The organism is Streptococcus ferus DSM 20646, from assembly GCF_000372425.1.
Lineage (GTDB): Bacteria > Bacillota > Bacilli > Lactobacillales > Streptococcaceae > Streptococcus > Streptococcus ferus.
Map to the genome: position 1 here is coordinate 171928 of NZ_AQVD01000002.1, position 57175 is coordinate 229102.

Genomic DNA, 57175 nt, shown 5'->3' on the forward strand with positions numbered 1-57175 from the left:
ATTGTCAAATTTGCCGACAGCAAGCAACTGTCTCAAACAGTTGAAGACGACACCGATATTATACAGGCAGTTAAAAGCTGCCCAACAAAAGCTCTTACTCTGCGGTAAGAGCTTTTTTATCCTGTTTATAGGCCTCAAAATAATCCAAATCAATAAAGTTATCAATCAGCTCAACCTCTCCTCTGAAATCAGGAGCAAGCGCTAAAGCATCTAGGAAATATTTCTTGGGCCATTTACGCATATAGAAAAGACTGTCCTTCTTACCTTTCACGACCAAAGTCAGAGTTGATTTCGTCACAATGACCTTCTCAATGTCAGCAATGACAATCTTTGAAGGTTTGAAAGGACTCAGAGAAACCACCCTCAAAATCCCATTTTCTTCAATGACGAAATAGCGGTGAAAACCCGCCCCAACTAAAACAATAAACAATGTAAAAAGAAAAAAGAAATAGTGAGGAATACTTGCCCGCTCATATAAAAACGAAAGCGCAATAAAAATCGGAGCAATCGCAATTGACCAGTAAATAATGGACCATGACAACTCTGGCTGCCAATGATATCTTATTTTCCCAAAAATTTTAATCATCTTGCTTCCTCCACACGATTATTTTATCACAAATCGGTCGTATTTTCCATGATTTATTGCTTAAACGAAGCAATCCCCAGAATCACATCTACGGCTTTTTCCATGGTCTCTAAGCTGACAAATTCAAAGCGGCCGTGCATATTTTCACCACCGGCAAATAGGTTAGGAGTCGGGATGCCCATAAAAGAAATCTTGGAGCCATCGGTTCCTCCCCTAATTGGCTCAATAATCGGATTGATTTCCAAGTCTTCCATCACTTTTTTGGCTATTTCAACACAAGTCATGTCTTTTTCGATGACTTTTCGCATGTTGTAGTACTGATCCTGCAGTTGAAGCTTGACCCTTTCTTCCCCAAAATGCCGGTTCATCTCATCTGCAATTCTCATCATGAGGTCTTTACGTTTCTGAAAGACGTCATCGTCAAAATCTCGAATGATATACTCAGCCTTGGCTTCTTCTACACTGCCTTCAAGCGTCATCAGATGAAAAAAACCCTGATAGCCTTCTGTTTTTTCTGGCACTTCATCTAGCGGTAGCTGATTATGAAAATCAACAGCTAGCTGAAGGGCATTTATCATCTGATTTTTGGCAGTTCCAGGATGGACATTGCGTCCGATAAAATCAATCTCAGCTCCAGCTGCACTAAAGGTCTCGTACTGCAGCTCTCCCAAAGGACCACCATCCACCGTATAGGCAAAGTCAACAGCAAAATCCTTGATATCAAAGCGGTCGGCACCAACTCCGATTTCCTCATCTGGACCAAAGGCCACCATGATTTCCCCATGCTCCAATTCAGGATGCTCAATCAGATACTCCATCGCTGTCATGATTTCGGCAATCCCTGACTTATCATCACTACCAAGGAGAGTTGTCCCATCCGTTGTAATCAAGGTCTGACCTTTGTAGCAGTTTAAGTTTGGAAAATCTTTAGGATCTAGCTGAAAACCTGACTGTCCTAGAGGAATGGGATGGCCGTCATAGTTAGTAATAATCTGGGGCGCCACACCTTCTGCATTAAAATCAGCCGTGTCCATGTGGGAGATAAATCCAATTTTATAAGGAAACCCTTCAGCATTGGCTGGGAGATGTCCAATCAGAAAACCATTTTTAGGATAGTAGCGAACATTTTTCAAGCCAATTTTTTCCATTTCAGGCTTCAAAATAGTCAAGGCGAAATCAACCTGATTTTGAGTACTTGGGATACTTTGGCTCCGAGCATCACTTCGTGTATTTTCTTTTACATAGGCTAAAAATCGCTGCAATAAATGTTGATAAGTCATTTTTTCCTCACTTTTCTCTTTTATTATAGCAAAAAACCACAGGTAACTGTGATTCTTTTGACGACCAGTCAAGTGCTTACTGAGCAGAACGGCGATAATAGACCTTATCCGTGAGGTGACTGTCATGGATAGTATCCGAAGCTATGATACGGTCTTTTCTGATATCTGAACTGTCACTGGCTCCATTTGTAAAGTAGCTGCTGTCTAATGCCTTATTAGCAGGAATAATATAAAGAGTCATATTCGCCTTCCCCTCTTTGTCCACATTTAGAAGCAAGACACCAGTTTGGTCAATATCTAGAAAAGAGGCGGTCAGCCCAGCTGTGGACAGTCCCTGTGCGTTAAAGGTCAGGCTGTCTCCCTCCGCATTTGTCCATGTTCCTGCCATACTGCTGTAATCGGCTTTCAGGATAGCGCCTGTCTCTATCTGAGGCAGACTTTCCTGCTGTTGAGCAGAGGTGACTTCACTTGCAGAACTAGTTTTTGCAGCCGAACTGCTGCTGGTTTCTGAAGATGTCTGGCTAGTTTGGCTACTTGTCTTGGTTGTAGACGTCTGGCTAGACTGATTCGAACAAGCGGACAGCCCCATAGCTAAGAGAACAATTAGGGCCAGCTTTACGAGTGGTTTCTTTTCTTTCATCACTTACTCCCAATTCTTGTCTATATGGTAAATCTTCCGGTATAATCAATATTCTCATCCAGATTATTGGTTAATTTCTTAGAGACGCTGGTGTACTGCCAAGCAGCTGCATTATTGTAGTAAGCATAGGCCTTAGCACTTGCCTGATCCAAATACGTATAGCCATTGACATAATGAGCAATCCAGAAGTTGCGGATGCCAAATTGAGAGGTACTCACCTGACCGCCGCGGATATCCAGCCAACTAGCCATGGTATAGTGGATGACATTGCCATAGCCAAGCCGTTTCATCTCATCTTGCCAAGCCTGAACATTGCTATTGATATTGGATAGCATTTTGGACTCTTCCATATCGTTGACCATGACAGTTGCTGAGGACAGGCCGTGATTCTTGGCAGCTCTAACAAAATATTGAGCCTCAGCCTGAGCTTCACCGGCCGAAGTATAATGTGAATAGTGATAAGCAGAAACTTTAATGCCTGCTGCCTGAGCATTGGCTATCTGAGCTTTAGCAAAAGGATTGATATAGCTTGTCCCTTCGGTTAACTTAACAACGACACCAACAATGCCCTGCTGTTTTAGACGATTAAATTCCTCAACAGTGATATTACCATTATGACTACTGATGTCAATGAAGTACGCTGGCAGAGTTTGAAGAGTTTTAGACTCTAAGCGGTAAGTTCCAGCATTATAGCCTGACTCTTGGTTATCCTGCGTCGTTGTGTAGACATGGATCGTATAATTACCGACAATCCCTTTATGATTGATTTGGTTGACCGCAATCGTTGCCTTCCCATTGACGACGGTACTTGTTTCATACCAATAAAGATTGGACTGGTTGCTTTCAGACCACACCGCTACTTTAACTGTTTTAATCGCTTTAGTATCTGCACTTTCGCTAACCACAACATCCAGAGTGCCTTGAGAAGGATTATGGTTCGTTACCTGAACACTCGGATTAGCCACTTTAACGCTGGTTACATTAAAACCTGCAGTTGTCGCTAAGCCAATCGTTCTATTGCCTTCTAACTGACTCTTGCCATAAACATGAACACTATAGTGCCCCGTCTCAAACTGGTGATTTTTAGCTTGAATAGTGACCTGATAAGCGGTATCCCCCACTTTGGTCGCACCATACCATCTGATATCATCCTGCCCCTTATTATCTGTCCAGACAGGGACAAGGACTTCTGAAATATAGAGCGGAACATTGGTCATGTTAAGCAGATAGGTATTGTCCCCGGTTTTACTAATGGCTGTTTTCAGTTCTGGCTGCGCAATGGTCAGGGTTTTGCCATTCAGAGGAATCATCTTTCCATCCTTGCTCTGATAGGTATGAATATAGTAGGTACCATAGCCTGAATGGTTGGTGTAAGGAGCGATTGCCTCGCCTTTACTATCAGCGCTATACCATTTCAAATCATCCTGATCCTTATTGGCCGACCAAACCGCAAAGCGAATCTGCGTTTTATCAAAGGATAACACTGAATCAAATTTCAGAGAAATGCCCTGTGCTGTCTGATCTGCACTAACCGAATAGGGGCTAAATTTATAGGTTCCTAAGTTGGTCCCCACCTTTGTCGAATCACTATAATCTGTGTACACATGGATAATATAGTTTCCAAATGTGTTGGAATGGTTGGCAATATCAATTTTGGCACTCGCCTGATTATTACTAATCTGAGGAGCATACCATTTCAAATCATCCTGACCGTTTTCTTCTGACCAAACAGCGATACTAACGCCTGTAATGGTCTTGGTCGCTGAGGAACCTACTACATTGACATCAAAGGTTTTTGAATTTTCTTTGTAATTTCCAATAGAGACAAGAGCATTGGGACGGCTGTCCACTGCATCAAAACCAGAACTTGCCGCCAAACCGATTTGTGATTGTGTGACCTTACTGTAACCGTAGATATGAGCTTCATAATGACCTAAATCACTGCGATGATTCTTGGTATCTACGGAAACCTTATAGCTGCTTGTTCCCGTCTGAACCGCCTTGTACCAGACAATGTCATCTTGATTATTTTTCTGAGACCAAACTGGGACAACCAGATTCGTAACTGTCTCTGGTACATTAGAAATCAGAACATCAAAGCTGGTATCAGAAGTCTTTTGAATAGTCGTCTTGACCTGAGGATTTGCTACAATAATGCTGCTGGCATTTAACCCGACCATTTTACCGTTTCTGTTAGCATAAGTGTGTACAAAATACTTGCCATACGTGCGGTGGTTTTTAAATTCCGCATAGGCTGCCCCCAGATTGTTTGCAGTATACCAACGAAGATCATTTTGATCATCCAGCTCCGACCAAACCGCAAACTGAATTTTCTCATTAGCAGTTAAGTCCCCATTATATTGAATGCGGATGCCTCCGCTATCCAGACTGGTACTGGTGACAGGTTGACTGCTGCTAGTAGTTACTGCAGATCTGAGCGTTCTTGGGGTAAGGGCAGAGTTGCTTGATGTGGACTGGTTTAGCCCTGAACTTGTTGATGCTAATGACTCTGTACTGGTTTGACTAGCGGTGCTGCTGGTGGCACTCTGGCTGCTGGTCTGCGACTGAGTCATTTCTGAAACACCTGTGTCAGCTTCTGTCGTAGCCGAGGTGACCGTTGTCGCCGAGGACTGGCTAGTTTTGATTTCTGTGGCAGCTGAGGTACTGCTTGTCTTTGACTCACTTGTTGATTCCGTCACGCTCTGTGTGGAGGTCACTTCATCAGCTAAGACAGTCGATGAAGCCAAAAAGAGTGTTAAACTCAAGGGAATCATCAGATAGGTTTTGATACTGGATTTTGTCATAACTTTTCCTTCATTAGATTAATCGTCTTAGTATATCATGTTTAAAGGCCGTCTTCAAGAATAACGACAAAAAGACAGCCCGTTAGTAACGGACTGTCTCAGATAAGCCAGAGCTTATTTTTTCAAGTTGTAGAATGATTTAAGACCACGGTATTCAGCAACTTCACCAAGTTGATCTTCGATACGAAGCAATTGGTTATATTTAGCAACACGGTCTGTACGAGACAATGAACCTGTCTTAATTTGACCAGCATTAGTTGCAACTGCGATGTCTGAGATTGTAGAATCTTCAGTTTCACCTGAACGGTGAGAAACAACAGCAGTGTAGCCAGCTTCTTTAGCCATTTCAATAGCATCGAAGGTTTCAGTCAAAGTACCGATTTGGTTTACTTTGATAAGGATTGAGTTAGCAGCACCTTCTTGGATACCGCGTGCAAGGTAGTCAGTGTTTGTTACAAAGAAGTCATCACCAACCAACTGAACACGGTCACCTAAACGTTCAGTAAGAGCTTTCCAACCATCCCAGTCATTCTCATCCATACCATCTTCGATAGTAATGATTGGGTATTTGTTAACCAATTCTTCAAGGTAGTCAATTTGTTCTGCAGCAGAACGTTTCGCACCTTTTTCACCTTCGAATTTAGTGTAGTCATAAACACCATCTTCGTAGAATTCTGATGATGCACAGTCAAATCCGATGAAGACTTCTTCACCTGGTTTGTAGCCAGCAGCTTCAATCGCTTTGAGGATAGTTTCTACAGCATCTTCAGTTCCGTCAAATTTAGGTGCGAATCCACCTTCGTCACCAACAGCTGTTTCAAGACCGCGTTCTTTAAGAATTTTCTTAAGAGCGTGGAAGATTTCAGCACCCCAGCGAAGAGCTTCTTTGAAAGTAGGTGCTCCAGCAGGAAGGATCATGAACTCTTGGAATGCGATTGGTGCATCAGAGTGTGAACCACCGTTGATGATGTTCATCATAGGAGTAGGAAGCACTTTAGTGTTGAATCCGCCAAGGTAGCTGTAAAGCGGAATTTCAAGGTAATCAGCTGCGGCACGGGCTACAGCGATAGAAACACCAAGGATAGCGTTAGCACCAAGTTTACCTTTGTTTGGAGTACCGTCAAGGGCAATCATAGCACGGTCAATAGCTTGTTGGTCGCGAACATCATAGCCGATGATTGCTTCAGCGATAATGTTGTTGACGTTGTCGACAGCTTTTTGAGTTCCAAGACCACCGTAACGAGACTTGTCTCCATCGCGAAGTTCTACGGCTTCATGTTCACCAGTAGAAGCTCCTGAAGGAACCATACCACGACCGAAGGCACCAGATTCAGTGTAAACTTCGACTTCAATTGTTGGGTTACCGCGTGAGTCAAGGACTTCGCGAGCGTAAACATCAGTGATAATTGACATTTTGTTCTCCTTATGAGTTTAATTTTTGTACATGTTAATAATACCACAAAGAGGGCTTCATAGCAAACCCAAAAAGTGATTTTGAAAATGATTTTTATTTTCTGAAACAATCCTTATTGTTTTCAGACGGACTGACCGGACTCAGAACCGTCTGTCAGCCAGTAAGCATCGCCATAACTCAGCATATAGGGTCCCGCTTTAGGGATTGTATAATATATTTTAAAACTGGCTTTTTCACCGGCTTCAATGGTGTCTGGAACACTGCCTTTACTGTCAGTGTAGGTGTTGAGATCACCGTAATTGTCAGCCGAATCATACAGGTAAAAGTCCTCGGTATCAATGGAAACAGATGATGTACTGTTATTAACAAAAGTAATGGAAACAGCTACTTTCTTATACCCCTTGGGAACATCTTCCAGTTCCAATGTTTCATCTTCCTTGATGGCAGTCACCGTTACGGAAGTGCCGTCCTTATAGTCTGCGGTATCTCCAATGCTGTAGGGATCATCTGCAAAACCGGAACTTCCTGAATCATTTGCACCGTTGGCTTCTTCGATCTCTTTTTGATAGTCTTTAATGTCTTCCTTGTATTGTTTAATGGTCTTTTTCTGACTTTCCACCTTTGTGCTCAAGAGGCTGAGACTTTGAGTCGACAGGGAATAGTAGGTGGCGAAAAGAAAGGTGGTTAAAAGCAAGATGCCCGATAAAACCATAAAAATAATGGCCAGCACCTTCCACTTTCTGGGTACTCCGTTCATTAGCGAATCTCCTTTTTTCTTCTTGACTGCTATTATACCACTAGCTTTTCCAAATAGGCAAACGACTGTCTTCAAGAATCATCAAGGATAGCCAAGACAGCTTTTTTATATTATGATAGAGATAAAGATTACGACTAAGGAGCGTGAGATGACTGATTTAGATCAAAAACTCTTTGAGGGAGCCTATGGCGAACACCGCCTAAAACCAGATGAACAACGAGCCTATCTAGGAACTTTCAGGGAGCGTGTTGTGCTGAGCATTCTTGTAGCAGATGCAGAAAAGCAGATTATTCTTACCGAGTTTGATCGCATTTTACAGGATCTTGATGAAAAATATGATTCTCTGACACTGAAAATATCACCCAAACTGTCCCTAGCCAATCAGATGTTCTATATGAAAAAGGCACAGGAAGCCGGTTTAATAGCTACGATTGTTGCGGAAGATAAGAGCGATTCCCCTTTTGGACTCCTAGCCCATACCAATAAAGCTGAAAATATCAATAATCCTGATATTAGAACTTTATACCCACTAATTTCCTTAGCGGAAAAAGAACCAGACCACCACACAAAAGAGAAGAAAAGCTTTTGGGCAAAAGTCTTTGGGGACTGAGCCTTTTAAGCAGATTTTGAAAAGTGGCCAAATCATTTTGTCCCTGACATTCCGTCTGCCCTACTTTCTTGCTTACAAGTAACTCATTGTGAAAAAGCAGGTATTATTACTAAAAAAGCGATTTGTAACATCGCTTTTTAGCTGCCTAAAATAGAGTTGGAAATAGGTCGAAAAAATCAAATTCAGTCCTTTTTACAGCCTTTCAGATTTAAGAGATTGCCGATATTTTGTGCTGTTCGTTCTAAATTGTGGCTTGCCCGCGCCAGCGTCTTTTCCAGAGAATCAACACTAGCAATAATCGGAAAGGCAGCTGTAATCTGTTCGGTAGGAAAGTCAGGTAAATCATCTGACAGACTGCCGCAAATGGCCAAAACTGGAACGCCTTGAGGAACTCGTCTAGCCAGTCCAACAGGTGCTTTCCCCGATAAAGACTGTCTGTCCATCCGCCCTTCTCCAACAATGACGACATCTACGTCTTTAATCCGGCTGTCAAAATCAAGAATATCCAAAACCGCGTCAATCCCTGACACAATCCTTCCAGAAGCAAAAGCAACGAGTCCTGCCGCCATGCCGCCGCCAGCACCAGCCCCTGCAAGCGACAATAGTCGTGGTTCAACCAGCTGGTAGAAAGAGCGTGTCATCTCATCAACGTCTTGAAGCTGATGCTGCATCAGCCCTTTCTGCTTTCCAAAAATATGGGCTGCCCCTTCTTTTCCGCACAAAGGATTGCTAACATCTGTAATGATGGTTATATCAAGCTCTTTCAGGATAGGATCAACTTTTTGATCAGATATGCGGGCAACAGCCCCCAGACTTTGTCCAACAGCAGGCAGAAGCCGTCCTTTCTCATCAAAAAATTCATACCCCAAACCCGCTGCTAGTCCAATACCGCCATCATGACTTGACGTTCCGCCCACACCGATCAGCAACTGTCTAAAGCCTTGATGGGCCAACTGGCAAATCATTTCACCAATACCTTGATTGTCAATTTGCAAGGGATTTCTTTGATCTGGGGGAACTTTTTCCAGTCCCGTAATCGCAGCTGTCTCAAAAACGGCCAAACTTGCCTCATAGGCATAGGTAATATCAGCGGTTTCTCTAAATGGACCGGTAACCTTGAGGTTTGCCCGCTTTAAACCTAGGCTGTCAGCAATAGCTTCAAGTGTGCCTTCACCACCATCACCAATCGGCATTAAATCATAGTCAGCTTCGGGAAAAACCTTAAGCAAGCCCTTTTGAATCGCCTTAGCCACCTGACTTGCTGATAAGGATTCTTTAAAAGAATCTGGAGCAATTAAAATTTTCATCAGGTCTTCTCCTTTTATGCTATACTTTACTTATATTATACTGGATGACAACCATTACTTAAAGCATTTTAGAAGATGAGGAACAAAACATGTATCAGACCATCCTCTTTGACCTTGACGGAACGCTGACTGAACCGAGCCAAGGGATTATAAACGCCATTTGTTACGCCCTTCGGAAAATGTCACGTGATATTCCCACTAGAGAAACATTACTGACTTTTATCGGTCCTCCTCTGAAGGACTCCTTCGAAGAACACTTAGGACTGACATCTTCAGAAGCTGATTTAGCCATTGCTTTCTACCGTGACTACTTTAAAGAAAAAGGGCTGTTTGAGAACAGGCTTTACCCCGGAATCCGGAAGCTTTTAACAGCCCTCCGACAAGACGGCAGGCAGCTGATCCTCGCCACCTCTAAGCCAGAAGTTTTCGCGAGACAGATTTTGGACTATTTTGATGTAGCGCACTATTTTGACTTTATTGGCGGTGCTAGTCTGGATACTTCCCGTACCCAAAAGGGAGCGGTCATTGCTTATGCGCTTCAGGCGAGCGGTGTCAACACTCCCGAGCAAGCCATTATGATTGGAGACCGAAAACATGATGTGATGGGAGCCAGAGAAAACGGCCTCTCCTCAATCGGCGTTCTTTATGGCTATGGCAGCCGAAAAGAACTTGAAAAAGCCGGAGCTGATTTCTTAGTGGATACCGTTGAAGCTCTCCAAATACTGCTACAAAAAGAGGACTGACAAGTCCTCTTTTTAGTAATCGGTCACCTTCGGTCGATCCTGAACCTTGCTCTGCTTGCCTTGACGGGCCTGAAGCACTGCTTCTACCTCATCCAGGCTGACCCCTGTTTCCACCAGCATAACGGCTAAGTGATAGAGGAGGTCTGCTGTTTCATTGGCGATTTCTGCCTGGTCAGCATTCTTGGCTCCGATGACCACTTCTGTGGCCTCTTCGCCAACCTTTTTCAGGATCTTATCCAAGCCCTTGTCAAATAGGTAGTTGGTATAAGAACCCTCCTTGGGATTTTCCTTACGGTTCAAGGCTTCTTTGTATAAGGTTTCTAGCATAGTTTCTCCTTTTGCCTATTCTTCACTGTAAATATCCTCAAAAAAACAAGAGTAGGCCCCTGTATGACAGGCCGCGCCCACTTGCTCAACTGAGATGAGCAGGGTGTCCGCATCACAGTCAGTCTTGATAGACTTGACATGCTGATAGTGGCCACTGGTGGCCCCCTTGTGCCAGAGTTCATTGCGGGACCGGCTCCAGTAATGCATGGTCTTTGTTTCCAAGGTCAGCTGAAAACTTTCCTTGTTCATATAGGCCAGCATGAGGACCTGACCTGTTTCATGGTCGGTTACGATGACGGGAATCAAGCCTCCCTGCTTGTCAAAATCCAGTTTGATAGCTGTCATAGGCGCACCTCGATTCCTGCTTCTTTCATGGCCTGCTTGGTTTCAGCGATGGAAACTTCCCCAAAGTGGAAAATGGAGGCTGCAAGAGCTCCGGTTGCTGGGGTTTCTTGGAAAACCTCTACCATGTGCTCCTTATTGCCAGCACCGCCTGAGGCGATAATGGGTACATCCACCACGCTAGCGACAGCATTGAGCATGTCCAAATCAAAGCCTGACTTGGTTCCGTCCTTATCCATGGAGGTCAGAAGAACTTCCCCGGCCCCCAAATCGACAGCTTCTTTGGCCCATTCGATCAGGTCCTTACCTGTATCTTTTCGACCACCTGCCACATAGACATGCCAACTGCCATCGGCTTCTCTGCGACCATCAATGGCTACAACCACGCACTGGCTGCCAAATTTTTCTGCACAGTCCTTGATGAGTTGGGGATTGGCCACAGCGGATGAGTTGACCGCTACCTTGTCCGCCCCAGCCTTGAGCATCTTGTTCATATCCTCCACCGAGCGAATGCCACCGCCGACTGTAAAGGGAATGAAGACTTGGTCTGCCACATGGCGAACCATCTCCACCGTGGTATCCCGCTCCTCATGGGTTGCGGTAATGTCTAGGAAGACCAACTCATCACATCCCGCTTCGTAGTAGGCCCGAGCGGCATCCACAGGGTCACCAACATCGGTCAGATTGACAAAATTGACCCCCTTGACCACCCGACCGTCCTTGACATCCAGGCAGGGAATAATCCTTTTTTTCAACATGCCTAGCCTCCAAACCTTTTCAGTTCATCCAAGCTGATATTGCCATTGTAGTAGGCCTTGCCGACAATGGTACCAGCCACTCCAATCTCCGCCAACCTGGTCAGGTCAGATAGTTGGGCAATGCCACCAGATGCGATGACCTTGGCCGTGGTCAGCTCAGACACCAGCTGCTCATAATGGTCAAAGTTTGGACCAGTCAGGGTGCCGTCCCGGTCCACATCGGTGTAGACAAAGAGCTGAACCCCCATTTTTTCCATTTCCTTGGCCAGACTGATAAAGTCTACATTGCTGGTTTCCAGCCAGCCCTCTGTCGCCACATAGCCATCCTTGGCATCAATGCCAACCACAATCTTTTCGGCCCCGAAGCGGTCAATGGCTTCTTGGACAAAAGATGGATTTTTCACGGCCATAGATCCGATGATGACCCGGTCAATGCCGACATTGAGGTAGTCTTGAATCTGCTCCAGAGTCCGAATACCGCCGCCCACTTCAACGCCGAGGCCAGTCGCCACCTTGAGGGCCGCAATCAGATCCCGATTGGTCGCCTTACCGTCCAAGGCTCCATCCAAATCGACTACATGAATAAATTCAATCCCAGCATCCGCAAAAATACGGGCCTGTCCTAAAACATCTGGATTGACCACCGTCTGCTGGTTAAAGTCTCCTTTGAAGAGACGGACAGCCTGTCCATCCCGAATGTCAATTGCAGGAAGTATGTTCATTTCCTTACTCCTTTTCAAAAATCTTCTCTACACTCCTCAGTCAGAGCCTGTCACCTACTGACACAGGGCCACAAATTTTTCCAGAATGCCTAGGCCGACATCCCCCGATTTTTCTGGGTGGAACTGGGCACCAAAGACCTTATCCTTATGAATCATAGCTGGGATTTGCAGGCCATAATCAGCTGTTACATCTATGTATTCTTTAGGAACATCCGTAAAATAGGAATGGACAAAATAAACATCCTGCCCCGAGAGACCAGCCGTCAGAGCGGTTTCCTGCTCAAGCTGCAAACTATTCCAGCCCATATGGGGAACTGGCCTGTCCTTGCTGGCAGGAATGGCCCGACAGACACCAGGAATGAAGCCAAGGCCCTGAGTTTCCTCATGCTCCAAGCCCTTTTCAGTCAAAATCTGCATGCCTAGACAAATCCCCAAAAGCGGCGTACCTTTGGCAACAGCCTCCTTGATGACAGAGACCAAGCCTCTTTTTTCCAGCTCGGCCATGGCAGCAGGGTAGGCTCCTACGCCTGGCAAAATCAAGCCAGTGGCCGACAAGACTTTTTCAGGGTCCGCAGACAGCTCTGCCCTCACTCCGATTTTTTCCAAGGCCCGTAACACATTAGCTGTATTTCCAGCATCGTAATCAATGACAATCAGCATATTAGAGCATTCCTTTGGTCGAGTTGACACCCTTGATGTCAGGGTTGATGGTAATGGCTTCGCGCAGAGCTCGGCCAGTCGCCTTGAAGAGACTCTCTGCCTTGTGGTGGCTATTCTTGCCATGGAGAATCTTGAGATGGAGGTTCATTTGGAGATTGAAGGCCAAGGCCTGGAAGAATTCCTCCACCAATTCGGTGTCGAAAGCCCCCAGTTTTGGATTGTCAAAGCTGGCATCAAAAACCAGATAGGAGCGACCTGAGAGGTCCAAACTGGCCATGCCCAGAGTCTCATCCATGGGCACAAAACTGGTCCCATAGCGGTTGATACCAGCCTTGTCCCCCAGAGCTTCCTTGATGGCCTGTCCCAAAACAATGCCTACATCTTCAACAGTGTGATGGCTGTCCACATGGAGATCACCATCCACCTTGACCACCAAAGAAAGGCGGCTGTGGCGGGCAAAGAGGGTCAGCATGTGGTCAAAAAAGCCGACACCCGTATCAATTTCCACGGGCTCCTGGGCATCCAGGTTGATGCTCAACTTAATCTTGGTTTCAAAGGTATTGCGCTCAATGCTTGCTGTTCTCATAGTTCTTTCCTTTTCTTTTTTACTGGTGTCTCAAACATGGCCTACTAGCGTCCACTCTATTGAAGTCCATCCAATATGTCAATCACTTGATACAAATCTGGTTCATTGATTTGGTAGGGAGCTTCCTCTCGGACCACTGGTTTGGCACAAAAGGCAATGCCGATGCCAGCCTTGTGAATCATCGGCAGGTCATTGGCCCCATCTCCCATGGCAATGGTTTGCTCTAGGGTCAAGCCATTCTCCTCCGCCCATTGACAGAGTTTTTCCACTTTGACATCCTTGGTCACGATGTCGCCATAGGTTTTTCCGGTCAAGAAACCATCCATCACTTCTAGATGATTAGCCTTGACATAATCAATGCCGATTTGCTCCGCCAGGCGGTCTACCGTTTCATGAAAACCACCTGAAACCAAGCCCACCTTGTAGCCACGGGCATGGAGTTCATCCACCAATTCCTTGGCCCCCTTGTTGAAATGAATGCGGGCAAAAACCTTATCAAAGATGGACTCGGGCAGGCCCTTGAGGGTAGCTACCCGTTCTTCCAGAGCCTCTTTAAAGTCCAATTCGCCCCGCATAGCCCGCTCGGTGATGGCAGCAACCTGCTCGCCGACACCTGCTTCTTCTCCCAATAAATCAATCACTTCTTCTTGAACCAGGGTGGAGTCCACATCCATGACCAAGAGTCCCTTAACATTTGTCATTTCTCACCTCAATCGCCTTGGCATGGGCCTGCAGACCTTCTGCATAAGCTAGGCTTGTAATATCTTTTTCCGCCACCTGTATGGCAGCCTTGCTATACTGCGTATACTGGATACGCTTGATAAAATCATGGACCCCCAGGGCCGAAGAAAAGCGGCTGGTGGCTGTGGTCGGCAGGACATGGTTGGTCCCTGCATAATAGTCCCCGATAGGCTCACTGGTATAATGACCCAGGAAGATAGAACCCGCATTTTCAACCTTATCCAAGTAGTTATAGGCATCTTCCATAGCGATTTCCAAGTGCTCCGGTGCCACCAGATTCATGAGCTCAAACATGCTGTCCACATCCTGAGTTAGGATAATCCGGCCGTTGTTCTCAATCGTGCTTCTTGCAATGACCTGTCTTGGCAAATCCTGCAACTGCTTTTCAATCTCGGCTTCTACCGCGTCTGCCAGTGCTTCCGAATTGGTGACCAAAATAGCCCGGGCCAGGACATCGTGCTCAGCCTGGGAGAGGAGGTCTGCTGCAACATAGGCTGGATTGGCCGTTTCATCCGCAATGATGCCAATCTCAGAAGGTCCTGCAATCATATCGATGCCCACAAGGCCAAAGACCTGTTTTTTGGCTGTCGCAACATAGATATTGCCAGGCCCTGTAATCTTGTCCACCTTGGGAATGGTTTCCGTTCCGTAGGCCAGGGCAGCCACGCCCTGAGCACCACCGACTTGGTAAATCTTATCAACGCCTGCCAATCTGGCTGCGACCAAAATAGCTGGCACAAATTTCTTCTGCGGGGGCGTAATCATGATGATTTCCTTAACACCCGCAATCTTAGCAGGAATCACATTCATCAAGACAGATGAGGGATAGGCCGCCGTTCCGCCTGGGACATAGACCCCGACCCGCTCGATGGGTCGAATGAGCTGTCCACGGATGACGCCATCCGTCGGCTGGTCCTCGAAGCCTTTTTCTAATTGCTGGCGGTGGTAAGACTCGATATTGGCCTTGGCATTTTCAAGGGCCGTCAAGACCGCCTGGTCCACCTGCTCAAAGGCCTGATCCACCAAGTCTTGACCAACTTCAAAATCCTCCAACTCTACCTGATCAAAGACAGCCGAGTAATGACGCAGGGCTTCGTCGCCTCTCAGGCGCACATCCTGGATAATGGCCGCCACGGCCTCTTCGACATTGTCATTTTGCTGGCTCAGCTCCAACTGCTCTGTATAGAGCAGGGCCGCAATTTCCTGATTGCTTCCGATTAAACGTTTCATTGGAAAGGTACCTCCTTATCGCCCACAACCGTTTCTATCTTATGAATGAGATCTAAAACCTCTGGTTTATTTTTTAAACTAGCTTTATTGACAATAAGCCGAGCTGATATCCGACAAATATCCTCAAAAACCTCCAAGCCATTTGCTACCAAGGTATTGCCTGTCTCTACAATGTCTACTATGGCATCCGCAAGGCCAATGACTGGAGCAATTTCAACGGATCCCTGAATAGAAATGATTTCCACATCCTCCCCCTTTTGATTAAAAAAATCACGGGCGACTGTTGGGTATTTTGTTGCTATCCGTTTACGCTTATGATCATTGGGACGATAGGCCGGCGTGGAAGCCACTGAGAATTTACAAAGACCAAAATTTAAATCCAGCATCTCCAGATAGCCTGTCGGATGCTCTAGGAGAACATCCTTGCCGACAACACCTAAATCAGCCACTCCATGACGCACATAGGTGGTGACATCTGGTGCTTTTACTAAAAGAAAGCGAAATTTTTTATCAGGACTTTCAAAAATCAGGTTGCGGCCCTTATCAGCCATGAAAGACAGATCAAATCCTGCTTTTTCTAATAATGCCACAGCGTCTTTTTCGATGCGCCCCTTAGTCAGAGCGATGGTTAATTGCTTGGTCATAAAACCTCCTCAAAGCTAATATCATGATGAATAGCCTGATAAATACTGTCAATATCAATCGTCCAGCCGACAGCAGTTAGTTTTTTAGCCCCAAAACGTTCAAAGAGCTTGTCATAGCGCCCGCCAGAAACGAAAGCATCTGGAACCTTATCCCCAAAGACCTTAAACATCACTCCAGTATAATAAGGCATCGCCGGTATCTGAGCTAAATCCAGATTAACCTCAGAAATCCTGTCAGACAACAGTGACAGCAAGTCCTCAAGCTGATCTAATGAAGCTAAAATTTTGCCATTGGCTGTCAGACTTCTCGCCCTTTCTAAGACTGACTGACTGGCGCCAAAGAGATAAGGCAGCTGACAGATCAGCTGATCAAACTCACTTGGGTATTTCTGGGTAAAACTATTAAGACCTGTAATATTCTTATCCTGAATCAAAAGAGAAAGCTCTTTCCTTGCTCTATCCGGAATATCTAAACAGGCAAAAATGGTCTGTAAAAGATGGGCATGTGAAAACTCAAATTGATAGTCTCTAAGCCCAGCTATCTCCAAAGCCTTCTTTGCCGACAGAAGGGCATCAAGAATCGCTTCATTAGCATCGTAGCCAACAATTTCAATCCCCGCCTGCGTATGCTCATTGGACAAGCCTCGCAATTCTTCATTATACTTAAAAACCTTGCCAGAATAAGAAAATTTCACAGGAACATTGACCCGAGTCGAGGCAATCAAACGCCCAATTTGACTGGTAATGTCGGGACGCAGACTCAAAAGATTTCCCTGTTTATCAAACAGATGATAGTGCTCTGTTGAAATGTCATCACCAAACACCTCCATATATTCTAAGGTCGGTGTTTCAATACGACTGAAACCTTCTTCCATCAATAGATCACTAATATCGCGCTCCAGATCATACATGACCTTGGCACGTTTAAACAGTTTATCATGCATGCCGATTGGCAAACTTGTTTTCTTCATTTTACAAACTCCTTAATGGCATTGAGGCATTCTTCCATTTCTTCACGACTTCCGATTGAAATACGCAAGAAATCCTCTATCCTTTTCACATTTGGAAAATACCGAACAAAAATACCTCTAGCTTCTAGTTTCTCAAACAGGCTGCGGCTTGAAATCCCCTGTGGTTTAGCTAAAACGAAATTGGTCGCACTAGGAAGAACCATAAAGCCTAACTCTATTAAGGCCTGACGAAACCAGTCTCTGGTTTCCGCAATTCGACGACAGTTCCTTTCATAATGCTCCCAGTCTTCTACTGCTGCAGTTGCCAGCCGTTCCGCCAAGAGATCCACTGAGTAGGGGTTGATGGAGTGCTTGACCGCATTCATACTGGCAATCAAACGAGGCGACGCAACAGCATATCCGACACGCAGTCCTGCCAACGAAGCATCCTTGGAAAAGGTTCTCACAAGCACCAGATGATCATACTTTTCCAAAAGCGAAAGAGCTGTCTGTCCCCCAAAATTGATATAGGCCTCATCCACAATGACGGCTACATCCCGATTAGATTTGAGAATGTCCTCGATTTCAGCCAAAGGTTTGTAAATCCCTGTCGGTGCATTGGGGTTTGTCAAAATAATCCCACCATTTGGACGCTGATAATCTTCTGTCTTAATTGTAAAATCAGCAGCCAAAGGAACTTCCTGATAAGGAATTTGGTAGAGGTCTGCCCAGACCTTATAAAAGCCGTAAGTCAAATCCGGAAACAGGATGGGTTCAGGGTTATTAAAAAAGGTCAAAAAGGCAATTGACAGGATATCATCAGATCCATTGCCGATGATTAGCTGACTGGCATCGACACCTAATTGTCTGCTCAAAGCTTGCCTGAGGGAATCTTGATCCAAAGAAGAATAACGCCTTAACTGGTCTGCGGAAAAGCCCGCCAAAGCTTCTTTCACCTTGGAACTTGCTCCATAAGCATTTTCATTCGTATTAAGTTTGATGATATCTAATTGCCTGGGCTGAGCACCCGCACGGTAAGGCTCAATTTGTCGCAAACCTCTGATCATAGCTCCTGCTCCTTCTTTTGACTAATGAGATGATATAAAAACGCCCCCGCAAAAAACTTGCAAGGACGTGTTGACACGTGGTTCCACCATTGATTCGGCAGCCTGTCACCAGAACTGCCCTCTGGGAGTTTGAAACTCCGATTCGTAACGTGAATAACCCGTCAGATACTACTCTTGAAGTCCATTTCGCACCTGCACTCAGGAATGTGTCGTCTAAGTCTTGTGTATGTTTTCAGCTCCCCATACTCTCTAAATGGCTTCTTAGACTTTTTCCATCATCGCTTTTCTCTATTGCTTTCATTCTACAAGAAAATTCTGAAAATTGCAAGCCCTAAGGCAAGGTGGCATTTAAGCAAAACAGCCATCTCTATCATGAAAAGCCAGACCAAAGGTCTGGCTTTTCATACTATCGAATAATTTCACGGGTTTTTTCATAAGAAGAAACAAAGCGATCTGTGACACCAGGCTCCACCGCCTCTAAAGCATAAGAAATTTCTTCAAAAGAGGCTTGGTAATCATGTCCCTCTTCAAAAAGCGTCAAGGCACGGTCGTAGCTTTCCTGAACTTCTAATTCAAAACTGCGGTAGCGGTTTGAATATTGCAGGAGCTGCTCTGTCAAAACAGCATTTTCAACAATACGGTAAGCTGTCGCCTCAAGGTTCTCAAGCGCTGCAGCCGAAGCTTCCGTCATCCGATTGACCGTATCGATATGGATACGGGAACGATTGAGCTCGTCTAGCAAGGCTTCAAGCTGAGCACTCGTTGTAAAGAAGACACTGAGAAATTCTTGCGGAATTCCAGGTAAGTTGCGCTTCTCCATGAATCGCTTAATGATGTGGAGACGGTTAATCGAACGATCCAATGTCTCACGCGATTTTTCCTCAACGGCTTCAATGTCTTTCAAGCTGTTAAAGACATCAAGCTGTCCTTCTTCAACCAAGTCCAGAGTCTTAATCGTCCGATCGAAACTCTTCTGCAGAACAGAGAAGGGCTGCGCCTGAGCTTCAAAGTTCTCAATTGTCGGTAAGATATCCTCTTCAATAGATTTCAAATCGTCATCAAAATCACGGACATTGATGCCTTCTTTTTCATCTAGGATATATTTTTTAGACAAACGGTCAATTTCAGTCAAGAGAAGTTCGTTATTGTTTTTCGCATGAGCCAAGTATTTCGGAATCAATTTCTTATTTTTGACAACCTGCTTATGCGCTGCAATTTCACGCTCAAAAATATCATAGAGCTCATCTAGCTTGTCCTGAATACTGATATTCTCAGATTCAGCATGATCTAAGTCAAGAGAGACTAAATCGCTGGCGTTTTTACCAATTTCTTCACGGATAACTTGGAAACGCGCCTCAATGTCTTTCTCAGGGAAATGATAATTTTCCTCTAACAAACGGCCGTAACCAGACTGCAAATCTTCCAGCTGATCTGGAAAATCATCTTCTAATTTAGCCACAATGGCAGGAATTTTCTCGGTCATCTGACCAAGTGCAATGGTATGCTCTTCTGCACGATCAAGCACTTCTGCCGCCTCAACAGGGTCCCCAGAAGAATTAAGGGTCACAAACTGAGCAAATTCAGCTTCAATATTCTTCAGCTGCTTCTCAATCTCCTCACGTGTGGTCCCAAAGTTTTGCTCATTTTCAGCAACTGAATGCTGTAATTTTTCATACAAATCTAGGGCGTGTTTAACACGGGCACTGTTCTTTTCTTCCTGCTCTTTCAGAATGGACAGGGCTTCGCGAATCGCTTTAATATCTTCCTCAGCAAGGTTTAGCTGGCTTTCAATATTCTTGATTTGGCTGTTGGCGCGAAAGAAATTAAACGTGTCATTAAGGTTCTCAGCTTCAAAAATATGATTTTCAATATCACTGAAAGAGTTCAGCGATAAATCAACCCACTTTTGATTCCACTCCCGAAAGGTCGTCTGACTCTGTCCAATCAAGTGAAGCGCCTTAACTGCCTCAATCTCATCATTGACAGGCAGATCAAACAGTTCTTGCTTACGCTCCTCGAGTTTTGCAATTAACGAATCGTTGCGTTTTCTAACGATAATGGCCACTAAATAGGCAATTATCACCACAAAAACGATGGCAACGATTAGTAAGACTATTCCGCTAGACATCTTTATCTCCTTAACTGTCTTGTTGTCATAAAAATTCGACTATAACATTACGATTATAACACACTTCTATTGACTTTTCAAAATCTCGTTACATTAAACGTCAAGCGTACTATAAACAGCGTTCTCCTCAATAAACTCACGGCGAGGTTCCACTCGGTCTCCCATGAGCATATCAAAAATCTTGTCAGCCTCCGCAGCGTCATCAACGGAGACACGCGCCATCAAGCGGTGTTCAGGATTCATGGTTGTTTCCCACAGCTGATGGTCATCCATCTCTCCAAGACCTTTATAACGTTGAACCGTTGGCTTAGAGCGTCCCTGACTGTATTCAGCCAGAGCAGCCTGCAATTTTTCTTCCTGATCAGCACCGGGCTGGATATAGGTTTTAATCTCGCTGCCTACCTTTACACCATAAATCGGCGGCTGGGCAATGTAAACATAGCCCGCTTCCAGAACAGGGCGCATGAAGCGATAAATTAAGGTTAAGAGCAAGGTTCTGATATGAGCACCATCAACATCAGCATCTGTCATAATGACAAGTTTTTGATACCGTGCTTTGCTGACATCAAATTCTGCCCCAAAGCCCGTTCCCATTGCGGTAAACAGACTGCGGATTTCTTCATTAGCCAGAATCTTGTCCATTGTGGCTTTTTCAACATTCAAAATCTTACCGCGGATGGGCAGAATCGCCTGAAATTCACGGTTTCGACCTGACTTAGCAGAGCCTCCTGCTGAATCTCCCTCAACGATAAAGAGCTCGTTTTGAGCAGGATCATTAGACGAACAATCAGCCAGCTTTCCTGGTAGGTTGGAAATTTCCAAACCAGATTTTTTACGGGTTACCTCACGCGCTCTCTTGGCCGCAATCCGAGCCTTGGAAGCTAGAATCCCTTTTTCAACAATTTTCTTAGCTGTCTGAGGATTTTCCAACAAGAAACGGCTCAGAGCATTGCTAAAGAGGCGGTTGGTAATCTTAACCACTTCTGAATTGCCCAGTTTGGTTTTGGTTTGACCTTCAAACTGAGGATTAGGGTGTTTAACTGAAATAACAGCCGTCAAACCTTCGCGAACATCCTCGCCGGTTAAGTTGTCTTCATTTTCTTTAAGGATTTTATTTTTCTTAGCATAGTCATTGATGACACGTGTCAGAGCTGTTCTGAAGCCCTGTTCATGGGTTCCGCCCTCATGCGTATGAATATTATTGGCAAAACTCATGACGTTTTCGTGGAAGCCGGTCGTATACTGCATAGCAACTTCGACTGCTATTCCTTCCATTTCCCCATCCGTATAAATAGGCTGGTTAAAAATGACCTCTTTTGTGTCATTCAGGAACTCAACATAGCTGACAATACCGCCTTCGTAGTGGTATTCCTTATCATTGGCTTCGTTACCGTCACGCTTATCTGTGATTGAAATCCGAAGTCCTTTATTTAAAAAGGCCAGCTCTTGGACACGCTTTGCTAACTTGGCAAAGTCAAATTCAGACGTCTCTGTAAAAATTTCAGGGTCTGGTGTGAAATGAACCGTTGTTCCTGTTCGATCTGTTTCACCAATCACTTTCAAGTCATCTACGACCTGACCGCGGCGATATTCCTGAAAATAAACCTGACCATTCTTATGCACCCGAACATCGAGCTGGGTAGACAAGGCATTCACAACTGAAGACCCTACACCGTGGAGGCCTCCTGATACCTTGTAGCCACCGCCGCCAAACTTACCTCCTGCGTGGAGTACCGTAAAGACAGTTTCGACCGCCGGCCGACCGGTCTTTTCCTGAATATCAACCGGAATTCCCCGACCGTCATCAACGACAGTAATGGAATTGTCTTGCTCGATAAAGACCTGAATCTGACTGGCAAAACCTGCCAGGGCCTCATCGATGGAGTTATCAACAATCTCCCAAACCAAATGGTGGAGCCCTTCTTTCGAGGTTGAGCCAATATACATCCCCGGACGCATCCGAACGGCTTCTAACCCTTCTAAAACTTGAATCTGGCTGGCATCGTATTCCTGTGCCAATTGTTCTAAATCTTTATTTTCTTCTGTCATCTTCTATCCTTTAAGTTATCATTGTCAAAAGCGATTGGTTGCCATCTACCAGAAGCGTTGCAAAACCAGCACCCTCTCCGGCTTCTATATCAATTGGGCGGTCACCAATCACCAATCCGCTTGCTATCTGGTATTTCTCTTTCAGATAAAGCATGCTTTGCGAATCTGGCTTTCGAGCAAAGCCATTTTCACTGGTAATAATCTCGGTAAAATAGGATCTGATCCCCGTTTTATCAAGTAATTCTAAAACATGATTGTCTCGATGGGAAATCAAGAAATTCCGCCCACCGCTGTTCACTATTTTTTGCAAAACTTCTTGAGCCCCCTGAAATAAAACAGGCTTCTCCAACAGTTCTGCCTCTTTCCGCTTATAGCTTCTTAAGAAGTCTGGAATATCGGCCGCAAACTCTTGGACCGCAGCAGCTGTTGACTGACGCAAGCTGTTATAAACCTGCTGATGTGTGGCAGGTCTGCCAAACTGTCCCAGCGTTAAGACAAAGGCTCTCGTTGACATGCCGTAATTATCAAGCAGGGTTCCGCCTAAATCCCAAATATAATCATGATAATCCATAGTGATTATTATATCATATTTTTCAAAAATAAAGTAGCTTTCTGACCCCACAGAAAAAGCGCCTCAACTCTTGAGACGCTTATCTTTTTTGTTCCTTTTTAAAACGCTTATAGAGAGCCTTTTCCTGAGACAGGCTATTCTGATAGGACATCGACAGCACCAGGCCAACTCCAATCAGATTTGAAATCAGAGAACTCCCGCCCTGCGAGATGAAAGGAAGTGGTATCCCCGTTAGAGGTAAAACCCCTACTGCAGCTCCGATATTTTCAAAAATATGGAAGAGAATCATCATGATGAAGCCAGTTGAAATATAGGTGTAAAAGAGATTATTAGAGGCAAAGGTAACCCGGAGCATCCGATAAATCAGCAATAAGTAGAGCACCAAAACAATACTGCCCCCAATAAAACCAAAATTTTCAGCAATAACAGTAAATATCATATCACTTTCGCGGACAGGGACGGACAAATCAACAACATTAAAACCTTTCCCCAACAGACCACCGCTACCAATAGCAATCATCCCCTGAGTTTGCTGATAGGCAATATTACCTGCATAATCAAAGGGACTGATCCAAGCTGACAGACGATTAATCTGATAGGCATCCATTCCCAAACTAAAGAAGAATTCTTTTCCGTTTGGCATTAGAAAAATAACTAAGAAAAGAGTTAAAACGGCAACAGCCAAAAGAACAATCGGGATAATAATTTTCCACGAAACCCCTGCTACCAGAACCATACCCGCCAAAATCGCCATGAAGACCATGGCGGTTCCTAAATCTCTTTGCAGGCCGAGAAGAAGCAATATTGGCAGGGTCAAAGCAGCAAATAACAGCAGGAGTTTGCCATCTTCTTTTAAGGTCCTTTGAGAATGCTTCTGCTTAAACCTCACCATGGTCCTTGACAGCATCAAAATGTAAGAAATCTTCATAAATTCTGACGGCTGAAAGAGAGTAACCGAACCGATGGTGACCCAGTTTTTAGCCCCCGTTGAAGCCACTAATTCAGGACTGTAAAAAATCAGCGGCAAAACCATCAGTCCTAAACCAAGACCATATAAGTAAGGCGTTATCTTCCAGAGAAATTCTGTACTGAATAGCATGACAACAAAACTGATAAGGCTCCCTATCAAGAGCCAAACCACTTGCTGACCCATAACAGTCGTCAGATTTTTCGGATAGTCATGACTGGTTGCAACGAATATCGCCAAAAACCCAATGATAATCAAGAAAAACACTGGTAAAATCAAATTATAATCGATTCGACTATCAATCGGCCGTCTTTTTACTTCACGCTTCGTTATCATGCCCACTCCTAGAATTTTATAGTCCATATTATAACATTTTTTCCATGAGGAAAAAGCCTAAAAGAACAATTCATGAAGAAATAATCTGCCTGACATATTTCCTAGTTTTCATTAAGAAAAGCTTTAATTTCCTTGACCGCCAGATGAGTTTCTCCCGCCTGACAATGATGATTTCCACCAGTTTCATCGGTAAAAACACGGCTCACTACTTTCCCAGCGTGGTGCAGCTCTTTTTCCAATTGTTTAAGACGTTTAATTGGAACATACTGATCATTCTTAGCCGCTAGCAAGAGAACTTCCTGATTGATAGAAGCGCCCAACCCTTTCATAGAATGTCGGCTTAGATTTTCCAATAGGGCAAATGGTGTTTTGGTGTTTGTCAACTGAAAGCCTCTCGTCATTTTCCAAGAAAGATCAAGATCCTTTGTCATTTCCCGACTGATGAGACGATTCAGGATCCTCTCTCTTTTGAGAAATAATAACATCTGAAGTGCCAATCCCTTTAACAGTGGCATTCCTTCTATCAAGGCATCCATCCCCTGATAAAAAATATCCATGGCGATAACCTTATCAATCCTTTTTTCAAAAGCTGCCGCTCTCATCACAAAATAACCGCCCCAAGAAATCCCCCAGGCAACCACCCTATCCAGTTCAAAATAATCTAAGACAGCAGAAACCGGCCGCTCAAAATTCATCATGAAATGGCTGCCTCCAAAGAGCGCATTCCCCTGTCCTGGTCCATCAAAAATAATAATATTGTAAGCCGTTCCTCGAAAATCCTTGACCCAGACCATCAGCTCCTCGAGGCAGCTATCATAACCTGCAAAGACCAAAAGTGTTTTTTGAGCATTGGGATTGATTAATTTTACAGCCGGTAAATAAAAATCATCAAACGGGACATCGTGTCTTTCATAAGGAAAAATATCATACCATTGATAAAAACAGGCTAGACGCTCTTTCTGGATCAATTCTCTGTCTGGATTGTCTTCCAAGAGATAAAAACCAGCTGCAAAAAAGTAGAAAGAAGCTATATCATAATCCTGACTTTTCTTTCGTTTAAAAGCTAACGCTTTCCAAAGACGATTCCAAGCAGGAATACTGTCTAAATGAGGCAGAATAGTCCGCAAATCCGCTTCCACCTTTGAATTGTTTCCAAAGTAACTAACCACACGATTAATTTGTAAATCGAACTGAACATTTCCGGTATAATGGTAAAACATGATTTTATCCCCCTATGAACTTAATATAAGCAAAAGATCTTTGACAAACAAGCTTCAAAATCCTATAATTTGTTTGGAATCGGACAAAATGTTCGTTTTTGTTGCAAAATGGACAGAATAGGAGCAAAATGGTTGATGGAAGATGTTCGTATTTTTAAAAGTAAGAGGGACATAGAGCAGGCTTTGGTCTCTTTAATACTGGAGAAAGACTTTTACAGCATTCGGGTTCATGAAATTTGTCAGAGGGCTATGGTCAGCCGCTCTACTTTCTATACACACTACAAAGATAAATATGATGTTTTGGAAAAGTTGACTTCCAAGACAAGAGACTACTTTGAAAAACAATTTGAAGAAAAATACAGGAAACAAGATGGGGATGAAAGGCTGGAGCATTTTTTAGCAGACATTTATGACTTCTATCAGAAAAAAAGGACCATCTTACAAGCCCTGCTAAAAACGCCGCTGCCTCCCAAAGCTGACTTTGAAGGCGACTTTCGAAAACTATGCCAAAAGTACGTGATAGAATTGCTCATCAAGGACAAGGATAAGCTGAGTATCCATCCAGAATTGGCGGCCGCCTTATTCACTTCCTGCGTTTTCAGTTTGATGCAATGGATGATTACCCACGGCTCCGATCAAGAGCTAACCCGCTTTGCCAGCCAATTACACTCTCATTTTTTAGGCCTTATTCAAAAATAGGACTCTTTTGAGTCCTATTTTTGAATATGAAGTTCAGATAGCTGGGCTTCGATAGCGCTTAGCGGAGCTCCTGCCTGTATCAGGGCAGCTGCTGTGTAAGCTCCTTCAACAAAGGGAACATTCTGAATCAGGATATTTTTATCAGAAAAATCAGCCGCCATCTCTAGATTCATTCTAGCGCTTCCTAAGTCAAAGAAGGCCAGCAGCCTGTCTTGTCCGTTAGCTTCAATTGCCTCCTGAATCTGGTCAAAACTTGTGCCAATATCCCCTGTTTCGGTGCCCCCGCTATAAGTGATGTCAACATCTTTCGCAACTTCCCTTATCAATTCAAAGGTTCCCTGTGCTAAAGGTTTCGCGTGCGAGACTAAAACCAAACCAATTTTTGTCATAAAACACCTGCTTCCAGCATGGCTTTAAAAAGAAGGCCTGAGGAGTAGGAGCCCGGATCGATATGTCCTACCGAACGCTCCCCAAGATAAGAAGCTCTTCCTTTAGTAGCCAGCATCTCCTTTGTCCTCAAAACGGCTTCATCAATTGATGTTTGACTGAGCTGTTGCTTTTCTAAATCTTCAATGACTGCCAGCCAGACATCTGCCATGGTCTTCTCACCGGCAACAGCCTTCCCTCTTTTTTGAATCATTTCCAGACCTGCCTTCAAAGCCGGCAATAGCTCATCCTTAACCTGAAAACTTTTAGACATGCCCATAAAAGCCGAGCCATACAGAGGTCCCGAAGCACCTCCGACCTTAGAAATCAACTGCATCGCTACTATCTTAAAAATAGCCGCTGCACTGTCAAAGGTTTTGCCATCAAGTTCAGCCATAACAGCAGCCATACCTCTGGCCATATTGCCACCATGATCGCCGTCTCCAATCACCGTATCCAATTCACTTAGGTAATCCTTGTTTTGCTGGATCTTTTGATTAAAAAGAGACATCCACTGTAATACTGTTTCTACATTCATAAGCGACTCCTACCAAGCTGGTGTGACAACAGGTGCTTCAAGGGCATCAAGCCAAGCGTCATCTGCTACTTTCATGAGTGTTAAGGACAAACCGGCCATATCAAGAGAGGTCATATAATCGCCAATCTTTTTAAAGACAACTTCTACTCCCTTTTCTTTCAATAAATTAGCCACATCATTGGCAAAAATATACTCTTCCATTAGCGGTGTTGAGCCCAGACCATTGATCAAAAGCGCGAATTTATCGCCTGCTTTGGAATCAAAAGCATCTAACAGTTTTGTTGTCAGCTCCTTGGCCAATTCTAAAGAAGGCTGCAGTTTTTCTTTCCGATAGCCCGGCTCTCCATGAATTCCAACACCGTATTCAAATTCATCTTCTGCAAGAACAAAGCCTGGCTTACCAACTTCAGGAACAGTTGCTCCTGACAAGGCAAGGCCAATTGTTTTAATATGAGGCACGAGGTTGTCTGCCAAAGACTTGATTTCGTCCAGCGATTGACCCGCTTCTGCTGCATACCCTAAAATTTTATGGACTAAAATGGTACCAGCAACGCCACGTTGCCCCTGAGTATAGAGGCTGTTTTCAACAGCAATATCATCATCGACAACTACACTGGCCACATCAATGCCCTCCATTTCAGCCAGTTCTTGGGCCATTTCAAAGTTCATGACATCACCAGAATAATTCTTAATGACCATAAAAACTCCTGCTCCTTCATCACTCGCTTTAATGGCTTCCAAGATTTGATCTGGGGTCGGTGAGGTAAAGACTGCTCCACAAACCGCTGCAGACAGCATTCCCTGACCTACAAAACCCGCATGAGAAGGCTCGTGTCCAGATCCGCCCCCCGAAATAAGACCTACTTTCCCCTTCTTATCGGCTTTTCTCACAATCACCTCTAGTCCATCCAGTCTCTCAACCAGATGATCGTGCATGTAGACGATACCATCAAGCATCTCATTAACAACATCCTTGGGCTGATTGATAATTTTTTTCATTGTGGACCTCCTTTGTTTTGTATCCGCTTTCATTATATACTGAAAACTTTTGAAATTCAAGTATTAGGTCATAAAGAAACAGCCTCACATGAAACATGAGGCTGTTTTCTCTCTATATCCCCTGCCGGAATCGAACCAGCAACTACTCCTTAGGAGGGAGCTGTTATATCCATTTAACTAAGGGGACAAAGCCTCTACTATTGTATCGCAGAGGAGACGGGATTGCAAGTCCGACTTTTGAACCTTCCTTCTCCTATTTCGTGCAAAAAAGGAACGTCATTTAAAACGGATTATGATATCAAAAAAACTCCCTGAAGAGGGAGTTTTCCGTAAGTTGTCTTAACGACGAACTTCCTTGATACGTGCCGCTTTACCTTGCAAGGCACGCAGGTAGTAAAGTTTCGCACGACGGACTTTACCGTAACGAACAACTTCAATTTTATCAACACGTGGTGTGTGGATTGGGAAAGTACGTTCAACACCGATACCGCTTGACATTTTACGAACAGTATACATTTCTGAAATGCCTTGACCTTTACGTGAGATAACAACACCTTCAAAGATCTGGATACGTTCACGGTTTCCTTCGACAACCTTAGCATGAACACGAACAGTGTCACCAGGACGGAATGCAGGAATGTCAGTACGAAGTTGACCTTCTGTCAAACTTTGGATTAATGGATTCATTTTTATTCTCCTTCTCTTACTAATCATAGGTGCTTTGTCCCAGCGGATTAGCCGTTTTATATGTGTCCATTACACACAAATTACATTTTATCAAAAATTCTCGATTCTGTAAAGACGATTATTTGATATCACTTATTTTTTGCAGGCTATAAATACTAGTGTCTTTTTTAATCAAAAAGGCAAAACAAACCACAATAAAGATATAAGGTGTGTTTTCAAATCCAAAAGTCTCTCCGCAAATAAAGATAGGGGCTAAAAAAGTACCGGTGGCACTGCCAAAAACACCACAGAATCCCAAGGCTGCTACAAATTCCAAAGGCAGACCGATCAGAGGCGCCAAAACACTTCCCAGCGTGGCTCCAATAGTAAAGAGCGGTGTTACCTCTCCTCCCTGAAAACCGGCAGCTAGTGTTAAAACTGTCAACAGAAGTTTTAAAAGCCAATCAAAAGGATAGACTGCCTCTCCTGAGAAACTAGCAGCTACTAAGTTGGTGCCTAGGCCCGAATAACGCCCCAAACCACAAATCAATAAGAGACTGCTCAGTAGCAAGGACAGGATGAAGATACGCTGATAAGGATCCTTAAACGTTTTCAGCAGTTTCAATTTCGTTTGTCGCAAGAGAAAGGCAAAAAGGGTCCCCGCAAAACCAAAACACAAGCCTAGAATAGCCAGCTTCAGAAACAGTACCCCATCAAGCGTGAAATCAAACTGAACTGCATGACTAAACTTTTCAAGTCCCAAAAGATGCGAGGTGGTACTGGCTGTAAAGGCTGCAATACAGGTGGGTAAAATCGCCCACAGGTCCAAATGACCGATAATCAGCACCTCCATAGCAAACATGATTGCTGCTATCGGAGTCTGAAAAAGACCGGCAAAACCGGCAGCCATACCCATGATGAGGAAAGTCCGAGAGGTTCTTGGCGATTTAATGGAATGAAAGAAGGGCGAAAAAGCATGAGAAATAGTAGCACCCAACTGAACAGCCACTCCCTCTCGCCCAGCACTTCCGCCAAAAAGGTGGGTAATCCAAGTTGCCAGCATTACCAATGGAACGAGGCGTTTAGGAATCTCCCTTTCTTTTTTATCCGCTACTTCAAAAACTAAATTGATTCCTTTGCCACTGGTTCCACCAAAATGGTCGTAAAGAAAAACAATCAAAAGACCGCCTAGTGCAAGAAAAGGCGTCAGGTATAAGGGATGAGCTTCACGAATAGCTGAAATGGCTGATAAGACCTGACCAAAAACAGCGTCAACTGTTCCAATCAAGATTCCAATCAAAAAAGCTGCGAGCGTAATAAAAGCAAGGTATACCAGCCTCTGAGTATCAATCCTGTTTTTCATTGTTCTTCTGCTAACTTCCGAACTTGATAAACCCTTGACTCTTGTAAGATTGCTGAGTAGGTCGCTAGTATGGTGTCTTTAAAATCTGGCTGGCTGACTAGCGAAGCTACCTTAGCCAGCAGCTCTTCCTCACGCTTGGAGTCCAAAATTGCTTTGCCTGTCTGTTTTTTATAAGCCGCAACTTGACTGACTAGGGCCATCCGTCTTTCTAACAGAGCCACTAACTGCCCATCCAAAGCATCAATGTCATCACGTATCTGTTCTAGGTTCATAGCTCCTCCTTTTCAGCCATTATATCAAAAAAAAGAGCCGCTTTCTAGGCTCCTTTGGGAAAGGTATCCTCCTCAGGGACGATTTTGGGCTGACTCTTTCTTCCGTTTGTCCCAACTGTAATAAAGACCCACCAAGACCAGCAGCAGGAAAATCAGGATTAAGAAATGATGCCAATTGCCCTTAAAAATAGCATCGCCGCCGAAGGCATAAACAAAGCTTGAAGGAAGCACTCCTAAGATGACACAGATGAGCCACTTGGACCAAGGGATTTTCATCTCCAACGCTGAATAATTGGCTAAAAACGCAGGAATAAAAGGAATCATATAGGCCAGCGTCAAACCCACATAAGGATTTTTCAGTTGGGATAATTTAGCCATTCGCTGATTGGTCTTATGATCTTTCTCATGCAGGTGCACATGAGCCAGTAATTGACTTAACAGAACATTCCCAAAGACAGCTCCCAAAAGGTTCATCAAAAACCCCAACCAAGACCCAAAAACCAGGCCATTAAAAAAGGCTAGGATGGAACTGGATAAGAAAGGAATAGCTGTTGCCAACGATGTTAGGAAGGTTAAAACGACGAAATTTAAGAAGCTTCTTGTCCGAAAATGCTTTTCGATGCTGGTAATGGTTTGCTTAGGGTTCAGCAAGTCATTAATCTGAGGCCAATAACGAAAAATTAAGAAAACAAGATAACTTGTTATAATGACCAGACCAAAAAGCAATAAAGTTCTGACGACATCTTTGTAGTTTAACTCAATTTTTGTCATACCCTGCCACTTTCCATGAAAGAAAAGACAAGCTTGAAAAACTTGTCTTTGATTATAAATGTTGCTTATCCAACCTTTGCGGCCACTTCTTCTGCGAACCGTTCAAGATTGGCAATATCCTCATCCTCAGCGGATAAATCAACTTTGACCGAATCAGCACCCTTCTGAGCACCTGTACCGGCAAAGGCAAGTTCAAAATCATCAACGGCCTTACAAAAATAATCATAGAAGGTATCGCCTGACCCTACAACGCCGTATACTTTACCAGATAAATCCAAGTCCTGTAAATCCTCATAAAAATCAACGATTTCATCAGGCAGGTCACCATCTCCGTACGTATAGCTGGCAACAATGGCGATGTCCACATCCTGAAATTCATCGGCATCAACAGTTGTACACTCATCTACCTCAACGGTGTGCCCCAAATCTTCCAACTTTTTGGCAACGATATCAGCAAGTTCCTCGGTATTTCCCGTCATACTGGCATAAACGATTTTAGCTAAAGCCATGATGTCCTCCAAAGTAATAATAGTATGATTATAACACAGTTTTAGGACTTTTAAAATACCTTAGTTGAGATAGGGGGCATAAACAGCCTCTAGCTTTTCAAGCAATTCTGCCTTTTCAGAACCTGACGTAAAAGAAGCTTGCAGAGCATTTTGATTGAAGCGGTAAAAGTCCGCTATGCTCGTCCCAAAAAAGTCCGAAAACAATTGATATTCTCTCGTCAGATTGGTATTAGAGACGGTACGGTTGTCTGTATTAATGGTGATCCTAGCACCGGCAGCATACAGTTCTTGATAGGGAAACTCTGCCAGTGTTCTGGCTGCCTTGGTCTGCAAATTGCTGCTTAAACAGAGCTCTGCAGTTGCTCCTTTTTCTACGAATTCCGCCAAAATATCAGGATGGTTCTGAATAGCTGTTACATGCCCCAAGCGCTTAATTCCAAACGCAAGAGCTTGCGCAATATGGCTAGCACAACCACATTCACCGACATGAAAGGTCATGAGATGCTTCATGTTTTGTGTATAGCGGATAAGATCTGTTAGATCTTCTGGCGGAAAATCATGCTCATTGCCGGCAAAGTCAAAACCAGCATAGTCCAGTCCTTCTGCAGCACTAATCTGTTTAAAAATATCTTTTGTCAGCTGCTGAGACGACTGCCTCATACCGCAGATCAAGGCCTTAGCGACAATACCAAAGTCAACCTGAGCCTGCCTCAAGCCCTCTTCTACCGCCTCCACCGTCTGAACAGCCGTCAAACCTTTGTCCATAGACAGCTCAGGTGCAAATCGAATTTCAATATAAATGACATTTTCAGCAGCAGCCTGTTTGGCCACATCATAGGCAGCCAAACGAAGAGCCTCCTTGGTCTGCAAAAGAGGACGAATAAAGTCAAAGGTCTTTAAATAGTCAAGTAAACTTTCAGAGTTTTCAGGAGCCGTCACCAATTTTGAAAGTTCACTATCCGACTCAGGCAGCGCTATATCTGCCATTCTAGCTAATTCTCGAATAGCCTCAAATGATAAAGAATCATCCAAATGACAGTGCAGCTCTGCTTTTGCTAATTGATGCAGGTGATTTCCCATTGTATAACTCCCATTTCTATATTGCTATCTATCATAACATATTTCAGTTGCTTTTCTCATTCTTCTGTGCTATATTTTGAAAATATCTCAGCATCTGAAAGGAGAAATTATGTCTCATTATATCCCGCCAAAAGTTTGGTCTGATGAGGAAAGTAATCAAGGAAAATTTTCTGGCATCAACCGTCCGACTGCTGGCAGCCGTTTTGACCAAAAACTACCTCAAGGTGACAAGCCACTGCAGGTTTATTCTTTAGGCACACCTAATGGTATTAAAGTAACTATTATGCTGGAAGAACTGCGCGAGCTTGGTATCAAAGAAGCGGATTATGACCTCTTCAAAATTTCCATCATGGAGGGCGACCAATTTGGTTCTGATTTCGTTGCCATCAACCCCAACTCTAAAATTCCAGCTCTTTTGGATAAGTCTCAGGAACCGAGCATCCGTGTCTTTGAATCTGGCTCTATTTTGCTTTATTTAGCTGATAAATTTGAACACTTCATCCCTAAAGACTGGGCGCAAAGAACAGAAGTTCTTAATTGGCTCTTTTGGCAAATGGGAGCTGCTCCCTTTGTCGGTGGTGGTTTCGGTCATTTTTTCAACTATGCTCCTGAAAAATTAGAATATCCCATCAATCGTTTTACGATGGAAACCAAGCGTCAATTAGACTTATTGGATAAGGAATTAGCTAATAAGTCCTACATTGCCGGAGAAGACTATACCATCGCTGATATAGCTGTCTGGGCTTGGTATGGACGTTTAGCACAGGATGCCCTATATGAGGGAGCCTATGAATTTCTCGCTTTAGACACCTATCAGCACTTACTAGACTGGACGCAAAGAATTGCTCAGCGTCCTGCTGTTAAGCGGGCTTTGAAAGCTGATTATAAAACCATCACATAAGGCAAACCCAATCCTGTTTGAGGACGGGGTTTTTCATGCTATAATAGTGTCATGGGGATTTTTATGTGGAAACTAAAAACATTTCCAAACCAGCCTATTTGGGTTCAGACTCAGGCATATCTAAAATCTTTTTATGCCTCCTTTGGTTTCCAGCTTACCTCTCAAGAATATTTATATTTAGAAGACGGTATTCCTCATATTGACATGAAATTAAAAAAGTAAAATGACTACGGGACAAAACATGACCATATTCGAACACATTCTAGAAAAAATTAAGGAATATGATACTATCATTATTCACCGCCATATGAAACCAGATCCTGATGCACTAGGAAGTCAGGCCGGTCTAAAAGAAATTATTTTAGCCAATTTTCCGGACAAGAAAGTCTTAGCGACTGGTTTTGATGAACCAAGTCTTGCCTGGCTGACCCAGATGGATTCCGTTCAGGATGAGGATTATCAAAGTGCTCTTGTTATTATTGTTGACACTGCCAATCGGCCTCGGATTGATGACAAACGTTATGGCCAAGGAGCATTTCAGATTAAGATTGATCACCATCCAGATGAGGACCAATATGGTGATATTTCTCTCGTTGATACAAGTGCTTCAAGTGCCAGTGAAATCATTGCTGATTTTGCCTTGTCACATCAGCTCAAACTCTCTGATTCAGCTGCACGTCTTCTCTATGCCGGCATTGTGGGAGATACCGGACGCTTTCTCTACCCTGCCACAAGCGCCAAAACCTTAGCAATCGCCAGTGAACTTCGGAAATATGACTTTGACTTTGCGACTATGGTTCGGCAGATGGACTCGTTTCCCTATAAAGTGGCTAAATTGCAGGCTTATGTCTTTGACCATCTTGAAATTGATGCACATGGAGCAGCGCGTGTCACCCTTACACAGGATCTGATGAAAAAATATGAACTAACCGATGCAGAAACATCCGCCATTGTCGGAAGTCCGGGGAAAATCGACAGTGTGGAAGCCTGGGGCATTTTTGTGGAACAGCCCGACGGTCATTATCGCGTCCGGCTGCGCAGCAAGCGCGTCTTTATCAATGAAATTGCCAAAAACCACCATGGCGGCGGACATCCTCTGGCCAGCGGTGCGAACTCTTATTCTCTCGACGAGAATGAAGACATTTACAAGGAATTGCAGGAAGCACTCATTTAAAGAAACAAACAGGCGGTTGTCAGCAACCGCCTGTTCTTAATTGGCGATAGTCTTCTTCTAAGATCGCCATCAAGATTAGGTCGGCATAATTTTCTCCGTCTAAGATGGCGTGACGCAGGCGTCCTTCCTCTTTAAAGCCTACTTTTCTATACATGGCCTGTGCAGCTTGATTGTAAGAGAAAACCTCAAGTGACAGACGGTGAAGGTTTAGTTCTTGGAAAGCGAAATCCAGCGCAAAATTGGTCGCCCAGCTTCCTATGCCGCGATGGCGATAGGCTTTTGAAAATAAGAGAATCCTAAAATTAGCCTGCCTTACTTCTTGGTCGATCTCGTTGATGACCACCTCCCCGATGATACGCCCTTGGGGATTCAAGATAGCAAAATCAAAGCGGCTTCTGTCCTGACTAATCTTATTCAGATAAGCTCTGATCTCCTCCTTTGAAAAATCGGCAGTCCCTCCAGTAAAATAAACAACAGCTGGATCTAAAGGATGAAAACCTTCTTCATAATACATTTCTAAATCGTCCGCCTTTAACGGACGGATGGCAAAACCATCTTTTCTTGTAAACATCTAAATCTTCCTCTATTACCTTGTCAAAAGACTAGCTCTGTCTGGACGCTCAAGGCAAGCCTAATGTCCTGATTGCTAATCCCTTAAGAGTTGCTTGGTTCTTCCCTCTTTGCGATACTGCCACAAATTTCTAAGTTATAGGAGCTAGGAGGCTGATTTGCCCATCCCTATATCAATTTCGTTCAAAGGGATGCTATGACTAGTCTTCCATAGCCATCCATTTTCTCCAGACAATTTCAAATGCTGTCTCCCAGCCTTTACTCCTATTATAACTTATTTGGACTCTTATGAGCTATCACCTCATCAAAGAAGTCGGCATAAGTCTTCCAAGATGGGCAGTAAACCAGAAAAATTCCTGTAAAAGACTTGCCAATTGGGAAAAGTTTTGCTAGACTAGAGTAGTTAAGTAACTATGGCTCGAAAAGGGCTATGGCAGAAAGGAATTTTTTTAACATGAAAAAAGATATTCATCCAGAATACCACCCAGTTGTCTTTATGGACACATCAACTGGCTATCAATTTTTGAGCGGTTCTACTAAAACCTCAAATGAAACCGTTGAATTCGAAGGTGAAACATACCCACTCATCCGTGTGGAAATTTCATCTGATTCACACCCATTCTACACAGGACGTCAAAAATTCACTCAAGCAGACGGACGTGTCGATCGTTTCAACAAAAAATACGGTCTCAAATAAGAAAGAAAAACCTTGCTGCGGCAAGGTTTTTTTGCATCGATTTACGGCACTTCTATCTGTAATAGCTTGGTGTCTTTAAGGGCATAGAGATGATGCCGCTGATTGGCAGGGATACTCATCAAAGCCGAATCATTTAAGCAATAGGTCTCACCTACTATTTCCACTTGGAGACTTCCTTCTAGAACCTGAATCAATTTCGTTAAGCTACTGCTTTCATGACTGATTGATTCGCCCGCTGGAATAGCGTAAAGGGTCACAGGATTATCCAGAGCTAGTTTTTTTGTTAAGGAGCGGCTGGCAATTTGACCGTCATGATAATGAATGAGCTCTAAAAGATTAGCAATCATGCTTGACCTCTGGTTTCACCACAATCAAGAGCATCTGAAAGGCTTCTTTTGCATACAGGCTGTGTGGAATTTCAGCCGGCATAAGAATGGTCTGACCTTCAGCCACCTCAAAAACAGCCTGATCGATCGTAATTTCTGCCACACCGCTCAAAACAGTGACCATGGCATCACCAGGCGATGTGTGTTTGGCAATTTCCTGATTCTTATCCAAGGAAAACAATGTTATTCCTAAATCCTGTCTTTGAACAAGTGTTTTGCTTAATATCTGCTCCTCTTCGATGCTAATTTCCTTTGTTAGGTCTAATACCTGTTTGTGCGGAATTTTATCAATATAAGCCATAAAAACCTCCCTATGTTGTCCTTCTTGATTTTAGTCACCCTAATCATATCAAAAAGCCTCTGAGCTGTCATCATTTTGAAAGAGCACTTTTGGAAATCACAGCAGACTACCATCTCGACTGAAAAAGCAAGCTCTGAGAGCCTGCTTTTTTGATTGGTTAATGAGAAGCCATTTCTTGAGCAATCTCATGACCATTGAGATTACTTGGATAATAAGTTGGCCAATGTTCCATTTCTTCCAAAAGCTTATCTTGCGATTCTCCGCCCCAGAATAAGTGGAAATGCCCAGCCTTCTGCGGAGAAATACCATGATCGCTGAATTGCACATATTTGAACTGACCGGCGTCCTTTTCCTTGGCTTCAAAAAGGTAACGAACGCCACGGTTGCCTTTTTTATAATTTAAAATCTTATAACCCACATAGCGATAAGTATAGGTCTTCTTCTGACCATTCTGGACAAAAGTCATGGTCTTTTTCTTGCCGCTAATGGTAATATGATTAACATCTGTCTGGTAGCCAGTCGTGTAATAAGCCTTATACTCAGCTGCCGTCATATCTTTTTTTAATTTGGATTTGTAATCAAAAACCGTATCTAAACTGCCATCTTGCAGATAAGGATAAACCGACTGCCATTGCCCTGCCCAATCAGACAGGCTACGCTTTTTGACATCTTTGGTCTTAAAGTAACCGTTATAGACGGTCTTACTTGTATCCTTCTCTGGCTGAATTGTTTTACCAGCGGTATTCGTTGTCTTTTGCAGATTCTTCAAATTCTGCCGCATGACAGAGAAGTAATCTTCACCCTTATCCATTTGTTTTTGGGTCAGGCTTTCAATAGGATTAAGAACGGCTGTCTTAACCCCTGCTTCGTTTGCCAGAGTTTTGGCTACTTTAGAAGAAGCATTTTCTTCAAAATAGATATACTTAATCCCATTGTCTTTAACGTATTTTGATAGTTCTGCCAGACGTTTGCTTGACGGTTCTGATTCTGCCGTAATACCCGTAATGGAAATTTGTGTCAAACCATATTCCATGGCCATGTAAGAAAAGGCTGCATGCTGGGTAACAAAAGCTTTTTGTTTGGCCGATGCAAGACCTTCCTTGTACTCCTTGTCCAGATCTTGGAGCTTTTTGATGTAGGCTGCGGCATTTGCTTTGAAGGCTTCTGCCTTCGTAGGGAAAGACTTGGAAAGACTATCGCGGATGTTTTCAACCTGCTTGATTGCAAGACTCGGTGCCAGCCACACATGAGGGTCATACTGGTGATGGTGATCTTCCCCCTCATGGTCATGGCCTTCTTCTTCCGTCCCGGGCAGAAGAATCATGTCTCCAGTTGATTTGACAAACTTGACCTTGCTCTTTCCGACACTTTTCTTAACTGAACTGATCCAGGTCTCCATGTTGTCGTCATCATAGACAAAAGCATCGGCATCAGCGATTTTGGCAATATCTTTCGTTGAAGGCTCAAAATCATGCACTTCTGTTCCTGCCTTAATCAGGAGGCTGACCTTGGCCTCGTCCCCAGCAACACCTTTGGTAAACTCATAAATGGGATAGAAGCTCGTGACAATTGAGATCTGCTCACTTGCAGAAACAGGTCTTGGTTTGCCTGCAAAGGCTAAAAAAGTCAGACTGATGAAGGTCATCACGAAAAGTAATTTCTTTTTCATTAGGGTCTCCTTACTTAACTAGTTAATTATTTACTGGTTAAGTATATCATACTAAAATTTTTTTGCAAGTCTTTTAAGTAAAAAATATTAGCCAAAAGTCTGAAAGGAAAGATTCTGACCCTTGGAATGCCTCTGGAGCGGCGATAGGGATAATTTTGGGGTATTAGGACTGCTGAATCTATTCTAGTGTATTGATCAATTCTTTTTCCTAATTGCCGTCAGGATTGCGAGAAGAACGACAAAATCGATCCATTCTGTGAACAGATCGATTTTATCTCAGGTTTTCTTTGCTTATAAATCTTCTGCGATTTTATTGATTTTGCGCAGACGATGGTTCACACCGCTCTTAGTCAAGGGCTTATCTAAACTGTCCGCGATTTGCTGAATAGAATAGTCTGGATGCGCCAACCTGATTTGGGCAATCTGCTGCAATTCATAGGGCAGATTGTCCAGTCCAAGCTCATCTGCAATCTTGCTGATATTGTTAATGGTTCGTACACTGGCACTCACTGTTCGAGCAATATTGGCTGTTTCAGCATTATTGGCCCGATTGATATCATTTCGCGCTTCTCTGAGCAGTTTTAGCTCTTCAAAATGATCTTTGGCCTCCATTGCTCCGATAATAATCAAAAAATCCATGATGTCATCTGCCTTTTGCAGATAGGTGACCGCCCCATTTTTACGTTCAAGAACCTTAGCATCCAACATAAACTTTTGCAACAAGGCCGATAAGCCTTCAGCATGGTCTAAATAAACGGAAAAAAGCTCCAGCTGATATTTTCCTGACTCTGGATCACGGATAGAACCCGTTGCCAGAAAGGCTCCTCTTAGGTAAGACCGCCCTTTTTCATCATCTGCCAGAAGGGTTTGTTCAAGACCCGTTTCAATGCCAAAAAAAGCATCAGCCAAATGTAAATCTGCTAAGATGGCTTCTACTGCTTCCTCTAAAAAAACGGTATACACACGGTTTTTACGGAGGTTATTTTTCTGATGGTGCTTGATTTCTGGAGTGATCTGATAGAAGCTTTCTAAAAGAGCGTAAATATGGCGGGCTATTTTAGCATTTTCTGTGGAAATAGACAGGGTCAGTCCTTTACTCGTCAGACCTAGACTCCCAGTCAGCTTGATGATTGCCGATAGTTCTGCCTTATCAGACAGCTTCAGTCCCAATATTTCTTCTTTTACCTTAGTTGTATAGGTCATTACTGCTGCACCCGAATGAGATTTAATAGCTCTTCTGTCACACTGTCGCCGTTGTGGAAAGCACCGCCATTTTCCAGGCGCAGAAAATTAGCCGAGACAACTTTGGGAACTTCCTTTTTCAATCCCGCAAAATCATGTTCCACCTGAACAAGGTATTCGTCAAATTGATTCCTGTCCATATAGTCCTTGGGCACTTTTTCAATATTAACTAAAACCGTATCAATAAACCGCTCCCCCAGATGACGATTCAGGACACGTACGTGATCAGCATCTGTAAACCGCTCGGTTTCACCGTACTGGGTCATAATATTGCAGACATAGGCCACTTGCGCCTTCGTCTGACAGAGAGCTTCTCCAATCTCAGGAATCACCAAATTAGGGAGGATTGAGGTGAACAGCGAGCCTGGGCCTAAAACGACCATATCACTTTCCATAATCTCCTCTACCACTTTACGACTGGCCTTAGGGATTTCCTGATCATAAGTATTGGTCACGTAAACGCGGTCAATCATGCCTTTGTGTTTAGCAATCTGGCTTTCACCGACAACCTCACAGCCATCCTGAAATATAGCATGCAAGGTCAGCGCTTTCTCGCTAGAAGGGTAAATTTTGCCAGTCACATGAAAGAATTTTGACAAGATCCTCATCGCATTATAGGTAGAGCCCTGCATTTCTGAAATACCAGCAATGATAAGGTTGCCCAAAGGATGACCAGCCAGAGCGCCGTCTGATTGTTCAAAGCGGTATTGGAAAATTTCCTCGTAAAATTTGGGCATATCGCTCATTGCCACCAGAACATTGCGTAAATCTCCAGGCGGTGTGAGCTGCAAGGCATTGCGGAGTGCTCCTGAAGAACCGCCATCATCAGCCACTGTTACAATGGCTGTAATATCAGCTTCTTCATGACGCAGACTGTTTAAGATAACAGGTATCCCAGTCCCTCCGCCAATTATTGTTATTTTAGGTTTTCTCATGAACGGTTCACCGTTTCCTTACGTCGATTGCGGTCACGATGACTTTCATTGACCTGCCAATTCGTTTTTAAATCTTCTGCTAAGCGGTGAGCAAAGGCCACACTGCGATGCTGGCCTCCTGTACAGCCAATAGCTATTGTCAAAACAGATTTTCCTTCCCTTTGATAACCTGGCAAGATAGGTCTTAACAGCCCCAACAGGTGTCTATAAAAAGCTGCCGATTCGTCATGATTCATCACATAGTCATAAACAGGCTGATCAAGGCCCGTCTGATTTCTCAGTTCTGGAAGATAATAGGGATTGGGCAGAAAACGAATATCAAAAACCAAATCCGCATCTAAAGGCAGACCGTATTTGAAACCAAAGCTCATGACTTCAATTCGGAAAGAGTTTTGGTTGCTGTCATCTGAGAATTCCTCTGAGATCACCTTACGCAGCTGCCTTGGCGTTAATTCTGTCGTATCAACAACGTGCTGGCTCAGGCTTTTTAAGGGAGCCAAGAGCTCTCTTTCAAGTGTAATCCCGTCAAGCACACGGCCAGTCGGCGCCAGAGGATGGCTTCTCCTCGTCTCCTTATAACGTGAGACGAGTTCACCGTCTACTGCGTCCAAAAAGAGGATGCGCAAATTGATGCTCTCTGTCAGCTCAATCTGGTCTAGGGTCGCCTGAACCTCCTTAAAAAACAAGCGGCTGCGCATATCAATCACTAAGGCAACCTTATCATACTCACCGTTATTTTCTACCAGCTCTAAGAATTTAGGAACTAAGGCTGGTGGCATATTATCAATGGTAAAATAACCTAGATCCTCAAATGACTGAATCGCAACGGTCTTACCAGCCCCGCTCATTCCGGTCACAATGACAAGGTTAACCAACTTTTCTTTCATAACACTAATTCCCCCAAAAATAGCTTGAATTAGCTTTATTATATCAAAAAATAAGCAAGCACACATGATTATCATCACTAAAGGATCTAAAGCGTTAAAAAGGCGCTAATCAAAAATAATCGTGTTTATTCAAATAACAACAATCGCTTTTGGTCTTCCTGGCCTGCAACAGCAAAGTGCACCGCATCCTTTCCTGTCATCGGATCAACAATTCCGACAGAAATTCGATATTGATTTTTACTGGCCTTGATAACGTTTGAGGTTTTAAGTTTGACAGTGGTCTCTTCTTTAGTGTTAGGAAGCAATTTGGTCAAGTTCAGAGGTATAGCAATTCTTTCAATAGTCTGTCCTGACCAATTTTGAACATAAACATAGGCTCTCCAATTTCGATAAAAGGGAGCTATACCTGAATTGCGCCAAGACAAGGACAAAGTCGTTGTATTTCCTTCTAATTTGAGACTGGCTGACGCTATCCATAAACGATACCCCAGTTTTTTTAAGACCTTTTGATAACCTCTACGGTCATCTCCGATATCTTCAGCAATCTTAGGACCAAGAAAACTTGTATGGGACTCCTCCAAGAGATTCAGGGTTTTGTTCAATTGTCGCCCCAAAAGAACTTTTAGACTGGGGTCGCTGGCCAATTCCCCTCCAATTGGTGATTTTTTCCAAGCATTAGGCATGGGAACCAAGGCTTTCTTCTCACCTGTCTGATCATAACTGCCTCCCAATTCAATCCAATCCAACCATGTCTCCGTACTTTCTACATTTCCGGACATGTCATTATAAAGTCCTAATTGATAGGACTGTGCAATTTTGAAAGGGCGCCTCATCAATAAATCAGCTTTCGAAAAGGCAGACAGCCATGGTTTGACATATTTGGCCTGTATAGTTGCCTTAGGCAGGGATCTGATATTGCTGTCTTGCTTTACCTGCCACTCTCCCCAGTGACCTAAACCTCCAAGCTCAATGAAACTGATAAATCCATCCTTACCCCAACGTCTTCCCATAGCGGAAACAATTTTTCCGTAATAGGAAATCAACTTGGGATTACTGTAATTTGGCGAAAAACCTTTTCCATAAGAAGTGTCGTACCAGTCGCCTGGATCCTCCATCTCTCGGTAAAGCCAATCAGGAATATCCTTATGAACCTCTCCTTGCGGATAGTCTAAAACAAACCGTAAGACAAGGTGTTTTCCTTCCCTACGCCACTTCTCAAAGCGAAACTTTTTTTCAAGACTTTCCCAATTATATTTGCCTTTCTGGGGCTCCAGATCCCTCCAGGTAACATCAACATATAACAGATTGATGTCTTGGGTCAGGCTGTCTTGGGTGGCCGCAGGTGGTGCATAGCCCATCAGAGGATTTGGAACAGCTTGATTTGAATGAGAAAAATGACGCTGATAGACGTTCGGCCTCATTATATAGAACATTGTAATAACAACTGTTAGTACAGCTAACACAAGAGTCAAAAGTAATAATACTCTTCTTTTCATCGTTACCGACCCCATTATTCGGAAGTCTTTAGCCATGATACTCCCCATTATATTGAATAAGAGTTACATCCTCAACATCTTCCAGATTACGAATTTTTTCCATAAAGGTCATATCATTCTTCTCGCAGAAAACTTCGACAGCCATTTCAACAAGATCTGCTCGCATCGTTTTTGACTTAATAAAGTGTTTCATTTTACCAAAAGACTGAATAATTTGATCACCGGTTTCGTCTCCCTTGTAATGGATAACGGCGATATAGACCTTACCGGAGTGCTGAATATGACTAAAAATGACTAGCATGATGATAATAATGGCTGCTGTCAGAATGGCCAAAATATACATCCCGGCACCTACAGTAATGCCCGTTGTAATCGCCCAAAATAAGTAAAGCAAATCCATGGGGTCCTTCACAGCGGTTCTGTAACGAACAATGGAAAGGGCACCAACCATACCAAGAGAGATGACAATATTAGAACTGATAGCTAAGGTTACCATTGCTGTCAGAATGGTCATCCCAATCAAGGTCATGGCAAAACTTCTGGAATAAACAACCCCTGTAAAAAATTTTTGGTAAACAAAATAAATAATGGCTCCCATCACAATAGCTAATAGTAAAGCACTGAATACTTTACCAAAGTCTTGTGACGAAAAATTCTCCGATCTTAAGATCGAGTTTTTAATCATGTCTTGAACACTCATTATAATCTCCTAAATATGTATACAGGGGACTTTCCCCTTTGTCATTAAGCCTCATACCAATAATCGAAACTATTTAGATAGCGCGTTTTTTCATAGCATAAGACGTATTTTGATACCGCCAAAAACTCATCGGACTCTGCTGCAACAATGTTTTTCACCATTTGAGGAAGCAGCTCAGTATATTTGACTTCCATAACCAATTTCCCAGGTTCAAAAATGGGCAAAGTGGGCAGACTGTCGTCAAAAATATCAAAACTACCTATTGCTGCTCTCAAATTAGAGTCAAAAGTCAGACGAACGGTTCCGACATCAAAAATCCAAGGTTCTCTTTCATAGTCAACAATCACGCGCGGACGCATAAGATTTGTCATACACTCATAGTAAAATTCTTGACATAAGGGATGGGGACTTTTTAATAAAAAACGATAATCTCCTTTGATAATTCGCTCTGTTTCTTCACGCGTTAAAGGAGCCGATTCTTTATAGATATGTGCGCCAAACTTTTTCTTACGTTCTAATTTGATGCTTTGATCACTGTAATTATAGATTCTGATACGATACTTTTTTCGCATAAGAATACCAGCCTCTTTCTCTTCATAGCTACTATTCCAGTAGTCATCAAAATAAAGACTGCGGATGGTATAGGCACCTCCTGAGGCATGCTTGTCGAGCGTCAATAATTCTTTAAAACGTTTGGTCAGCAGCTTTTTTCCCGGATGGTTAATCAGATACTTTAGTTCGTGGCGAAAACGTTCTTCCTTATCCTTCTTCATAAGTTTCCTCCCGAATCTTTCCATTTTCTAAGACATAGAAACTCATAATACCGTAAAACTTCTCATCATCGGTAATATAATTATCAAAGGCACGCTGTGAGACACCATCAGAATTTGTAGCTGTCACACGGATGAAATACTGGCCCTTGTCTAGCTTAGACATCTCTGCAGAAATTGTTTTTAAACCTGATTTTTCAAAAATTTTATTCTTGAAACTGTAATCTTTGGCGACTTCCACAGTGTAAGTGATGTCTTTATTATTGAAATCGTAGGAAGCTCCCCAGCTTAACTGAAGTTTATTATTTTTGACACTAGGGCGATCGATAAAGAAAGGCTGCGGACTCTTCAAGGTCCGGAGATAATCTTGATAATTGCTTTCCAACTCATTAGGAAGCTCCTGCAAAACCTGATTATACTCATCCGAACTTAATTTAGCATACATTTGATCAGGCATTTTTGCTAAGTAAGGTTTAACCACTTCAGCATATTTTTGAGACATACTGGAAATACGCTCTTTTGTAATTTGTTTTCTCAGCTGATGCATAGCCTGATCAAGCCCTTTGCGAAAGTCGTCCGATTTCAACAGACGTTGGAAAAGATTGTTTCCCCAATAGTTGCTGACACCTACTTCCCAGCTATTAGCCTTATCAGATGCTTTTCCTAGAAAACTTCTTTCTGTTTTTAGGAAGGAGCTGTCATTATCCCAAGGAATGATATACCATTTTGTAGAGTTCTGAGGACTATATAAAAACATATTTCGACTTTGAGTATCATCATTTCCCATCAAAATCTGATAGGCCATCCACCACTGAATATTTTCACTGTCAAAATATTTTTTCAACAGAGTATCAACAGAGACAGAAGGATCGTTCACTTTCTTTAGCATGTCTACTAATTTAGTATGATCATGGTCCCCTTTAATTTCAAGGAGCTCCTCAAATTTTTTCTTGTTAAACTTAGGATTATCCTCCGTCACAATTGTATCTTCATAGGGAAGAAATTCGAAGAAATTAACCTTATAAAGGTGAGCATTTTCATCCAGGCCATGTGTCTCTAAATATTTTTTATTAATCTGCTCAACCTGTGTATATAAGCCATAATCCTGATAAGTTGCCGTGCCGTTTCCAGTTTCATCTTTGACATAGAGATGCACAAACTGAGTGCGCGCCCCCATAATCTGAGGAATATCTTCAATCAAGTCATAGGACAATTTATTTCTGAATCGCATTCCTTCTGTCTGATGTTTATTCAGATTTATTGTTCTCTGATTTTCCCAAGTTCCCTTATTTTTTTTGATTTCAATTTTATAATTCTTTTGTTTATTTTTACTGGACGTTTGTCCGCGAACCTGAACTGTCGCATTTGGGACCTCTTCACCATAGCCAAAGTCTCCAGGCTTAGGACCGTTTTCATCACCAGCTTGCAATAAAGCAGCCACTTGATAACGTTCAACATTCATCCGTTCATAATCATAGGCCGAGTAGGTGTTGATTTCCTGCCATGAATGGTCCGTTCCCTCTTCTTTATTCCCACGCCGAACAGTTAAGTACATTGTTTTGACACTGGTGTCATCATCCGAACTGTAGAGGGTATCATTATCTCTTAAGTGAGCATCCTCAATCTTTTCTTCCTTGGCTTTTTTAACAGTTTGAGCTGTTTTGGTTTCCGTTGACTCCTTACTGCTGGATTGGTTGCTATAAATTACCAATCCCAAAGCAAGAGCTAACAATGACAATCCTAAAAAAAGAAATTTTCTTTCGTCGCTTCTCATAAATCTTCCTTTCCAATTTTTCCATCCAGTTGCTTGGCCCATAAGGTAAATTTGCCGCTTTTAGCTACTGGTAGTATAGGCTGACTTCCCAAAATATGGTAAGATAAGTCCTTGGTATAGGCATGAAGACGCCTTGATGCCGTAAAAAATAATAAAATACTGGCTATCAAAAAACCAAATCCATAAAAATCTTTACTAAAAAACTGCAGGATAAAAGTTAGTAGGACAGAGCTTATGGCAAAGTATTTTGTTGCTTGCTTGGCCCCTTGATAATCAGCAAAATAAAGAAGCGCCAATAGATTGGCATTACCAATCCCATAGAGGCCATAAGCCAGACAGAGTGTCTGAAAAAAGCCTCTCATTTGTGCGTTAAAGCCCAGAGGTAAAGCAGATAATAATTCATTCCCCAAAAACATAATCAGCACAGTTGCCATCAATTGCTTCCAGGCTAAATACTTTAATTCATTTTGCAGTACTTCCAGCATTTCCACCTCAGCCTGTTCAATCTCTAAAAGATTCCCGTTTTCGTTATACAGGTTGAAGTACTTTTGGAACTTTGGATAAAACAAAACTTCAACCGACACAACAAAACTGACTGTCGCTACCAAGGTGGTCAAAAAAGCAAACATGGCGGGAACATCGTAAACAGGAGCCGTTCGCAGCAAGCCATCCACCCTTTCTCCTAAGACACTGAACCAGGTCATCAGAATATGGGCAAATAAGCCTACAAAAAGGTAGGAACCTATTTCAAATAAATCCCCAAACCGATCAAAATACGTTAAAAATTCAAAGGAAGGTTGAAGACTGTTAGGAAAATAAAGGCATAAGAGCCAAATCAAGCCGAGAAACATGACGCCATAACCAATACAAGCACTGACTAAAAGTCCGTAGGGAACTGACAGTAAAACCAGAACAAGGCCCGAAAGGAAAGTTGCTAAAATAGCTATAAAAAAGGAAAGCAGAATATTACGATAATCCTTAAGAGCTGTCAGATAATTCAAGGCATTCCAGATAAGTGTCAGCTCTCCAAACAGTAATAAACACAACAGCAACTTAAAGAAAGCAATTCCTGAAAATAAGAGAAAAAGACTATAAACTATACCGCCCATAGCAAGCATTAAAACACTTGAAGCAAAGAAAGAAGGTAGAATCTTTTTTATTTTTCCTTCATACAGCATATCCGAAACATAGCGTGTTAAAACAAATGAAAATGGGCTACTGAAAATCAAAGAAAACAAAGTAGAATAAGAAATCAATCCCAAAAGAGTATTACGATCTTGATTATCTAAACCACCTATCACACTAAGATAAGCAATTGTTGCCAGTAAAAGAATTCCTAACAATAAAGGACCGGCATAAATGATACTGGTATAGGCATAAACTTTTTGTTTGGCAAAAAAGCCTCCTTTATCAGATATTTTTCTTAGCTCAAAACCTATTCCTGCCATGTCTCAATGCTCTCCTTATATAATTGCCTGTATTGTTCTATCATTTGATGGTACTGGTAATTTTTCGCAATTCTTTTTCTTGCAGTCTGTCCCATCTGATTCCTTAGATCAGCTTGCAAGCACATCTTTTTCATAGCTTCTGTTAAACCTCTTCTATCGGTAGGAGGCACACAGTACCCTGCCAAACCTAAGTCATCATCTTTTCGACCTTCCAACAACTCTCTGCACGCTCCAACATCAGTTGTTACACATGGTCGGGCAGCCGCCATTGACTCAAGTACTGACAGTGGCTGACCTTCAGAAATACTAGTTAAAACGGTAAAGTCCAATTTTTCCATGTAAGCTCTGATATCCACACGGCCTGTGAAAATAAGATTATCTAAATTCATTTTTTGGGCAAGGGCAAAACACTGATCAGCATACTCCTGATTATCAATCCCACCCATAATGTGTAATCTTACCTTCGGCAATTGAAAAGACAGTTCGTAAAAGCTATACAAAAGTGTTTCAACATCCTTAATCGGAGCCATTCTTATTACCGCTCCAATATCCACCCAGCCGTCTGGCTTTTTCAAGGGAATATTGGAAAATGTTTCAAAATCAATCCCATTAGAAATCACTTGGCATTTATCGGGGGCACATCCAATATCAATCTGAATTTGCCTAGCCTTGCTAAAAAGACTGGTAATCCGGTCTGCTTTAGAATAAACGGCATCTGACAGCATGTAAAAGAAGGCAATCCATTGATTTTTCATTGAAGGCGTGAACCAGTCCGACCGAATAATTTCTTCTTCCCGTTCACGAGTATAAATACCATGTTCTGTCAGTAAAACTGGTTTATGATATTGATGAGCTCCTAGAGTCGCAAGCACACCACCATACCCCGTCGCAATCGTATGATAAACATCTGCGTCAGGCACGTCTTTTGATATCAGACACAGCAAAGGAAGCAAAATGGAACGCATGGTATGAAAGACATCTGACAAAGGAACGAAAGCATATTTTTCCACACTCATTTGTTTCAGAAGCTGTAAAAAAACATCACTTTCTAAAAACGTTACTGGTGTCAGCCGTTTTGACTGAAATAAATCAAAAAGAAGTGACCAGTCAGGCCGCTCACAAGCAACCAGTTTTTTCAGAGTTTCAAGCTCCGCATCTGTTAAGTCTGAACTACCGCCGTCTTTAATATTTGGCATGTCTAGATCATCCAAAAAGACCTCATGTATCTCAAGGACATTATCAGGCAGTTCATAAACAAACTGACCCTGTTCTTCCTTTTTGGCACCAATAGCCCAAATCACAAATTCATGTTCTTTCAGTTCCGTTATATACTGGTGGGCCCAAGTAGAGACACCCCCGTGAACATAAGGATAGGAACCTTCAAAGACCATACAGATTCTCATTTGTTATCACCTATTAATTTTATTGATATTTTTGATGATGTTGCTTCTAAAAGATAGAGGTTCCCAGTTAACTGTTTTAAACGGCCACCAGACACTTTCCCCGGTTTTCCCTTATTAATGCGAACCATCAAATAAGCCTTATCGTAAAAATTATCCAAATCAAGGGCCAGCTCTCCTGCTGTTTTTTGTTGGTTCACTTTTAAGACAGCATACCGCTGAACTGCTCCTGCCAGCTGAGAACCTGTTAAATGCCGCATAGATGGCGCGGTCTTTTCAAGCCATGAAACATGCCGTTCCAAATGCTTAAACATATAAGCCCAGCCATGTGCTGCCCCTCGATCTTTATCCAAGGCATCATCGGGATGAATAAAATGGTTATTGACAAAGTGCATGTTCATCTCTGAGAAGGCTGCCATTGTCTCGTAGCCTTGCAAAATAGTTCCAGAGGTTGTTCTAGGCTGCTCAATCATCCCATCATCAGCAATCTCAAATTCCTGCACATAGGCCTGTTCCCCTGGAAAGTAATTGCTGGCAATGCTCTTAATCCGCGGAAATTGCTTGACAATCATTGAACGACCTTCGCGGGATAAAATATTGGAAGGGGGAACATAAACCGATTTTGGTGTTCCGGGAAATAGTTCATCTGTAAAGCGAATAAGCTCTTTCAGTGATGACTTCATAGCCTTCGTACTGTCCCAGCTTAAGTAACCGTGGTCACTTTCTCCTGTATTTTTTAAATTATAAGGTTGATGGTTATAACCATGATAGCCGATCTCTCCACCATTAGCTAATAAGGAATCCCCAAAATACCTGAACCTCTCTAAATCAGTTTGAGGCACTGTAGAGCCATTAACAGCATTTTCATAGTTTTCAATAACAACACCTGTATATTTAATTTGGTACTTCTCAGCAAGTTTCAGCATATCTGGCCACCAAATATTGGTATAAAAATCCGATACCGTCATATTATAATCCCGTGTAATGTAGTCCGCATTTCCTGAAGGAACGGGGGCCGGAAAATCATCTAAATAGTAGGTTGAACCATTAATGACAGGATAGGCTGTCACGTCTGTCAGCAGACTATACGAAGCTGCATAGAGACCTCTAACAGCTTTGTTATAGAGCCCAAAATTATCTATGACAAATTTGCCTTTGCCATACTCCCTCTCCCAGATTAGAGGAGTCTTTTTTTCGTCGCCAGTCCAAGCATGTATTTTACTGTCCTTGGACAGTGTGATTGCTCTCGCAGAGTCAAATGCTTCATCAATCACATAATCTCGATTGCCACCAATCATGAATTCATTATCAATAAAAATACTATTAACCTGTGTATTGGTATACCCCGAGGTCACAATCCCTAGCTTTTGCTCAATAGGTGCCAGATATTTATCCTGACTCATCGTCATTCCAAAAAGAACCTGTCCTCCTTTATGCGTCCAATCCATCAAGTCATCTACCCGAGAAGAAACTTTTTCTAGATGGGGTAATAAAACGACAACTTTTTGATAGGTCGAAAAACTAGGAATCTTATCTGTTGAAACATCAATCAACTGATAGCCCATTTTCATATCCTTAAGAATCTGTTCAAATTCTACTTGTATCTCTCTGCTAGATTCATTTTTTCCGTCAACTAATAAGAGGGTCTCCTTTTTTAAACTTTTAAAGACCTTATTTGAACTTGGAACATTCCCCTTTAGATAGGTCGTCTTTCCCTGGTCAACATTATAAGGACGGCCATTTTTCTGTACTAAAAGCAAACCTGCAATGACCACGAAAATAAGCAGAATAACCAGTGATTCCTTTAAAGGAAAAAAATCTTTTTTCGTTTTCAAAATAACCTCTCCTTTAAGCAGGTGCCCAAAAGTCTACTGTCATCTTATTTTTAGTAGAAATGTAGATATTCTCTTTCTTCATTCTGGTCAACAGCTCTTCTACCTTTTGACCTTCTTTTAACACCAGATAATAATTTAAGCGTAAGAGCCAGGTTTCTTCTTCCCTTGGCCACTTGGACACCATTTTTTCCAGTCCTGCTTCGGCTCTGTCGTATCTCTGCAGCAAGAGTTCATTTTCCACCAAAGAGACATAGTCTGATAGGCTGTCTCTTTGCGCCAGCTTCTTTTCCAACTGAGTCGCATAATCTCTCCGCAATACTTTCGCCATTTCTCCACCGATCAATCCAGTTGATAGGTATTTGCCCAATAATCGGCAATAATCTGTCAAAAGAGCATAATTATCGGGTTTTAGGGACAATTCCTTTTCTAATTGTGCCAATTGAATATCATATTGATGAGACAGTTCAGCGATAATACTGCTTGCATAATGGACAACCTCACTATCCTCATTCAAACGAGACAAGTAAAGTAGATCCAGAAACTCCTCAGGCTGATCGCCAATAATTTCTAGCAACACCTTTCTTGAGGTAGCTGAATCTTCTAATAATAAGGATTCTTCCAAAGGAGTAACATCCGTTTTCTGATCTTCCTTAACAGTCAACTGCTTATTAACTGTTCTTTTCTCAACAGGTACAGATAGATCTTCTTGATGAACAAAAGTTCCCCCTTTTTGAAAAAGGTCCTGTTTTTCTAAAAAATGCAGGAGGATAACTCCCAGAAAAGGGACAGTAATGACAAATATCAGGTAAATAAACGGGAGATGATAACGCCTTTCCTTAAATCCACGATAGGCATATAAGCAGGACCCTATATAAAGCAAAGTTAATAGCAAGCTGACAAGAACTTCCATTGTCTTATTACTCAATCTTTCTATCCTTAATGGCAAATTCATTCTCGGCCGATGGGACTTTCCCAAGTTGATCAACATAATATTGCTGATAATATGCCTTAGATAAGGCAGACTCGGTCATCTCACCTATCATTTGCAGACAGTTGATTTGGTGCAACCCCATTTGATTATAAGAAACCTCTTGAACCCAAATAAGAAAGCGCAGAACCCCACCATCTCTGACACCCAGTACATAGGCAGGATGGTCTTTTAAAATTTGTCGATTAGACCAAACCTCTCCCTTTTCAACAGTTTTCAAAATTTCTGGAAAAGATTGGGGCTGCAAGGCTGTTTGTGATAATAGGGTCGAGGCTGTTTTTTCTGTTTGCAGCAACTCCAATACTTTCTCATCTTTTAAGTCATAGACTAGAATAGCTTTCGTATCTAACCATTCCTGTAAAATCTTAACACTTTCTTCTAGAATAGATACCCCAGACGACCTATCTAATTTCTTAAACACATCAAAAAACTTAGCAAAACCATCTCGGCTGCCGATTAACTGCCGTTTGAGCTTCTGTTTATCTTGAACAATACTACTATGCACACCTTGAATAAAGACATTTTGCTCTTTTAACAACTGGTTTTCTTTTTTCAACGACTTGCTATCATCTTGATTCTTCATCTGGACAAACCCACAGACTGCAGCAATAAAAATATACATGATAAAAGGAAGCCATTGCTCTGTATTATAAAGAATAATACGCCAATCTCTTCCAGAAATAATATTATTAATTAATAATGCTGCGGCAGATAAGAAGGCCGAAGCGATACCGTAATAAGTACCAAAAACGGTACTGACTAAGACAACAAATAAGAGGCGAATATCAATTAATCTAAACTGAAAATGAGCATTCGTATAAAGATGCAGAAATTCTGAGACAAGGAAAAGAGCCATAATTTCAGCAATTTTTTGAATCCGTTGATGGGAACGCAGGATACTAATCAAGTCATCTAAGCGACTAGTATATTTGGCAAAACGATGCTGCTCCAGATAGAGTGTATAAAGGTCTGTTAAATCATCTATAATCGAATAGTGCATGAACCAGCCATAACGTTTTCGTAACGTTTTGTCTGGCTGACTTTCATTGGTCTGAGTCTGAGATGACTGACTCGCATTGGCAGAACTAAATTGAACAGAGGGACAGGAGGTCACTTTTTGTAACTGTTCAGCCAGCTCCTTAAAGGTCACTTTAAAGGGATTGACAATTTGTAGTGTTTCTCTATCATTATTCCAGCTGTCAAATAGCCTAAACAATAAATCAGAAAGGTCATCCATGTTAATGAAATTTGTTAGCTCATCCTGTTTTTCCGTGAATAGGAGACTGCCAGACTCTGCGGCCTTAAAGAGCTGACTCATATAATCCCTAGGATAGATCGAAGAATATAAATAAGGACTCTGTAAAATCTTAAGACTCGATGACGAATGGGATGTTTTCCAGTTCATACATAAGTCTTGAGCCGTTTTAACAATGATCTGATTAGAACCTTTAGCTTCTAGCGCTGTCAGATAAAGAACCTTAATATGTTCCTGTTCTTTTGCATAACCAAGAATTCGCTGCAGTTGCTCCAATTCCCCAATTCTGTCATTTTGGTAGGTTAAAGAGTCAGAAAAGTAAATCATTTGGTCAAATTCATAAGACTCAAAAATAGACTCTTCCAGACTAATGTCATTGGTGAAGACGGTTATTCCCATCTGTTGAGATGATTTTAAATTAGTATCACCTAACAAAAAAAGCTGATGATTGGGAAAAGCTTCATTAAGAAATGTTTTTGTTATATAGCCTATATTACCAATTAATAATGTTTTCAAGTTTTAGATACTCCTTAAACACAATACACTTCTATATCCTATTACTTATTATTTGAAAAAAACCAGTAAAATAGATTAAATTTTCGTTACTAATTATTGCTTTTTCGTCTTAATGGTATCACTTTTAACATCAAATGGCAATAATATTTTTGTTTTTCAAATGATTTGAAAAACAAAACAAGATTGGTGCTGAGCACCAATCTTGTTTTAGGATTTTTCTTTCTCTATCCGTGATAATTGATGACTTATGGAGGCCAGCATTTCTGTCTGTAATCTTTGGATTTCTAACAGTTCACTCTGGTCTTGCTGGACAATATGATCCAATTTAGCATGCAAATAACGGATTTCTTCCTCGGACTTCTTATTAACCTTAAAGTCGTTCTGTGCCTGCAAGCGGTCGTACTCTGCCGCTCTGTTTTGACTCATCATGATAAGAGGCGCCTGTACCGCTGCCAAAGTTGATAGAGCTAAATTCAGCAGGATAAAAGGATAAACATCAAAATGCAGACCAAACAAATGGAGCTGATTAACCAACATCCAGGCAGCCATCAGTAAAATAAAGGAAATAATGAAGGTCCAGGAACCTCCAAACTTAGCCACCGCATCCGCAATTTTCTGACCAAAGGTAATCTTGGCCTGAAACTGTTCTTCCACATTGCTGTCCAATTCTTCCTGACTTAAAGAAGAGATGTAGCCTTTGATGTTATCATTCTTTTCCTGTGCTCTGATGATGATTTTATTCAAATAGGTTAACGAATATTTGGTCAGATTAGCATAAGCAATAAAATCATCGTCCTTTAAGTCCGGACAATCTTGCAAGATCTCTGCCTTAAGCCCTTGATCTAGATTCTTTAGGAAGACACCGTCTGCTTTTGAATAATGTTGACCGTCAAAAACATCTTGATAGCGCGATTCATTTGCCATATCCGTCACACTTTCTTCTCCAAAAAATCAAGAAATGATTTCGGCAATCACTTCAATTTCGATTTTAACGTCTTTTGGAAGCCGAGCAACTTCTACGGCCGAGCGCGCAGGAAAGTCATCTGAAAATGCTTGTGCATAGACCTCGTTAAAAGGGACAAAATCGTTCATGTCACTAAGAAAGCAAGTTGTTTTGACAACATGATTAAAGTCTGTTTTTGCTTCTGCTAGGATGGCAGCGATATTGTTCAAGACTTGCTGGGTCTGCTCTTGGATGGTCTCACCGACCACCTCACCTGTTTCAGGAGACAGAGGAACCTGACCTGATGCAAAGAGCAGGTTTCCAACAATCTTTCCCTGAACATAGGGTCCAATGGCTGCGGGGGCTTTATCAGTATGAATTGTTTTTGACATAGTGCTTAACTCCTTTAGTTTTTCTATATTATAGCAGAAAAAGCCCATTTAGAAAATCGTGATGCTGTCAGACAACACAAAAGCAGCTAGAGTTTGGCCAGCTGCTTTCTCATATTCCTTATGGTCGAAGGCGATGAAGCATCCGCGGGAATGGAATGGCTTCACGGATATGTTCATTACCTGTAATAAAGGTGACCGCTCGCTCCAGACCCAGTCCAAAACCTGAATGTGGAACACTGCCGTATTTACGGAGATCCAGATACCAACCATATTCGGCTTCTGAGAGACCGTATTCGGCCACCTTATCTTTAAGGTAATCGTAATCCGTCGCTCGCTCCGAACCGCCAATAATTTCACCATAGCCTTCCGGCGCAATTAAATCGGCACAGATAACAACATCATCTCGAGTAGGATGCGGCTTCATATAGAAGGCCTTAATAGCTTTAGGGTAGTTAATGATAAAGGTCGGTACCCCATAATAGTTTGAGATAAATGTCTCGTGCGGTGAACCAAAGTCCTGCCCCCACTCAATGGCCTCATAATCATTGTCAGCCGCTTTCTCCTGAAGGAGGTTGATCGCATCATCATAGGTGACACGTTTGAAAGGCTGATCCAGATAGTTTTGCAAAAGACTGGTATCCCGCTCTAGCACCTCGAGAGCATAGGATTGATTGTCCAAAACGGCCTGAATTAAATGCTTAACATAGGCCTCTTGGATATCCAGTGATTCCTCGTGCTTGACAAAGGCCATTTCTGGCTCAATCATCCAGAATTCAGTCAAATGTCGGCGTGTCTTGGATTTTTCAGCCCTAAATGTCGGTCCAAAAGTAAAGACCTTGCCAAAAGCCATGGCACCAGCCTCCGCATAAAGCTGGCCTGTCTGACTCAGAAAAGCTGGCTGACCAAAATAATCGGTTTCAAAGAGTTCAGTCGTTCCTTCTGGTGCAGAGCCTGTCAAAATCGGCGGATCTAGCTTAACAAAGCCCTGCTGATTGAAGAACTCATAGGTCGCTCGAATAATCTCATTACGAACAAGCATGATGGCATGCTGTTTTCGGGAACGCAGCCATAAATGACGGTGGTCCATTAAGAAGTCTGTGCCATGCTCTTTGGGTGTAATAGGGTAATCTTCTGATTCACCGACAATCTCAATGTCTGTTAGATCCAGTTCGTAGCCAAATTTAGAACGTGTGTCTTCTTTGACAATCCCTTTCACCAGAACAGATGTTTCCTGGTTCAGCTTTTTAATGGTATTAAATTTCTCCAACCCTACTTCCTCACCAAATTTTTCGAGGAAATTTGGTTTAAAAGCGACCGCCTGAAAAAAGGCTGTTCCATCACGCAGCTGAAGAAAGGCAATTTTGCCTTTCCCAGATTTATTGGCTACCCAAGCGCCGATTGTCACTTCCTCACCAAGATGGTGCTTGACATCAATAATAGATACGTAATCTTTAGACACAATAATCTCTTTTCTAATTCTTAATTTTCCATGAAGGCTTTGATTCTTCTGACAGCCTCTTTCAAAGTATCCAGATCAGTAGCATAGCTTAACCGAAGATTTTCAGGGGCTCCAAAACCAGCTCCCGTCACAAGAGCAACACCCGCTTCCTCCAGAATAGCTGTGGTAAACGCCGTCACATCGGTATATCCTTTCATTTCCATAGCTTTCTTAACATTAGGAAAAAGATAGAAAGCTCCCTCAGGTTTGATAACCTCAAAACCAGGAATTTCTGCCAGTAAAGGGTAAATGGTATTGAGGCGATTCTCAAATGCTTGACGCATATCCTCGATAGGCGCCTGATCTCCAGTCAAGGCCTCTATCGCTGCATATTGGGCAACCGTTGTCGGATTTGAGGTGGTCTGGCTGATAATCTTAGCCATCGCCGCAATAATATCAGGATCACCCACGGCAAAACCAATCCGCCAGCCTGTCATGGAGAAAGTTTTGGAAACGCCGTTAATCGTAATTGTTTGTTTACGAATTGCTTCTGAAATACTTGAAATAGGCGTAAAGATAGCTCCGTTATAGACTAGACGACCATAGATATCATCCGCTAAAATGAGGACGTCATTAGCAACCGCCCAGTTTCCAATCGCCTCTAATTCAGAACGACTATAAACCATGCCTGTTGGG

60 protein-coding genes and 1 tRNA gene (2 of these 61 running past the window's edge) are annotated in these 57175 nt (G+C 42.7%); 8 read left to right on the forward strand and 53 right to left on the reverse strand.

Features of this window, described 5'->3' with window-relative positions; all coding sequences use genetic code 11:
- Positions 1-108, forward strand: partial view of a ferredoxin gene (locus A3GY_RS10040; RefSeq protein ID WP_081601032.1) — the 3' portion only. Its footprint begins 87 nt before the window's first position; 108 of the gene's 195 nt are visible here — the last part of the coding sequence; its start codon lies off the left edge, out of view; it ends in the stop codon at positions 106-108.
- Here A3GY_RS10040 and A3GY_RS0103780 read toward each other — a convergent pair.
- The 6 genes from A3GY_RS0103780 to A3GY_RS0103805 form a co-directional block, all read right to left on the reverse strand.
- Positions 95-586 (reverse strand): EbsA family protein, encoded by a 492-nt coding sequence (locus tag A3GY_RS0103780; RefSeq protein ID WP_018030077.1) that lies wholly within the window; start codon positions 584-586, stop codon positions 95-97. The two genes, A3GY_RS10040 and A3GY_RS0103780, sit on opposite strands and share 14 nt — an antisense overlap.
- Positions 587-639: 53 nt before the next feature.
- On the reverse strand, positions 640-1866 hold the full coding sequence (gene pepT, locus A3GY_RS0103785) for a peptidase T (protein WP_018030078.1): 1227 nt from the start codon (positions 1864-1866) through the stop codon (positions 640-642).
- Between the two features lie 76 nt (positions 1867-1942).
- Positions 1943-2506 (reverse strand): DUF6287 domain-containing protein, encoded by a 564-nt coding sequence (locus A3GY_RS10045; protein ID WP_018030079.1) that lies wholly within the window; start codon positions 2504-2506, stop codon positions 1943-1945.
- A gap of 20 nt (positions 2507-2526) precedes the next feature.
- Positions 2527-5310 carry a GBS Bsp-like repeat-containing protein gene (locus tag A3GY_RS0103795; RefSeq protein WP_018030080.1) on the reverse strand — a complete coding sequence of 928 codons (2784 nt, stop codon included), beginning with the start codon at positions 5308-5310 and terminating at the stop codon, positions 2527-2529.
- A gap of 114 nt (positions 5311-5424) precedes the next feature.
- A complete protein-coding gene (gene eno / locus A3GY_RS0103800; protein ID WP_018030081.1) occupies positions 5425-6723 on the reverse strand; it encodes a surface-displayed alpha-enolase in 1299 nt (432 codons plus the stop codon).
- A gap of 122 nt (positions 6724-6845) precedes the next feature.
- The gene (locus tag A3GY_RS0103805) at positions 6846-7481 is read right to left on the reverse strand and encodes a DUF4352 domain-containing protein (protein WP_018030082.1); all 636 of its coding nucleotides are present in this window, start codon (positions 7479-7481) and stop codon (positions 6846-6848) included.
- A gap of 148 nt (positions 7482-7629) precedes the next feature.
- On the opposite strand from A3GY_RS0103805, the gene A3GY_RS0103810 reads away from it, so the two are divergent.
- The gene (locus A3GY_RS0103810; protein WP_018030083.1) at positions 7630-8091 is read left to right on the forward strand and encodes a YueI family protein; all 462 of its coding nucleotides are present in this window, start codon (positions 7630-7632) and stop codon (positions 8089-8091) included.
- Between the two features lie 182 nt (positions 8092-8273).
- On the opposite strand, the gene A3GY_RS0103815 is transcribed toward A3GY_RS0103810, so the two are convergent.
- Positions 8274-9398: a glycerate kinase gene (locus A3GY_RS0103815; RefSeq protein ID WP_018030084.1), complete on the reverse strand. Its 1125-nt coding sequence runs from the start codon at positions 9396-9398 to the stop codon at positions 8274-8276.
- Between the two features lie 89 nt (positions 9399-9487).
- Between A3GY_RS0103815 and A3GY_RS0103820 the strand changes: the two genes are divergently transcribed.
- Positions 9488-10141: an HAD family hydrolase gene (locus A3GY_RS0103820; RefSeq protein ID WP_018030085.1), complete on the forward strand. Its 654-nt coding sequence runs from the start codon at positions 9488-9490 to the stop codon at positions 10139-10141.
- Positions 10142-10153: 12 nt separating this feature from the next.
- Here the strand turns inward: A3GY_RS0103820 and hisE are convergent, their stop codons facing one another.
- The 16 genes from hisE to A3GY_RS0103900 form a co-directional block, all read right to left on the reverse strand.
- Positions 10154-10468: a phosphoribosyl-ATP diphosphatase gene (gene hisE / locus A3GY_RS0103825; protein WP_018030086.1), complete on the reverse strand. Its 315-nt coding sequence runs from the start codon at positions 10466-10468 to the stop codon at positions 10154-10156.
- A gap of 15 nt (positions 10469-10483) precedes the next feature.
- Positions 10484-10813: a phosphoribosyl-AMP cyclohydrolase gene (gene hisI, locus A3GY_RS0103830; protein WP_018030087.1), complete on the reverse strand. Its 330-nt coding sequence runs from the start codon at positions 10811-10813 to the stop codon at positions 10484-10486.
- The gene (gene hisF, locus A3GY_RS0103835; RefSeq protein ID WP_018030088.1) at positions 10810-11568 is read right to left on the reverse strand and encodes an imidazole glycerol phosphate synthase subunit HisF; all 759 of its coding nucleotides are present in this window, start codon (positions 11566-11568) and stop codon (positions 10810-10812) included. The genes hisI and hisF overlap by 4 nt, the downstream gene beginning before the upstream one ends.
- A gap of 2 nt (positions 11569-11570) precedes the next feature.
- Entirely contained in the window at positions 11571-12290 is a 720-nt protein-coding gene (gene hisA, locus A3GY_RS0103840; RefSeq protein ID WP_018030089.1) for a 1-(5-phosphoribosyl)-5-[(5-phosphoribosylamino)methylideneamino]imidazole-4-carboxamide isomerase, read from the reverse strand.
- Between the two features lie 54 nt (positions 12291-12344).
- Entirely contained in the window at positions 12345-12950 is a 606-nt protein-coding gene (gene hisH, locus A3GY_RS0103845) for an imidazole glycerol phosphate synthase subunit HisH (protein ID WP_018030090.1), read from the reverse strand.
- A 1-nt stretch (position 12951) separates the two neighbouring features.
- A complete protein-coding gene (gene hisB / locus A3GY_RS0103850) occupies positions 12952-13536 on the reverse strand; it encodes an imidazoleglycerol-phosphate dehydratase HisB (protein ID WP_018030091.1) in 585 nt (194 codons plus the stop codon).
- Positions 13537-13592: 56 nt separating this feature from the next.
- Positions 13593-14237 (reverse strand): phosphoserine phosphatase SerB, encoded by a 645-nt coding sequence (gene serB / locus A3GY_RS0103855; RefSeq protein ID WP_018030092.1) that lies wholly within the window; start codon positions 14235-14237, stop codon positions 13593-13595.
- A complete protein-coding gene (hisD, locus tag A3GY_RS0103860; protein WP_018030093.1) occupies positions 14224-15507 on the reverse strand; it encodes a histidinol dehydrogenase in 1284 nt (427 codons plus the stop codon). Before hisD ends, serB begins: the two co-directional genes overlap by 14 nt.
- On the reverse strand, positions 15504-16151 hold the full coding sequence (hisG, locus tag A3GY_RS0103865) for an ATP phosphoribosyltransferase (protein ID WP_018030094.1): 648 nt from the start codon (positions 16149-16151) through the stop codon (positions 15504-15506). The genes hisD and hisG overlap by 4 nt, the downstream gene beginning before the upstream one ends.
- Complete coding sequence (locus A3GY_RS0103870; protein ID WP_018030095.1) at positions 16148-17122, reverse strand: ATP phosphoribosyltransferase regulatory subunit; 975 nt, start codon at positions 17120-17122, stop codon at positions 16148-16150. Before A3GY_RS0103870 ends, hisG begins: the two co-directional genes overlap by 4 nt.
- Positions 17119-18168, reverse strand: a complete 1050-nt coding sequence (gene hisC / locus A3GY_RS0103875; protein WP_018030096.1) for a histidinol-phosphate transaminase — start codon at positions 18166-18168, stop codon at positions 17119-17121. The genes A3GY_RS0103870 and hisC overlap by 4 nt, the downstream gene beginning before the upstream one ends.
- 406 nt (positions 18169-18574) lie before the next feature.
- Positions 18575-20296 carry a septation ring formation regulator EzrA gene (gene ezrA / locus A3GY_RS0103880; RefSeq protein WP_018030097.1) on the reverse strand — a complete coding sequence of 574 codons (1722 nt, stop codon included), beginning with the start codon at positions 20294-20296 and terminating at the stop codon, positions 18575-18577.
- 93 nt (positions 20297-20389) lie between these two features.
- Positions 20390-22345 (reverse strand): DNA topoisomerase (ATP-hydrolyzing) subunit B, encoded by a 1956-nt coding sequence (gene gyrB / locus A3GY_RS0103885; RefSeq protein WP_018030098.1) that lies wholly within the window; start codon positions 22343-22345, stop codon positions 20390-20392.
- A 10-nt stretch (positions 22346-22355) separates the two neighbouring features.
- On the reverse strand, positions 22356-22916 hold the full coding sequence (locus tag A3GY_RS0103890) for an HAD-IA family hydrolase (RefSeq protein WP_026161914.1): 561 nt from the start codon (positions 22914-22916) through the stop codon (positions 22356-22358).
- 79 nt (positions 22917-22995) lie between these two features.
- Entirely contained in the window at positions 22996-24219 is a 1224-nt protein-coding gene (locus A3GY_RS0103895; RefSeq protein WP_018030100.1) for an FtsW/RodA/SpoVE family cell cycle protein, read from the reverse strand.
- Between the two features lie 101 nt (positions 24220-24320).
- Complete coding sequence (locus A3GY_RS0103900) at positions 24321-25439, reverse strand: alpha/beta fold hydrolase (protein WP_018030101.1); 1119 nt, start codon at positions 25437-25439, stop codon at positions 24321-24323.
- Between the two features lie 135 nt (positions 25440-25574).
- Between A3GY_RS0103900 and A3GY_RS0103905 the strand changes: the two genes are divergently transcribed.
- Entirely contained in the window at positions 25575-26138 is a 564-nt protein-coding gene (locus A3GY_RS0103905) for a TetR/AcrR family transcriptional regulator (RefSeq protein WP_018030102.1), read from the forward strand.
- Positions 26139-26152: 14 nt separating this feature from the next.
- Here the strand turns inward: A3GY_RS0103905 and dhaM are convergent, their stop codons facing one another.
- The 10 genes from dhaM to add form a co-directional block, all read right to left on the reverse strand.
- Positions 26153-26527 (reverse strand): dihydroxyacetone kinase phosphoryl donor subunit DhaM, encoded by a 375-nt coding sequence (gene dhaM, locus A3GY_RS0103910; protein ID WP_018030103.1) that lies wholly within the window; start codon positions 26525-26527, stop codon positions 26153-26155.
- Positions 26524-27102: a dihydroxyacetone kinase subunit DhaL gene (dhaL, locus tag A3GY_RS0103915; RefSeq protein WP_018030104.1), complete on the reverse strand. Its 579-nt coding sequence runs from the start codon at positions 27100-27102 to the stop codon at positions 26524-26526. Before dhaL ends, dhaM begins: the two co-directional genes overlap by 4 nt.
- A gap of 9 nt (positions 27103-27111) precedes the next feature.
- Positions 27112-28101, reverse strand: coding sequence for a dihydroxyacetone kinase subunit DhaK (gene dhaK / locus A3GY_RS0103920; RefSeq protein WP_018030105.1), 990 nt, complete (start codon positions 28099-28101; stop codon positions 27112-27114).
- Between the two features lie 115 nt (positions 28102-28216).
- A tRNA-Arg gene (locus A3GY_RS0103925) sits at positions 28217-28288 on the reverse strand.
- A gap of 152 nt (positions 28289-28440) precedes the next feature.
- Entirely contained in the window at positions 28441-28788 is a 348-nt protein-coding gene (gene rplS, locus A3GY_RS0103930; protein ID WP_018030106.1) for a 50S ribosomal protein L19, read from the reverse strand.
- A gap of 118 nt (positions 28789-28906) precedes the next feature.
- Entirely contained in the window at positions 28907-30130 is a 1224-nt protein-coding gene (locus A3GY_RS0103935) for a chloride channel protein (RefSeq protein ID WP_018030107.1), read from the reverse strand.
- Entirely contained in the window at positions 30127-30402 is a 276-nt protein-coding gene (locus A3GY_RS0103940) for a chorismate mutase (protein WP_018030108.1), read from the reverse strand. The genes A3GY_RS0103935 and A3GY_RS0103940 overlap by 4 nt, the downstream gene beginning before the upstream one ends.
- A gap of 72 nt (positions 30403-30474) precedes the next feature.
- Complete coding sequence (locus A3GY_RS0103945) at positions 30475-31173, reverse strand: TVP38/TMEM64 family protein (protein WP_018030109.1); 699 nt, start codon at positions 31171-31173, stop codon at positions 30475-30477.
- 65 nt (positions 31174-31238) lie between these two features.
- Positions 31239-31682: a flavodoxin gene (locus tag A3GY_RS0103950; RefSeq protein ID WP_018030110.1), complete on the reverse strand. Its 444-nt coding sequence runs from the start codon at positions 31680-31682 to the stop codon at positions 31239-31241.
- A 60-nt stretch (positions 31683-31742) separates the two neighbouring features.
- Positions 31743-32762 (reverse strand): adenosine deaminase, encoded by a 1020-nt coding sequence (add, locus tag A3GY_RS0103955; protein ID WP_018030111.1) that lies wholly within the window; start codon positions 32760-32762, stop codon positions 31743-31745.
- Positions 32763-32871: 109 nt separating this feature from the next.
- Here add and yghU point away from each other — a divergent pair, with 109 nt between their 5' ends.
- The 3 genes from yghU (at position 32872) to A3GY_RS0103970 (ending at position 34837) form a co-directional block, all read left to right on the forward strand.
- On the forward strand, positions 32872-33663 hold the full coding sequence (gene yghU / locus A3GY_RS0103960) for a glutathione-dependent disulfide-bond oxidoreductase (protein ID WP_018030112.1): 792 nt from the start codon (positions 32872-32874) through the stop codon (positions 33661-33663).
- A 63-nt stretch (positions 33664-33726) separates the two neighbouring features.
- On the forward strand, positions 33727-33885 hold the full coding sequence (locus tag A3GY_RS10050) for a GNAT family N-acetyltransferase (protein ID WP_018030113.1): 159 nt from the start codon (positions 33727-33729) through the stop codon (positions 33883-33885).
- 19 nt (positions 33886-33904) lie between these two features.
- Positions 33905-34837 carry a DHH family phosphoesterase gene (locus tag A3GY_RS0103970; RefSeq protein ID WP_026161916.1) on the forward strand — a complete coding sequence of 311 codons (933 nt, stop codon included), beginning with the start codon at positions 33905-33907 and terminating at the stop codon, positions 34835-34837.
- 19 nt (positions 34838-34856) lie between these two features.
- Here the strand turns inward: A3GY_RS0103970 and A3GY_RS0103975 are convergent, their stop codons facing one another.
- On the reverse strand, positions 34857-35408 hold the full coding sequence (locus A3GY_RS0103975; protein WP_018030115.1) for a GNAT family N-acetyltransferase: 552 nt from the start codon (positions 35406-35408) through the stop codon (positions 34857-34859).
- A 453-nt stretch (positions 35409-35861) separates the two neighbouring features.
- Between A3GY_RS0103975 and A3GY_RS0103980 the strand changes: the two genes are divergently transcribed.
- Positions 35862-36104 carry a type B 50S ribosomal protein L31 gene (locus tag A3GY_RS0103980; protein ID WP_026161917.1) on the forward strand — a complete coding sequence of 81 codons (243 nt, stop codon included), beginning with the start codon at positions 35862-35864 and terminating at the stop codon, positions 36102-36104.
- A 41-nt stretch (positions 36105-36145) separates the two neighbouring features.
- Here the strand turns inward: A3GY_RS0103980 and A3GY_RS0103985 are convergent, their stop codons facing one another.
- From A3GY_RS0103985 to A3GY_RS0104075, 19 genes are all read right to left on the reverse strand, one after another.
- Positions 36146-36451 carry a cupin domain-containing protein gene (locus tag A3GY_RS0103985; RefSeq protein WP_018030117.1) on the reverse strand — a complete coding sequence of 102 codons (306 nt, stop codon included), beginning with the start codon at positions 36449-36451 and terminating at the stop codon, positions 36146-36148.
- Positions 36441-36791, reverse strand: coding sequence for a cupin domain-containing protein (locus A3GY_RS0103990; protein ID WP_018030118.1), 351 nt, complete (start codon positions 36789-36791; stop codon positions 36441-36443). The genes A3GY_RS0103985 and A3GY_RS0103990 overlap by 11 nt, the downstream gene beginning before the upstream one ends.
- Before the next feature lie 157 nt (positions 36792-36948).
- Entirely contained in the window at positions 36949-38460 is a 1512-nt protein-coding gene (locus A3GY_RS0103995) for a metal ABC transporter substrate-binding protein (RefSeq protein ID WP_018030119.1), read from the reverse strand.
- A gap of 291 nt (positions 38461-38751) precedes the next feature.
- Positions 38752-39663, reverse strand: coding sequence for a DNA-binding protein WhiA (whiA, locus tag A3GY_RS0104000; RefSeq protein ID WP_018030120.1), 912 nt, complete (start codon positions 39661-39663; stop codon positions 38752-38754).
- Entirely contained in the window at positions 39663-40637 is a 975-nt protein-coding gene (locus tag A3GY_RS0104005; RefSeq protein WP_018030121.1) for a YvcK family protein, read from the reverse strand. The genes whiA and A3GY_RS0104005 overlap by 1 nt, the downstream gene beginning before the upstream one ends.
- A complete protein-coding gene (gene rapZ / locus A3GY_RS0104010; RefSeq protein WP_018030122.1) occupies positions 40634-41524 on the reverse strand; it encodes an RNase adapter RapZ in 891 nt (296 codons plus the stop codon). The genes A3GY_RS0104005 and rapZ overlap by 4 nt, the downstream gene beginning before the upstream one ends.
- Positions 41525-41649: 125 nt before the next feature.
- The gene (locus A3GY_RS0104015; RefSeq protein WP_231871628.1) at positions 41650-42945 is read right to left on the reverse strand and encodes a DUF4832 domain-containing protein; all 1296 of its coding nucleotides are present in this window, start codon (positions 42943-42945) and stop codon (positions 41650-41652) included.
- A gap of 103 nt (positions 42946-43048) precedes the next feature.
- Positions 43049-43720 carry a DUF4956 domain-containing protein gene (locus A3GY_RS0104020; RefSeq protein ID WP_018030124.1) on the reverse strand — a complete coding sequence of 224 codons (672 nt, stop codon included), beginning with the start codon at positions 43718-43720 and terminating at the stop codon, positions 43049-43051.
- A gap of 44 nt (positions 43721-43764) precedes the next feature.
- Positions 43765-44493: a polyphosphate polymerase domain-containing protein gene (locus A3GY_RS0104025; RefSeq protein ID WP_018030125.1), complete on the reverse strand. Its 729-nt coding sequence runs from the start codon at positions 44491-44493 to the stop codon at positions 43765-43767.
- Positions 44480-46264, reverse strand: a complete 1785-nt coding sequence (locus A3GY_RS0104030; RefSeq protein WP_018030126.1) for a CotH kinase family protein — start codon at positions 46262-46264, stop codon at positions 44480-44482. Before A3GY_RS0104030 ends, A3GY_RS0104025 begins: the two co-directional genes overlap by 14 nt.
- Positions 46261-47712, reverse strand: coding sequence for an exopolysaccharide Pel transporter PelG (gene pelG / locus A3GY_RS0104035; RefSeq protein WP_018030127.1), 1452 nt, complete (start codon positions 47710-47712; stop codon positions 46261-46263). The genes A3GY_RS0104030 and pelG overlap by 4 nt, the downstream gene beginning before the upstream one ends.
- Positions 47700-49115, reverse strand: coding sequence for a GT4 family glycosyltransferase PelF (gene pelF, locus A3GY_RS0104040; RefSeq protein ID WP_026161919.1), 1416 nt, complete (start codon positions 49113-49115; stop codon positions 47700-47702). The genes pelG and pelF overlap by 13 nt, the downstream gene beginning before the upstream one ends.
- Positions 49112-50947, reverse strand: a complete 1836-nt coding sequence (locus A3GY_RS0104045; RefSeq protein ID WP_018030129.1) for a DUF2194 domain-containing protein — start codon at positions 50945-50947, stop codon at positions 49112-49114. Before A3GY_RS0104045 ends, pelF begins: the two co-directional genes overlap by 4 nt.
- Before the next feature lie 13 nt (positions 50948-50960).
- Positions 50961-51872 carry a tetratricopeptide repeat protein gene (locus tag A3GY_RS0104050; RefSeq protein ID WP_018030130.1) on the reverse strand — a complete coding sequence of 304 codons (912 nt, stop codon included), beginning with the start codon at positions 51870-51872 and terminating at the stop codon, positions 50961-50963.
- Positions 51865-53706 (reverse strand): Rossmann-fold NAD(P)-binding domain-containing protein, encoded by a 1842-nt coding sequence (locus A3GY_RS0104055; RefSeq protein WP_018030131.1) that lies wholly within the window; start codon positions 53704-53706, stop codon positions 51865-51867. The genes A3GY_RS0104050 and A3GY_RS0104055 overlap by 8 nt, the downstream gene beginning before the upstream one ends.
- Positions 53707-53913: 207 nt before the next feature.
- Positions 53914-54630, reverse strand: a complete 717-nt coding sequence (locus tag A3GY_RS0104060; RefSeq protein ID WP_026161921.1) for a DUF1003 domain-containing protein — start codon at positions 54628-54630, stop codon at positions 53914-53916.
- A 27-nt stretch (positions 54631-54657) separates the two neighbouring features.
- The gene (locus A3GY_RS0104065; RefSeq protein WP_018030133.1) at positions 54658-55041 is read right to left on the reverse strand and encodes a RidA family protein; all 384 of its coding nucleotides are present in this window, start codon (positions 55039-55041) and stop codon (positions 54658-54660) included.
- Between the two features lie 118 nt (positions 55042-55159).
- A complete protein-coding gene (gene asnS / locus A3GY_RS0104070; protein WP_018030134.1) occupies positions 55160-56500 on the reverse strand; it encodes an asparagine--tRNA ligase in 1341 nt (446 codons plus the stop codon).
- 20 nt (positions 56501-56520) lie between these two features.
- Positions 56521-57175, reverse strand: the 3' portion of a protein-coding gene (locus A3GY_RS0104075) for a pyridoxal phosphate-dependent aminotransferase (RefSeq protein WP_018030135.1). It continues 527 nt past the right edge of the window; the window shows 655 of its 1182 coding nt (coding positions 528-1182); its start codon lies beyond the right edge, outside the window; the stop codon is at positions 56521-56523.

Excerpts from the sequence above, each read along its gene's own strand:
- A3GY_RS0103940 (WP_018030108.1), bottom strand. The coding sequence starts at position 30,402 with ATGAACCTAGAACAGATACGTGATGACATTGATGCTTTGGATGGGCAG.
- rplS (WP_018030106.1), bottom strand. The coding sequence starts at position 28,788 with ATGAATCCATTAATCCAAAGTTTGACAGAAGGTCAACTTCGTACTGAC.
- pelF (WP_026161919.1), bottom strand. The coding sequence starts at position 49,115 with ATGAGAATCTGTATGGTCTTTGAAGGTTCCTATCCTTATGTTCACGGG.
- hisD (WP_018030093.1), bottom strand. The coding sequence starts at position 15,507 with ATGAAACGTTTAATCGGAAGCAATCAGGAAATTGCGGCCCTGCTCTAT.
- A3GY_RS0104005 (WP_018030121.1), bottom strand. The coding sequence starts at position 40,637 with ATGAGAAAACCTAAAATAACAATAATTGGCGGAGGGACTGGGATACCT.
- A3GY_RS0103950 (WP_018030110.1), bottom strand. The coding sequence starts at position 31,682 with ATGGCTTTAGCTAAAATCGTTTATGCCAGTATGACGGGAAATACCGAG.
- dhaK (WP_018030105.1), bottom strand. The coding sequence starts at position 28,101 with ATGAAAAAAATTATCAATCAGCCCAAGGATGTTGTTAATGAGATGCTT.
- A3GY_RS0104060 (WP_026161921.1), bottom strand. The coding sequence starts at position 54,630 with ATGGCAAATGAATCGCGCTATCAAGATGTTTTTGACGGTCAACATTAT.
- A3GY_RS0104065 (WP_018030133.1), bottom strand. The coding sequence starts at position 55,041 with ATGTCAAAAACAATTCATACTGATAAAGCCCCCGCAGCCATTGGACCC.
- A3GY_RS0103905 (WP_018030102.1), top strand. The coding sequence starts at position 25,575 with ATGGAAGATGTTCGTATTTTTAAAAGTAAGAGGGACATAGAGCAGGCT.
- hisF (WP_018030088.1), bottom strand. The coding sequence starts at position 11,568 with ATGTTGAAAAAAAGGATTATTCCCTGCCTGGATGTCAAGGACGGTCGG.
- A3GY_RS0103795 (WP_018030080.1), bottom strand. The coding sequence starts at position 5,310 with ATGACAAAATCCAGTATCAAAACCTATCTGATGATTCCCTTGAGTTTA.
- add (WP_018030111.1), bottom strand. The coding sequence starts at position 32,762 with ATGGGAAATCACCTGCATCAATTAGCAAAAGCAGAGCTGCACTGTCAT.
- hisE (WP_018030086.1), bottom strand. The coding sequence starts at position 10,468 with ATGCTAGAAACCTTATACAAAGAAGCCTTGAACCGTAAGGAAAATCCC.
- A3GY_RS0103805 (WP_018030082.1), bottom strand. The coding sequence starts at position 7,481 with ATGAACGGAGTACCCAGAAAGTGGAAGGTGCTGGCCATTATTTTTATG.
- A3GY_RS0103975 (WP_018030115.1), bottom strand. The coding sequence starts at position 35,408 with ATGTTTACAAGAAAAGATGGTTTTGCCATCCGTCCGTTAAAGGCGGAC.
- hisI (WP_018030087.1), bottom strand. The coding sequence starts at position 10,813 with ATGACAGCTATCAAACTGGATTTTGACAAGCAGGGAGGCTTGATTCCC.
- A3GY_RS0104015 (WP_231871628.1), bottom strand. The coding sequence starts at position 42,945 with ATGAGGCCGAACGTCTATCAGCGTCATTTTTCTCATTCAAATCAAGCT.
- hisB (WP_018030091.1), bottom strand. The coding sequence starts at position 13,536 with ATGAGAACAGCAAGCATTGAGCGCAATACCTTTGAAACCAAGATTAAG.
- A3GY_RS0103980 (WP_026161917.1), top strand. The coding sequence starts at position 35,862 with ATGAAAAAAGATATTCATCCAGAATACCACCCAGTTGTCTTTATGGAC.
- A3GY_RS0103985 (WP_018030117.1), bottom strand. The coding sequence starts at position 36,451 with ATGATTGCTAATCTTTTAGAGCTCATTCATTATCATGACGGTCAAATT.
- A3GY_RS0103810 (WP_018030083.1), top strand. The coding sequence starts at position 7,630 with ATGACTGATTTAGATCAAAAACTCTTTGAGGGAGCCTATGGCGAACAC.
- hisH (WP_018030090.1), bottom strand. The coding sequence starts at position 12,950 with ATGCTGATTGTCATTGATTACGATGCTGGAAATACAGCTAATGTGTTA.
- A3GY_RS0103890 (WP_026161914.1), bottom strand. The coding sequence starts at position 22,916 with ATGGATTATCATGATTATATTTGGGATTTAGGCGGAACCCTGCTTGAT.
- ezrA (WP_018030097.1), bottom strand. The coding sequence starts at position 20,296 with ATGTCTAGCGGAATAGTCTTACTAATCGTTGCCATCGTTTTTGTGGTG.
- A3GY_RS0103945 (WP_018030109.1), bottom strand. The coding sequence starts at position 31,173 with ATGACAAAAATTGAGTTAAACTACAAAGATGTCGTCAGAACTTTATTG.
- hisA (WP_018030089.1), bottom strand. The coding sequence starts at position 12,290 with ATGAACATACTTCCTGCAATTGACATTCGGGATGGACAGGCTGTCCGT.
- dhaL (WP_018030104.1), bottom strand. The coding sequence starts at position 27,102 with ATGAATGTAGAAACAGTATTACAGTGGATGTCTCTTTTTAATCAAAAG.
- hisG (WP_018030094.1), bottom strand. The coding sequence starts at position 16,151 with ATGACCAAGCAATTAACCATCGCTCTGACTAAGGGGCGCATCGAAAAA.
- pelG (WP_018030127.1), bottom strand. The coding sequence starts at position 47,712 with ATGGCAGGAATAGGTTTTGAGCTAAGAAAAATATCTGATAAAGGAGGC.
- A3GY_RS0103815 (WP_018030084.1), bottom strand. The coding sequence starts at position 9,398 with ATGAAAATTTTAATTGCTCCAGATTCTTTTAAAGAATCCTTATCAGCA.
- A3GY_RS0104020 (WP_018030124.1), bottom strand. The coding sequence starts at position 43,720 with ATGAGTGTTCAAGACATGATTAAAAACTCGATCTTAAGATCGGAGAAT.
- eno (WP_018030081.1), bottom strand. The coding sequence starts at position 6,723 with ATGTCAATTATCACTGATGTTTACGCTCGCGAAGTCCTTGACTCACGC.
- A3GY_RS0103970 (WP_026161916.1), top strand. The coding sequence starts at position 33,905 with ATGACCATATTCGAACACATTCTAGAAAAAATTAAGGAATATGATACT.
- pepT (WP_018030078.1), bottom strand. The coding sequence starts at position 1,866 with ATGACTTATCAACATTTATTGCAGCGATTTTTAGCCTATGTAAAAGAA.
- A3GY_RS10045 (WP_018030079.1), bottom strand. The coding sequence starts at position 2,506 with ATGAAAGAAAAGAAACCACTCGTAAAGCTGGCCCTAATTGTTCTCTTA.
- A3GY_RS0104030 (WP_018030126.1), bottom strand. The coding sequence starts at position 46,264 with ATGAGAAGCGACGAAAGAAAATTTCTTTTTTTAGGATTGTCATTGTTA.
- A3GY_RS0103895 (WP_018030100.1), bottom strand. The coding sequence starts at position 24,219 with ATGATAACGAAGCGTGAAGTAAAAAGACGGCCGATTGATAGTCGAATC.
- A3GY_RS0103900 (WP_018030101.1), bottom strand. The coding sequence starts at position 25,439 with ATGTTTTACCATTATACCGGAAATGTTCAGTTCGATTTACAAATTAAT.
- A3GY_RS0103995 (WP_018030119.1), bottom strand. The coding sequence starts at position 38,460 with ATGAAAAAGAAATTACTTTTCGTGATGACCTTCATCAGTCTGACTTTT.
- serB (WP_018030092.1), bottom strand. The coding sequence starts at position 14,237 with ATGACAAATGTTAAGGGACTCTTGGTCATGGATGTGGACTCCACCCTG.
- hisC (WP_018030096.1), bottom strand. The coding sequence starts at position 18,168 with ATGATCAGAGGTTTGCGACAAATTGAGCCTTACCGTGCGGGTGCTCAG.
- A3GY_RS0103870 (WP_018030095.1), bottom strand. The coding sequence starts at position 17,122 with ATGAAGAAAACAAGTTTGCCAATCGGCATGCATGATAAACTGTTTAAA.
- A3GY_RS0103990 (WP_018030118.1), bottom strand. The coding sequence starts at position 36,791 with ATGGCTTATATTGATAAAATTCCGCACAAACAGGTATTAGACCTAACA.
- A3GY_RS0103820 (WP_018030085.1), top strand. The coding sequence starts at position 9,488 with ATGTATCAGACCATCCTCTTTGACCTTGACGGAACGCTGACTGAACCG.
- rapZ (WP_018030122.1), bottom strand. The coding sequence starts at position 41,524 with ATGAAAGAAAAGTTGGTTAACCTTGTCATTGTGACCGGAATGAGCGGG.
- A3GY_RS0104025 (WP_018030125.1), bottom strand. The coding sequence starts at position 44,493 with ATGAAGAAGGATAAGGAAGAACGTTTTCGCCACGAACTAAAGTATCTG.
- A3GY_RS0103935 (WP_018030107.1), bottom strand. The coding sequence starts at position 30,130 with ATGAAAAACAGGATTGATACTCAGAGGCTGGTATACCTTGCTTTTATT.
- gyrB (WP_018030098.1), bottom strand. The coding sequence starts at position 22,345 with ATGACAGAAGAAAATAAAGATTTAGAACAATTGGCACAGGAATACGAT.
- dhaM (WP_018030103.1), bottom strand. The coding sequence starts at position 26,527 with ATGACAAAAATTGGTTTGGTTTTAGTCTCGCACGCGAAACCTTTAGCA.
- yghU (WP_018030112.1), top strand. The coding sequence starts at position 32,872 with ATGTCTCATTATATCCCGCCAAAAGTTTGGTCTGATGAGGAAAGTAAT.
- A3GY_RS10050 (WP_018030113.1), top strand. The coding sequence starts at position 33,727 with ATGTGGAAACTAAAAACATTTCCAAACCAGCCTATTTGGGTTCAGACT.
- whiA (WP_018030120.1), bottom strand. The coding sequence starts at position 39,663 with ATGACCTATACAACTAAGGTAAAAGAAGAAATATTGGGACTGAAGCTG.
- A3GY_RS0103780 (WP_018030077.1), bottom strand. The coding sequence starts at position 586 with ATGATTAAAATTTTTGGGAAAATAAGATATCATTGGCAGCCAGAGTTG.